Below are 56,980 nucleotides of genomic sequence, written 5' to 3' on the forward strand. Positions count from 1 at the left end.
AATGGGGGGGTTGGTGACGTCCCGCGATATCCCTCCGTTGTAGGAGCGACGTAAGTCGCGAATGCACGGCGATCCCGGGCATCGGGGAAATCGCGACTTACGTCGCTCCTACAACGAAGCTTGCAAATGAAGCCCGCCACGAAGGCGGCCACCCTCCGAAGACCTCCGCCAACCGTCCCCCGTCCCACCGCCCCATGCCGTTTGGCAGGGGCCATGCCGGCACGGGTCCGTAGGATGGACGGGTTGCCACAACAGGGGTCTGTCGATGTCGAAGTTCCGTCCGTCCGTCGCGTTGCCGTTGCTGGCGATGCTGCCGTTGTCGATCGCGCTCGCGCAGTCGCCCGCCACCACATCGACGCCGGGCGCCGCGGTGTCGCCGCAGGGCGCGCTGGTCGACAGTGCCTATCCCGGCACGATGGTGCTGACCGTCGATGCGACCGACGTCGCGCGGCGGGTGCTGCACGTCCGCCAGCAGATCCCGGTGAGCGCGGGCCAGCTGACCTTGCTGTTCCCGAAGTGGATTCCCGGCAAGCACCGGCCCGATGGCCCGATCAACAAGCTCGCCGGCCTCGAGGTCAGCGCCAACGGCCAGCCGTTGGCGTGGAAGCGCGATCCGCTCGATGTCTACGCATTCAAGCTCGAGGTGCCGGCCGGCGTGAGCTCGCTCGACGTGCGGTTCGACATGCTGACCCCGACCGCCGGCAACGAGGGCCGGGTGGTGATGACCCACGACATGCTCAACGTGCAGTGGGGTACCGTCGCGCTGTACCCGTCCGGGTACCAAGCCGGCAACATCGCGGTCACGCCGAGCCTGGTGCTGCCGTCTGGCTGGCAGGCCGGCACCGCGCTGGAACTGCAGCAGCGCCAGGGCGACACCCTGCGCTACGGCACCGTCAGCTTCGAGGTGCTGCAGGACTCGCCGGTGTATGCCGGCCGCCACTTCAAGCGGGTCGACCTCGACCCGGGCGCGGACACGCCGGTGATGCTCGACATCGTCGCCGATGCGCCGAAGTACCTGGAGTACGACGAGGAGCAGATCGAGGCGCACCGCGCGCTGGTCGACCAGGCCTACAAGCTGTTCGACTCGAAGCACTACGACCACTACGACTTCCTGCTGTCGCTGTCGGACCGCATGGGCGGGCAGGGCCTGGAGCACCACCGCTCCAGCGAGAACGGGGTCAAGCCGGGCTACTTCAGCGACTGGGACAGCTCGGTCGCCGCGCGCGACCTGCTGCCGCACGAGTTCGTGCATTCGTGGAACGGCAAGTTCCGCCGCCCGGCCGGGCTGGCGACCCCGAACTTCCACGTGCCGATGGACGGCAGCCTGCTGTGGGTCTACGAGGGCCAGACCCAGTACTGGGGCATGGTGCTGGCCGCGCGCTCGGGGCTGTGGGACAAGGACGACGCGCTCGGCGCACTGGCGCTGGTCGCCTCGACCTATGCCACCGACCGCCCGGGGCTGGACTGGCGCAACGTGCAGGACACCACCTACGACCCGGTGATCTCCGCGCGCCGGCCGCAGCCGTACCGCAGCTACCAGATGAGCGAGGACTACTACAACGCCGGCGCGCTGGTCTGGCTGGCGGTCGACGCCAAGCTGCGCGAACTGTCGAACGGGCGCCGCTCCCTGGACGATTTCGCCAGCGCGTTCTTCGGCGTCGACGACGGCAGCTGGGAGGTCAAGCCGTACGTGTTCGAGGACGTGGTCGCGGCGTTGAACGGCGTCGAGCAGCACGACTGGGCGACTTTCCTGCGCAGCCGCCTGGATGCCAACGCACCGCCGCTGGACGGCCTGGCCGCGAGTGGCTGGAAGCTGGTCTACCGTGACGAGCCGAGCGACTACCACAAGGGCGTGCTGTCATCGCGCAAGGCCGCCGACTACACCGCCTCGCTCGGCATGGTGGTGTCGAAGAAGAACGGCGAGGCCGGTTCGGTGCGCTGGGACGGTCCCGCGTTCAATGCCGGCATCGCGCCGGGCAGTACCCTGCTGGCGGTCAACGGTTACGCGTTCGATACCGGCCTGCTCGACGAGGCGATCAAGGCGGCCAAGGCGGACGGCACGCCGATCGAGCTGGTGGTCAAGCACGGCGAAGTGGTGAAGACGGTGACGCTGGATTACCGCGGCGGCCTGAAGTATCCGCATCTGGAACGGATCGAGGGCAGCAAGGACCGCCTGGGCGGAATCCTGCAGCCGCTGTAGGCGCTTATGGCTCCTCGGCCGCGACCGGCCGGCCCGGCACGTCGCGGCCGACCGGCGCCGGCCGGCCGAGCAGGTAGCCCTGGCCGAACCCGCAACCGAGCCCGAGCAGCAGCCGGTGCTGTTCCTGCGTCTCGATCCCCTCGGCCACCACCGCCATGCCGAGCGCGCGGGCCAGTGCGATGACCGCCGAAACCACCGCCGCGCAGTTACCCGGCTTGCCGAGCGCGGCGAGGAAGGTGCGGTCGATCTTGATCATCCGCAACGGGAACGCGTGCAGGTAGCTCAGCGACGAATAGCCGGTGCCGAAGTCGTCCAGAGCGACGCCGACACCGGCTTCCTGCAGCTGTTCGAGCAGGTTGCGCACGCACCCCGAATCGTCCAGCAACGAGCCTTCGGTGACTTCGATCACCAGCCGCGAAGGCGACAGCCCGGTGCGCGACAGCAGGCCCAGCAGGCGCCGCGCGAAGTCTTCGCCATGCAGGTGGCGCGGGGCGACGTTGATCGTCAGGTAGGTGCCGTCGTCCAGTGCCGCCGCGTGGGTCATGCTGCGCTTGAAGATGCGCCAGTCGATCGCATCGACCAGGCCGCTGTCCTCGGCCACCTGCAGGAAGTCGCCCGGCGCCAGCACGCCGCGTTGCGGATGGTTCCAGCGGACCAGCGCTTCGTGGCCGACCACCTGGCCGTCGTCGAGCCGCACGATCGGCTGCAGGTAGGGCTCCAGCTGGTCCTGCAGCATCGCCTCGCGCAGTTCGGCCTCGATCGCGAGCACGTCGACCGCAAACCGCTGCAACGACTCGTCGAACAGGTGCCAGCGCTTGCGCCCCAGCCCCTTGGCCCGGTACAGCGCGCTGTCGGCATCGCGTACCAGTTCGTCGGCCTGGGTGTAGCGCGCATCGCCGATCGCGATGCCGATGCTGGCCGACGGCTCCAGCATCCGGCCCGCGATCCGCATCGGCTCGGTGAGCACGTCCAGCACCCGCTGCGCGACCGCGGACGGCGTGGTGCCGGCGTCCCCGTCGTCGGGCGCCACGTGTTCCAGCAGGATCCCGAACTCGTCGCCCGACAGCCGCGCGACCAGGTCCGGCTTGCGCACGCAGGACTGCAGCCGGCGCGCGATCTCGCGCAGGAACTCGTCGCCCGCGAGGTGGCCGAGGTTGTCGTTGATGACCTTGAAGCGGTCGACGTCGAGGTACAGCAACGCGCAGCGCCGTGACGGTTCGTCGCGCAGCCGCTCGAGCACCGCCTCGATTCGCTCATGCAACTGGCCGCGGTTGGGCAAACCGGTCAACGCGTCGTGCATGACCTCGTGCTGGAGCTGGCGCTGGATCTGTTCGCGCTCGCGGATCTGCCGGCGCAGCTCGAGGGTGCGTTCGGCGACGCGTTCTTCCAACTGCGCGTAGGCCTGTTGCTGGAACTGCGCGCTGCGCCGGCGGTGCAGGCTGTTGGCGATCTGCGAGGCGACGAAGCCGAGCAGTTCCTGGTCGGCCGGGCCGTAACCGATCGCGGGGTCGTAACTCTGCACCGCGACCAGGCCGACCACGGTATCGCCGGAAAACAGCGGCACGCCGAGCCAGCACTCCGAAGGCAGGCCTTGGCCGGGACGATTCTCGAGTTCGCCCTGCCGCTCCAGCTCCGTTACCTGGTCGCGGTTGGCAAGCAGCGGGCGACGATGGCGCAGCACGTACTCGCTGAGGCCGCGCGCGAGCGGGCGGTGCATCGGGCGGTCGTCGCGGTGGGGATCGGCGTAGTAGGGAAACTCCAGCCGCGCGCGGTCGTCGGACAGCAGGGCGATGAAGAAGTTCTCGGCGTTGAGCAACTGGCCGACGACGGCATGGATGCCCGCGTGGAACGCGTCCCGGTCGATGTCGTCCGACGCGAGCTGGGCGATCTGGAACAGTGCCGTCTGCAGCCGTTCGGCGCGCTGGCGCTCGGCGACCTCCAGCTGCAGGTCGCAGTTGGCCTGCGCCAGTTCCTGCGTCCGCAGCTTGACGTTGTGCTCCAGCAGCTCGCTGCTGCGCTTGCGTTCCAGCGCGCTGAGGATGTGGCTGGCGACGAACTCCAGCAGGGTCTGGTCGGCCTCGCTGTAACGCACGCCCGGCTGGTAGCTCTGGACCACGATGGCGCCGTGCACCACGCCCTCGCCGAGCACCGGCACGCCGAGCCAGTCGGGGCTGTCGGTCCCGACCATGCGCAGCGGGCCGTCGACCTGCGCGCGCACGCGCTCGTGGGTGCCGCGCAGGGCCTTGCCGCCGCGCAGCAGGTACCAGGTCTTGGAGTGCCTGATGTCGTCGCAGGGCACCTCGTCGAAGGGTGGAGGGTCCTGGACATCGACGAAATACAGCATGCGGATCGTGTCGAGGGAGGGGTCCCGCTGCACGATGAAGAGGTTTTCCGCGTACATCAGGGAGCCGACGATCGCGTGGATCCCGCGCAGGACCTCGGACATGTCGCGGTCGGAGCCCGACAGTTGCGAGATCGCGAAAAGCGCGCGCTGGATCTGTTCGGAATGCTCCAGCCGCCGTACCTCGCGCTCGAGCTCGCCCATGCGGTTGTGGCGTTGCAGTTCGCGGTCGGCCACCCGCAATACCGGTGCAAGCGCATCCCGCGGCGCGTCGCCGGCGTCGCCGTCTCCGCTCTCGACCAGCAGCACCGCGGTGCTGGCCGGCAGTGCGATGGCCAGCAGGTGCCCGCCATCACTGGCCTGCAGCCGCGCGTCCGTCAGCGCGGCGTCGGCGAGGGCCTGCTCATTCGCGTCGGCGGGCCGATGGTGGGCATCGCCAAGCTCCCACAGCAGCCGCGCGCCGCGCACGTTCGGCAGGGACCGCGCGGTGCGCTCGACCGCCGCGATCACCTCGCCGGGATTGCCGGCGTCGAGCAACAGCGCGCGCCAGTCCTCGACGATGGGGTCGTCGTGGGTGGGCGCGCCGTTGGAGGCAGGTTGGGGCGGTCTGTGCGGCATCTGGTGAGTCCCGGGGCGACAGAGACGTCGACCCGTCGACGATATCGGCACCCGGTCACAAACCTTTAGGCCCGACATCGGCAAAGGCTCCGCGCATGAAAAACCCCGCATTCGCGGGGTTTTCCGGCAGTGAGGTCGTGATGCGGTGCTAGGCCACCCGCACCAGCCGCAACGGGTTGTCCCATTCCGCCAGCAGCTCCGCCTCACGGGCCCTGGCGGTGGCCAGGTGCTCGTGCTTGACGTGGCCGTAGCCGCGGATGTGCTCGGGGACCGAGGCGATCTCGACCGCCAGGCCGATGTTGCCGCGGTCGAGCCGCGCCAGCAGTGCCTCGATGGTGGAGAAGTACTCCCCGACCAGGCGGCGCTCGGTGCGACGCTCTTCGGTGTAGCCGAACACGTCCAGTGCGCTCCCGCGCAGCCGGCGCAGCTTCGCCAGCACCCGGAACGCGGTGAACACCCAAGGCCCGAACTCGCGCTTCACGCCACGGCCGTGGGCGTCCTTCTTCGCCAGCAGCGGCGGCGCGAGGTGGAACTTCAGCTTGTAGTCGCCATCGAACTGCTGCTGCACGCGGCGCATGAAGTCGCCGCTGGTGTAGAGGCGGGCGACCTCGTACTCGTCCTTGTAGGCCATCAGCTTGAACGCGTAGCGGGCGACCGCCTCGGTCAGGTCGCTGCTGGCGGCGACGCGGGCGTGCTCGGCCTCGCGCACCTTGGCGACGAAGTCGGAATAGCGGCGCGCGTAGGCGGCGTCCTGGTAGTCGGTCAGGAACGCGACCCGGCGCGCGATCACCTCGTCGAGCGAACGCGACAGGCGGGCGTCGTCGAGCGGCAGGAAGGCGACGCTGTCGCCCTCGGCGCCGTGCTCGGGGACGTGGCGCAGTTCGTCCTGCGCGGTGGTCGTGCGCGGTGCCGACGGGCTGCCGAACTCGTGGCCTTCCCACTCGCCGGCACCGAGCATCGGCAGCGCGTGCGGGGTCGACTCGGCCGCGGTCGGCCGGTTACGGACCAGCCCGGCAGCCTCGGCCACGGCGGCCGGATCGATCACCGCCAGCCGGCCCCAGGCGAACGCCGCCTTGTTCTTGTCGATCGCCGCGCCGTTGAGCTCGACCGCGCGCATGATCGACTCCAGTGACAGCGGCACCAGCCCCTGCTGCCAGGCGTGGCCGAGGATGAACAGGTTCGACATGATCGCGTCGCCGAGCAGCGCGGTTGCCAGCTGGGTCGCGTCGACCACATGCAGGTTACCGGCCGCCGTCTCCTCGCCGCCGAGCGCCTTGCGCACCGCGTCGATGATGTCGCTGGCCGGGAACTGCATGTCCGGGCGCGTGGTGAACGTGCCCGGCATCGCCTCGTAGCTGTTGAGCACCACGGTCGAGCGACCGCCGCGGACCTTCGACAGCGCCCAGTAGTCGTTGACCACGACCATGTCGCAGCCGAGCACCAGGTCCGCTTCACCGGCGGCGATGCGCACCGCGTGGATGTCGGCCGGGGTGTTGGCGATGCGGATGTGGGTGGTGACCGCGCCGCCCTTCTGCGCCAGGCCGGTCTGGTCGAGCACGGTCGCGCCCTTGCCTTCCAGGTGCCCGGCCATGCCGAGCAGCGCGCCGATGGTGACCACGCCGGTGCCGCCGACGCCGGTGATGAGGATGTTCCAGGGCCTGTCGAGCGCCGGCAGGGTCGGCAGCGGCAGGTCGGCGAGGCGGTCCTTCGCGCTGCTGCCGCTCTTGGCCGGCATGCCCTTCTTGAGCGCGCCGCCCTCGACCGTCACGAAGCTCGGGCAGAAACCCTCGACGCAGCTGTAGTCCTTGTTGCAGTTGGACTGGTCGATCTCGCGCTTGCGGCCGAACTCCGTCTCCTTCGGCAGCACCGACACGCAGAACGACTTCTTCCCGCAATCACCGCAGCCTTCGCACACCAGCGAGTTGACCATGACGCGCTTTTGCGGATCGACCATCTTGCCGCGCTTGCGGCGGCGACGCTTTTCGGTCGCACAGGTCTGGTCATAGATCAGCACCGACGTACCCTTGACCTCGCGCAGACGCTTCTGCACGTCGTCGAGGTGCTTGCGGTCCTCGAACTCGACGCCGTCCGGGAAGAGCGAGCGATCGCTCCACTTGGCGATGTCGTCGGAGACCACCACGATCGCCTGCACGCCTTCGCTGCGCACCTGCTGGGCGATGTGCGGGACGCTGAGCTGGCCGTCGACCGGCTGCCCGCCGGTCATCGCCACCGCGTCGTTGTAGAGGATCTTGTAGGTGATGTTGACCCCGGCGGCGACCGCCTGCCGGATCGCCAGCGAACCGGAGTGGAAGTAGGTGCCGTCGCCGAGGTTCTGGAACACGTGCGCGGTGTCGGTGAACGCCGCCTGCCCGGCCCAGGTCACGCCTTCGCCGCCCATGTGGGTGTAGGTGTCGGTGCTGCGGTCCATCCACGTGACCATGTAATGGCAACCGATGCCGCCCAGGGCGCGGGAGCCTTCGGGCACCACGGTCGAGGTGTTGTGCGGGCAGCCCGAGCAGTAGTGCGGCACGCGCGGGAAATTCGCCCGGGGCAGCGCCAGCTCGGCTTCCTTCTGCGCCATCCACTGCAACACGTTGTCCATGCGCTCGCTGGCGCCGGCATCGAGTGCGATGTTCTTCTGGATGCGCCGACCGATCACGCCGGCGATCGTCGCCGGGGTCAGCTCGCCGGTGCTCGGTAGGATCCACGCGCCGGACTCGTCGTACTTGCCGATGATGCTGGGGCGAGCGCCACCGAAGTCGGCATCGGTCCAGTTGTACATCGACTCCTTCATCTGGTTCTCGATGAAGGCGTGCTTCTCCTCCACCACGAGGATGTCGGACAGGCCGCGCACGAAGTTGCGCAGGCCGACCGGCTCCAGCGGCCAGGTCATGCCCACCTTGTAGACGCGGATGCCGAGGTCGGCGCAGGCGCGCTCGTCGAGGCCGAGGTACTCCAGCGCGGTCAGCACGTCGAGGTAGGACTTGCCGGTGGTGATGATGCCCAGCTTCGGGTTCGGCGAATCGATCACGATGCGGTCGACCTTGTTGGCCCGCGCGAACGCCTGCGCGGCCTTGACCGCGTAGCGGTGCAGGCGCATCTCCTGGTCCATCGGCGGGTCGGGCCAGCGGATGTTGAGGCCGCCGACCGGCATCTCGAAGTCGTCGTCACCGGGCACCACGATCTGCAGCGCCAGTGGATTGACGTCGACCGAGGCCGACGACTCGACCGTCTCGGCGATCGTCTTGAAGCCGATCCAGCGGCCGGTGTAACGCGACATCGCCCAGCCGATCGCGCCCATGTCGAGGATGTCCTGCACCCCGGCCGGGTTGAGGATCGGGATCATCGCGCTGGTGAACTCGCCTTCCGAGCCGTGCGGCAGCGTCGACGAACGACACGCGTGGTCATCGGCCGCCAGCGCCAGCACGCCGCCATAAGGCGAAGTGCCGGCGGCGTTGGCGTGCTTGAACACGTCGCCGCTGCGGTCCACGCCGGGGCCCTTGCCGTACCACATGCCGAACACGCCCTGGTGCTTCGCGCCCGGGAACAGCTGGGTCTGCTGGGTGCCCCATACCATGGTCGCGCCGAGGTCCTCGTTCAGGCCGGGGGCGAACTTCACCCCGGCCGTCTCCAGGTGCTTCTTCGCCCGCCACAGCTCCAGGTCGAACCCGCCCAGCGGCGAACCGCGGTAGCCGGAGATGAAGCCGGCGGTGTCGAGCCCGGCGGCCTGGTCGCGCAGCCGCTGCATCAGCGGCAGCCGCACCAGCGCCTGCACGCCAGACAGATAGATGCGCCCCGATTCGCGGCTGTACTTGTGGTCGAGGCTGTAGTCGGGATCGACCACGGACGAGGTCAGGGACGTGTTCGCCGAGGACGGCGAACTGAGTTCGGCGGTACTGGTCATGCGTGGCTCCGGCGCGGCAAACGGCCGCGGGGTGGCTGCGGAAGAGTGGAAGCGGAACGGCGTCGCGCCCGAACGGGCAAAACCGTGGGGCAAAGCCCCGGAATTGTAGCAGTGGCGGCAGCTGCCCCCGGTGTCGGGGTACCATGGACGGGTCACACAGGGGGATTCCATGCAGCTTCGCAAACTCGCATTCACCGCGCTGGCCGGGGTGGTCCTGGCCGCTGCCGGCCTTTCCGGCGCCGCCGCCGCGCAGGGCGCCACGGTCGTGCCGACGTCCGAGTTCTACTTCGACGAGGAGCCGCGGACCACACGTCCGGTGGTGGCGGTCGAGGGCAGCGGCGACCCGCTCGCGCAGAAACTCCTCAAGGAGATCCAGCGCAACCCGCGGGCCCGGGCCGAGACCGCCCAGCTCGCGCACATGGCGATGGCCGGTGGCCGCCCGCAGGTCGGCCATGAGCTTTACGGCCGCGCGATCGCCCAGCTGGACACCAACAACGCGCTGTACCGCCCGGTGCTGTGGAACTACGGCTGGGACCTGTACCGCCTGGGCGATTACGACGCCGCGCTGGCGCAGTGGATGACGCTGCTGCAGTCGCGCCGGGTCGACGCCGACTGGATGCCGCCGACCTTCGCGCTGGTGCTGTGGCAGCTCGACCGCAAGGTGGAGGCGGTGCAGTGGTATGCCGCCGCGGTGCGCACCCGGCCGGACCGCTGGAACGGCGCCGACCAATACCCGGTGCTGTTGCCGGACTGGTCCGTCGACGACCGCGCCATCCTCGCCGAGGTGCAGCAGGCCTGGCAGGCCGACCCGCCGGACTGGGGCTGAGCCGACCGGTCCCCCCGCACCACCCGCAAACCCGGCTCCGGCCGGGTTTCGCATTCCGGCTCGCGCGGCCGCGCAAAGTGGCGCTAAAGTGACCCTCGTCGCGAGGGGAACGGAATGTCCGTATCGACGTTGAGCGTGATGGTGGTCGAGGACCACGGCTTCCAGCGCCGGATGGCGCTGCGCCTGCTGGATGAACTCGGGGTCGAGGACGTCGACGAGGCCGCCGATGGCAAGTCGGCGCTGCGGCAGCTCGCGGCCCGCACGCAACCCCCCGATATCGTCATGGTCGACCTCGACATGCCCGGCATGGACGGCATCGAGTTCATCGGCCACGTCGCCCAGCGCCGGCTCGCGCGCTCGGTGCTGGTGGTCAGCGCGCTGGACCCGGCGCTGCTCAACACCGTCCAGACCATGACCCGCGCCTACGGCCTGCACGTGCTCGGCAGCGTCGAGAAGCCGCTGACCGCCGACAAGCTGGCCGCCGCGCTGGCCGGCTACGACCTGCTGCTGCATTCGGAAGACGTGGACGACAGCGTCGATATCAGCGCCACCGAAATCCGTACCGCACTCGGTCGCGGCGAGATCCGTCCGTGGTTCCAGCCCCAGGTCGAGTTCGGCAACGGCAAGCCGGTGGCGGTCGAGGCGCTGGCGCGCTGGGTCCGCGCCGACGGCCGGGTGGTGCGGCCGCAGAACTTCATCGGATTGCTGGAGCGCGAGGGCCTGGCCGATCCGCTGACCGACCTGATGCTGGAGCAGGGCTGCCGCTGGAAGCGCGAATGGGACCGGGCCGGCCTGTGCCTCAACCTGTCGGTCAACGTCTCGCCGACCACGCTGGCCGACCCGACCGCCGCCGACCGCTACCAGCGCATCGTCAAGGAGCAGGGCGTCGACCCGGCCGAGGTGGTGCTGGAGTTGACCGAAAGCTCGGTGATGGCCGATGCCGCGCGGGCGCTCGGCGTGCTTGCGCGACTTCGGCTGAAGGGCTTCGGGCTGTCGATCGACGATTTCGGCACCGGCTATTCCTCGCTCGCGCAGCTCTCGCAGATCCCGTTCACCGAGCTCAAGATCGACCAGGGCTTCGTCGTCGGCGCCCACAGCCAGCCGCGCAAGCGCGCGGTGGTCGAGGCCAGCCTCGACCTCGCCCGCAAGCTCGGGCTGGAGGTCGTGGCCGAGGGCGTGGCCAGCATCGAGGACTGGCAGATGCTGGCCGAACTCGGTTGCGGCATGGCCCAGGGCCACCTGATCGCGCCGCCGGTGCCGCCGGAGGAGCTGCCCGGAGTGGTCAGCCGCTGGCGCCGGCCGGAGCACTGAGCCGGTGGCCGCCGCGTCGACGCCGGTGTCGTGGCGCGCGAGGCTGGCCGAACGGTTGTCGAGGCTGAGCATCCGCCACCAGTTGTGGGCCTTGTTCGGGCTGTTCCTGCTGGCCGGGATGACCGTGCTGGTGATCGACGAGATCGCCCAGCACCGGGCCCGGCAGTCGCTGCTGGCGCTCAAGGACGACTCGCTGCAGCGCATGCGCGCGCTGAAGGCGGTGTCCGACGGCTACGGGCTGGTGGTGGTCGACACTACCTTCCGCGTCCGCAACGGCCTGCTGCCGTGGGACGAGGGCGTCAGCACCATCGATGCCACCCGCGAGCGGATCGAGCGCAACGCGGCGGCCCTGTCGGCGATGCCGCGCGCGTCGTCGCAACAACGCCTGTACGACGAGGTGCAGGCGGCACGGGTCGATGCCGATGCCGCCACCGCGCGACTGCGCGACATCCTGCTGCGCCGCGATGCCGACGCGCTGGCGCGCTTTGCCGATACCGGGCTGTATCCCGCGATCGACCCGGTCACCGTGCGGATCCAGACGCTATCGGACCTGGCGATGGTCGAGGCCGAGGCACTGGTGCGCAAAGACCTCGCGCGCAACCGCACCACCAGCCTGCTGCGCATCGGCTTGTCGCTGTCGGCGCTGCTGGCGGTGGCCCTGATCGGCCGGGTGGTGCTGCGCAATGCCTACCGCGGCATCGAGAGCCTGACCTTCCTCGCCCGGCGGATGCGCGCGCACGACTACACCGCGCAGCCGCGCCACCAGCCGCGCGGCGAGCTGGCCACGGTGATGGACGCCTTCACCGAGATGCGCACCGACGTGATGGACTTCGAGACCGAGCTGATCGACCAGCTCGCCCGCAACGAGGCGACCCTTGCGGCCAACGCGCGGCTGCAGGACGAACTGCGCGAGAGCGAGGCCCGCGCGCAGGCCGCCAACCATGCCAAGTCGAATTTCCTGGCCTCGATGAGCCACGAGATCCGCACCCCGATGATCGGCGTCACCGGCATGATCGAGGTGCTGGCCCACACCCGCCTGGACCCCGACCAGCGCCATGCGCTGAACGTCATCCAGCACTCCTCGCAGTCGCTGCTGCAGATCATCGGCGACATCCTCGACTTCTCCAAGATCGAGGCCGGCCGGCTCGAACTGGCACCCGAACCGCTGCGGCTGGCGACGCTGGTCCGCAGCACCGTCGCCAACTATTCCGGCGCGGCGTCCAGCAAGGGCCTGGCGCTGGAATGCAGCATCGACCCGCGCCTGGCCGAGGCCCATTGCGCCGACCCGTTGCGGCTGCGCCAGGTGCTCGGGAATTTCCTGTCCAACGCGATCAAGTTCACCGCGCACGGCCAGGTGCGTGTTGCGCTGGAGTGGCGGGAGGAGCTCGAGCCCGCCGGCGTCGACGGCCCGGTCCGCGACCGCCTGGTCCTCAGCGTCGCCGACACCGGCATCGGCGTCGGTCACGAAGCGCAGGCGCGGTTGTTCCAGCCGTTCAGCCAGGCCGAGGACGACACCACCCGGCGTTTCGGCGGTACCGGCCTGGGACTGGTGATCTGTCGCCGGTTGGCCGAGTTGATGGGCGGCGAGGTGCGGATGGAGAGCGCCCCCGGGCAGGGCACCACGATGCGGCTGGAACTGGTGCTGCCGCGCGCGCGCGTCGAGGACATCGCGCCCGACGTCCACGCCGGGGCCGCGCCGGTCGCGTTCGCGCCGCGCCGACTGCCCGGCATCGCCCAGGCCGAGAGCGAGGGCAGCCTGGTGCTGCTGGTCGACGACCACCCGACCAACCGGCTGGTGATCGCCCGCCAGCTGGCGCTGGCCGGCTACGCCAGCGAGTCCGCCGAGGACGGCAGCGAAGGCCTGCAGCGCTGGCGCAGCGGGCGCTACGGACTGCTGTTGTCGGACGTGCACATGCCCGGTCTCGATGGCTACCAGCTGGCCCGCGCGATCCGTGGGGAGGAAGCCCGCAACGACCTCGCCCGCACCCCGATCGTCGCGCTGACCGCGTCGGCGCTGAAGGGCGAAGCCGAGCGCTGTCTCGGTGCCGGAATGGACGACTACCTCGCCAAGCCGGTCTCGGTACCGGTGCTGCAGGCCTGCCTGCAACGCTGGCTGCCGCAGACGCGCGACGAGGCGACCGTCCCTTTTTCCACGTTGGCACCCGCCGTGGCCGGTGGAGTCGAGCCGGCGCCGATGCCCGGCCTGCCGCAACTGGCCGACGACCCGCCGCCGCTGGACGGTGTGACCCTCGACGGCCTGACCGGCGGCGACCCGGCCGAGGCACGGCTGCTGCTGGCCGACTTCCTCGACAGCACCACCGGCGACCTCGCCGAACTCGACCGCGCCGTCGCTGCCGGCGACACCCCGGCGCTGGCGCGGCAGGCGCACAAGATCAAGGGCGCCGCACGGCTGGTCGGCGCGGCCGGGCTGGCCGAAGCCGCCGAGGCGCTGGAAACCACCGCCCGCGACAACCCGGGCGCCCACCTTGCCCCGCTGGCTGCCGACCTCCACACCGCGGCCGGCCGTCTGCGCCTGTACGTCGCCGAGCGCTACCGGTAGCGACGGCGGATCCCATCCGGGCCGCTGCTAGGATCGGAGCGACACAGGAAGCCGGGGGAAAGCATGTTTCGACCAATCCACGCATGGATCGCCATCGCCGCGTTGTCCATCGGTGCCGCAGGCGCCGTGCCACTGCAACCGCAACTGACCGAGGCGGAGCAGGCCGCTCTGGATGCCTGTTTCCAGAAGGAGGATGTCGACGCCGGATTCGCCTGCGTCGAGGATCTGCAGTTGCCGTTGCCGCCGGAGATGGCGGAGATGCTGGCCATGGCCGGGGACCCCGTGTTGCAGGAGGCGTACGAGCGCTGGCAGGCGGACTTCGATGCCGCCATGGTCGAGCAGGCGCGTGCCCTGGCCACGCGGGGCGATGCACGCAGCCTGCTGGCGGCGGCGATGATCGTCCCGATCGGCTACGACGAAGCTACGGGGCAGCCGTTACCCGCCGCGGTGGATCCGGCGATCTGGTTCGACGCCGCCCGCCAGGTCCGTCCTGGCGATCCACTGGTCGCGTGGCTGGAGGTCAGCGGCTGCCCCCTGTTCGTTTCCCGCTGCGACCCCGATGCCGCGCTTGCGCGGTTGCTGCAGGTCGATGGTGACAACGGAGCCGTCCAGTGGCTGGCCGTCAATGCGGCATTGGGAGCCGGGGACACGGTCGCCGCGCGGACCCATCTGCGCCTGGCCGCCGGGGCCGATCGCTTCGAGCCCTACGCCAATGCGCTCATGACGACGCTGCTGGACGCGCGTACCGCGGCACCGCTGCCGCCGATGCCGGCCGACGCGGCCCGGGTGCTGGCCAAAACCATGCCGCTTGAGCGGCCGGCGACCAATGCCGATGTCATCGCGATGCTGTCGACCGCGCAATGGGCGGTCCACGCGATACCGTCCCTGTCCGGAATGTTGCAGTTGTGCGGCGCCGGTCAGGATCGACCCGTGCTCGACGCGGCGCTCCGGCAGGACTGCAAGCGACTGATGGCCAAGCTGGCCGCCAGCGATTCCGTGTTGATCTACCCGTCGATCGCGTTGCCGCTGCTGGTCGAACTCGCCAGTGGTCCCGAGCGAGTGGCGTGGCAGGCGCAGCTACGCGAGTTCGCCTGGCTGTCCGAACAGTTCCACGGGTTGCTGACGGCGGGCGGCCCGGGTTTGGCGGCGGTCGACATGGCCACCCATGCACAGGCGATCGCGAACGATGGCGAAGTCGGCGCGGCCCGCCAGCTGCTCCAGCGCAACGGCATCCCATTGCAGCCGCCCGCGGACTGGCGGCCCTCGCACCCCCGGCATCGCGCGCTGCTCGCCCCGGGCAACGCCCCCGCCGGTTGACCACCCCATCACCGCGCCGCGGTGTACGCTGCGGCTTCAGCTGCATCAACAAGCCTGATCACTATCCGGACAGGGGGTGTCGATGAAGACCGTGCTGGTAGCCAGTTCCAAGGGCGGCGTGGGCAAGACCACGATCGCCACCCACCTCGCCGCGCAGGCGGCCCTCGACGGCCTCAACACCGTGCTGGTCGACGCCGACCCGCAGGGCTCGTCGACGCGCTGGGCGCAGCGGCGCGCGGGGTTGGAGAGTGCGGTGCTGCCGCTCGACGGCACCGTTCCGCGCTGGCGCAGCCAGCTGCCGGGGGACACCGGCTACGTCGTGATCGACGCCGCCGCCGGCGCGATGGCGCGCGACCTGGAACCGTTCCTCGCGGCCGCCAACGCGGTGGTGGTGCCGGTGCTGCCGTCGACGTTCGACATCGAGGCCAGCGTCGGCTTCCTCGACACCCTCGCAAAGCACCCGCGGGTGCGCCGCGGCGACCTGCAGGTGGGGCTGGTCGCCAACAAGCTGAAGCCGTGGACCAACGCCTCGCAGCAGGCCGTGGACCTGTTCGCGCAATGGCCGTACCCGGTGGTCGCGCAACTGCGCGACAGCCAGGCCTATGTGTTCCTGTGCGGCATCGGCAAGAGCCTGTTCGACTACCATTCGGCGCAGGTGCGCGAGCACCAGGCGGACTGGCAACCGCTGCTGCGCTGGTTGAAGAAGGCAAGTTGAAGACCACCGTCCGAACCCGACGCCAGCCCACCCCGCCATCGAGGTCCCCATGCGCGAACTGATCCTGCTCCGCCACGCCCACGCCGAATCCGCCACCGCCGGCCAGGCCGACCTCGACCGCCCGCTGTCGGCGGAGGGCCAGGCCGAGGCCGAGGCCGCCGGCAAATGGCTGGTGGAACAGAAACTGGTGCCCGACTGCGTGCTGTGCTCGCCGTCGCGGCGTACCCGCGAGACCCTGGAAGCGGTGCTGGGCGAGATCGGCTACGTCGAGCAGAAGGTCGACGACAGCATCTACGAAGCCGACCCCGGCGCGCTGATCGCGCTGGCCGACCGCCACGCCGATGTCGACCGCCTGATGCTGGTCGGCCACAACCCCGGGATGGAACAGCTGGCGGCGCTGCTGCACAGCGGCCAGTCGGGCGACTACCGCGGCATGCCGCCGTGCGGGGTCGCGGTGCTGAGCATGCCGCGCGACGTCCCGCTGGAACCGGGCGTGGCCCGGCTCAGCGCGTTCTGGTGGCCGTGACGTTCAAGCAGCACTGGCTTGCCTGGGGGGTCGTGGGGGCGCTGGCGTGGCCGGCGTTCGCCGCGGCGCCCGCGTCGATGCCGTTCGCGGCGCCGGATTTCCGGCCCGGCGATTCGATCGGCTTCGACCCCGCCCACACCCGCTTCGGCTTCGAACTGCGCACCCGCTGGGGCCAGCGCGTCGATGGCCGGTTCCCGAACCATGACGGCGCGCTGGTGATCCTGCCCGACGGCCGCCACCAGGTCCGGATCCGGCTGATGACCGCCACGGTCGAGGTCGAAGGCTCGGAGCGCTACGCCGAGCTCGCGCGCGGCGAGCGCTTCTTCGACGCCGCCAACTACCCGGTGATCGAGTTCGTCTCCGAACCGCACCCGGCCGAACTGGCCCACGACGGGGGCAAGCTGCGCGGGCGGCTGAGCATGCATGGGGTGAGCCGGATCGAGACCTTCGTGGTGGCCCCGGCCACCTGCGCGCGCCCCGGCCGCGACTGCGACGTGGTCGCCAGCGGCAGCGTCGACCGCGACGACTACGGCCTCGACCGCTGGCGCCTGGCGCTGACCGACAAGGTCAGTTTCGACATGCGCGTGCGGCTGCAGGACGCGCCGCGATGAGGCATGCGGGTCCCCTGGCGCCGCTGTTGCGGCTGGCGATCGCGTGGCTGGCGCTGATGCTGTCGGCCTGCGCGACGCTGTCGCCGCAGGAGGCCAACCGCGCGGTCGCGCTCGTCGAGGCATCGCGCTCGGCCGAACTGAGCTGCGACGCCGCCGACGCCTGCGCCCAGCCCTCGCCGCTGCACCACCTGGCCGGCCAGGCCTTTGCCGAATCGACCCCGGAGCAGCCGCGGCACTATGCGCTGATCCTCGACCATGGCACCAACGCGCTGCTCGCGCGGGTCAACCTGATCCGCAGCGCGACCACCTCGATCGACCTGCAGACCTACATCTTCGACGAGGACGACGCCGGCCGGCTGATCCTCGACGAGCTGCTCGCCGCTTCGCGCCGCGGGGTGCAGGTGCGGCTGCTGATGGACCAGCTGGCCGCGCTGAAGCACATCGATACGCTCGCCGCGCTGGCCGGCAGCCACGTCAATTTCCGGGTGAAGCTCTACAACCCGGTGTTGAACCGCGCCCGGATCAGCTACCCGCAGTATCTGCTGGCGGCCGCCTGCTGCTGGCGCCAGCTCAACCAGCGCATGCACACCAAGCTGCTGCTGGTCGATGGCGCGGTCGGCATCATCGGCGGGCGCAACTACCAGGACGACTATTACGACTGGGACGACGAGTACAACTTCCGCGACCGCGACGTGCTGGTCGCCGGCCCGGTCGCGCGCGAGATGCGCGGCGACTTCGACATGTTCTGGTCCGACCGCCTCAGCGTGCCGCCGGCGCGGCTGGTGGATGTCGGCCAGTCGATCCTCGACAACGGCGTGCCGACCTTGCCGCCGCACGTGTTCGAACGCCCCGGACGCGCCGCGGACATGCGTGCGCGCGCCGCCGACAGCGCGCTGGTTCGGGACCTGCTGGCCGACAAGGCGCTGGCCGTCGGCGAGGCCCGCTTCATCTCCGACAGCCCGGCCAAGCACCGCCGCGAGGACCCGGCGCGGGTCGCGCAGGCCTCCGGCTCGTTGCGCGCGCTGATCGAGTCGGCGCGCGAGGAAGTGCTGCTGCAGACGCCGTACCTGGTGCTGTCGGACGCTGCGCAGGAGATGTTCGAGCAGTTGCAGGAGCGTTCCGATCCGCCGCGGATCGTGGTCTCGACGAACAGCCTGGCCGCGACCGACGCGTTCATCGCCTACGCGCTGTCGTACAAGTACAAGCGCCGCTACCTGCGCGACTTCGGCTTCAACATCTACGAGTACAAGCCATTCCCGGAGGACGCGCCGATCGACCTGGCCGCGACCGGCGCGACCGTGCCCGAGTACCAGCCCAACCCCGAACCGGTCGCGACCCGCCCGCCCGACCGCAACAGCGTGCTGCGCAGCGCGCGCTACCGCCAGCCGCTGCGGCCCGAGTACGGTGCCACCCGCTACCTGCGTCGCCAGGCCAACGAACCGGTGCCGCTCAAGCGCGCCGGCGTGCGCATCGGCATGCATGCCAAGTCGCTGGTGATCGACGGCCGGATCGGCGTGGTCGGCACCCACAACTTCGACCCGCGCGGCGACCACTACAACACCGAGAGCGCGCTGGTGATCGAGGACGACGCCTTTGCGCAGGCGCTCGAGGCCAGCATCCGGCGCGACATCAGCCCGGCCAACTCCTGGGTGATCGCCCCGCGCGACAAGGCGCCGGTGCTGTGGGGACTGGAGTACTCGCTGGCCAAGGCCTCCGAATACCTGCCGATCTTCGACCTGTGGCCGGTGCGCTACGCCACCAGCTACGAGTACGTGCCCGGCCCGGGCTGCCCCGAGCCGCTGCCGCCGGACGACCCGGGCTTCCGCGACTGCTACCGCCCGGTCGGCGACTTCCCCGGCGTCAACATGGCGGTCAAGGGCCTGCCGACCCGCCTGTTCACCGCCTTCGGCGCCGGCCTGGCCCCGATCCTGTAACACCCCGCCGTCCCACCCCGCATGACCGGGCACGACCGTGTAGGAGCGACGTAAGTCGCGAACTCCTCACCCTCCCAAGCGCCCACCTGCGCGCGCTCCTCCCCGAAGCGACCGCTCCACGGCCCGACCGACGCCCCCTGCCGTCAGTCACCCAAACCACGCCGCCCCTCCCGCCATCCCACCTGCGTGCCCCGCGAAAACCACCCGTTCCGACCCCTGTCGACGGTGGGGTGACTTCCGGCACATAGTGCTACAACGGTGGTGTTGTACTTTACCAACACACCGAGTCACCAACTCCCCCGACCGCAAGGAAAAACACCATGAACGCCTACCGCTTCGCCACCTCCAACCCGTCCACCCCGAGCTTCAACCCGAGCGCGAACCCCAGCCGTCCCGCCGCCGCCACCACCCCGTCGCGCCCGCCGCACCGCCAGCGTGCCTTCGGCGTCGGCTACGGCACCAGCAGCGGCTACGCCAGCAACCGCAGCTACGTGTCCAACAACGTCGTGCCGCTGTTCCGCTGCGTCTGAGCGGCTCCGGGGGGATGCCGCTCCACCCGCCGCAAGGCCTGACCCGCCACACACCGCCCCAACCCCCGGGATCGACCTGCTGACGCCTCCCCCGTCAGCGGGCCGGTTCCGGGCTTTTTTTCCGCAAGGAGCACCGTCGCATGCCACGGATAGTCAAACGCACCCTGCTGTCGCTCTCCCTGCTGGCAGCGGTTGCCATCGCCGCAGTGCTGGTCCTGCTGTCGTGCGCCACGGTCGAGACCACCCGCCAGGGCGCACCGACCCGGTTCCGGGTCCCGCTCGGCGTCGGCGACATGGCCTTCCCGCTGTATTCCGCCACCGGACGCGGGGTGTCGCTGCCCGGCCTGCTCGACGGGCCGATCGTCCGGCGCGCCGCCGATGGCGCGTGGACGGCCACGTGGTTCTGCGAGGACCATGCCGAGCAGGCACGTGGCCGCGGCGACCGGCTGGACATCGAGTGCGCTGGGCGAAGGCAGTCGTTCGCGCTGGACGCGCCCGGTGTGCCGGCGGCCGTGGCGCCGATGCCCGCCCGGGTGGCGGTACTGAGCGACCTGGAAGGCAATGCCGCGTTCCTCGACGAGGCCCTGCGCCGGCTCGGCATCGTCGACGCCGCCGGCGACTGGGGTTACGGCAGCGGCCACCTGGTGATCCTCGGCGACTCGGTTGACCGCGGCCGCGATGTCTTCGCCGTGCTCTGGCGCCTGCACGGTCTCGCCGCGCAGGCGGCCGCGTCGGGCGGTGCGGTGCACGTGCTGCTCGGCAACCACGAGCAGTACCTGTTGCGGACCAATCCCACCCGCGCCCATCCCGACCACCTGCACGCGCTGAACATGATGGGCGGCTACCGCCAGGCGTTTGCCGCCGACACCGTGATCGGCCAGTGGCTGCGGCGGCAGCCGGTCGCGCTGAAGCTGGGGCCGGTGCTGTTCGTGCACGGCGGGGTCGGCCCGGCGGTCGTGCGCTCCGGGTTGTCGGTCGAACAGCTCAATGCCGCGATGCGCGCGTACTGGACGCGGCCGGCGGCCACGCCCCGGACCGCTGCCCTCGATGCGGTGCTCGGTCCGGCCGGGATCACCCAGTACCGCGGCTACCTCCGTGGTTTGGAAGGACGCTATCCCGCAGCCACCACCGCCGATGTGCAGGGCGCGCTGGAGCATTTCGAGGCCAGCGAGATCGTGGTTGCGCACACGCTGGTCGAGCGGATCGAAAGCCTCCACGGCGGCCGGGTGCGTGCGGTGGACGTCAACAACAGCGAAGCGCGGCCGGAGGTTCTGGTCTACGAGGACGGCGTTGCCCGGGTGGTCGATCTCGGCATCCCGCGCGACATCGAGCGGAACGACGAACGCACCTTCCGCGAGTTCAGCCTCGCCGATGCCGACGACCGCGGGTTGCTGTGGGACATGTGCCGCGACATCCGCCGCTTGTCGGCGTTGCCATATCCCTACTGAGGGTCGCCGCGGTTCGCCCCGCGCCGCCTGCTCGGCTATCGTGGCCGGATGAACGAACCCGCCTCCACCGTTCCCTCGCCGTTCCGTCGCGACACCAGCGTCGAGCGCCTCAACGAGCTGTCGCGCGGCACCGCGATGGAGCCGTTGGGCATCGTGTTCACCGAGATCGGCCACGACTTCGTGCGCGGCACCATGCCGGTCGACGAGCGCACCCGCCAGCCCTACGGCCTGCTGCACGGCGGCGCCTCGGTGCTGCTGGCCGAAACCCTTGGCAGCAGCGCCGGCAACCTGTGCGTGCCCGAGGGCCGGGTCTGCGTCGGCATCGAGATCAACGCCAACCACGTGCGCGCGGCGCGCGACGGCACCGTCACCGGCACCGCACGGCCGGTGCACGTCGGCGGCCGCACCCAGGTCTGGGAAATCCGGATCGAGGACGAAGGTGGCGAACTGGTGTGCATCTCGCGCCTGACGTTGGCGGTGATCAGCGCGCGCTGAGGCGCGCTCGCGGTACGCATCGCGCGCGACCGGCGACCAGCCCGGGCGTGCCCCGCCCACCAATCCGCCGGTTCCGCACCCATGTAGGAGCGACGTAAGTCGCGAACTCCTCGCCGTTGCCGGCTGCGCCAGGCGCCGGGCGCATCAGAGGTTCACGCAGGATGCTTCGGGACGGGTCCACGCAAGCGGCCTTCCAGCCCCCGGAGCCATCAGTGCGTTCGCGACTTACGTCGCTCCTACATACCCGGCTGCGGGGCGATTGTGGTCTTGCCCAGCTGGCGGGCGATCCAGCGCTCCGCGTAGCCGTCGAGCCGGGCGTTCTCGATGAAGCCGCAGTGGCCGCCCCATGGCGAGACTTCCAGCCGCGCGCTGGCCGGCAACTGCAGGCGCTCGAAATCGGCGAACGGGATCACCGGGTCGTCGACCGCGGTCAGGATGCTGGCCGGCACCTGCAGGCCGGCCAGCCGGTCGCCGGCGATGGTGTAGCCGTCGAAGTAGCGCTCGATGGTGCCGAAGTGGGTCTGGCGCTCGACCAGCCATTGGGTCAGTGGTCGCATGCGCTGGCCGAGCACGCGGTCGTCGAAGTCATGCCGCTGCGGGAACAGCGCGCGCTTGCGCGCCAGCGAGCTGCGCCACTTGCGCTCGAAATGCCACAGGTAGAACGGCAGCCCGGCCTCCATCGCGTCCATCGTCCGTGCCGGGTCGAGCACCGGGCAGACCGCGGCCACGTGCGCCAGTTGCAGGCCCGCGGCCGGTGCCCGTAACGCCAGCCGCAGCGCGAAGTTGCCGCCCAGCGAGTAGCCGGCCACCACCATCGGCCGCAGCGGGAAGCGCCGGGCGACGTCCTTCGCCGCCAGCACCACCTCGTCGATCCGGCAGGAGTGGAAGATCTCCTCGTTGAGGTGGTGGGTGTCGCCGTGGTCGCGGAAGTTGAGCCGGAACACCTCGAAACCGTCCGCCAGCAATTCCGCAGCGGTCAGCCGCATGTAGCTCGACTCGACGCTGCCTTCCCAGCCGTGCAGCAGCAGGGCCAGGCCCCGCGGTGCGGTGACATCCGGCCGCGCGCTGTGCAGGCCCTGCAGGCGCACGCCGTCGCCGCCGTCGACCAGGTGCTCGGTGGTCACCGCGCCGCTCGCCGCGAGCCGGGCCTGGCCGATGCGCCGCCGCGCGTTGCTGGAGCCGAGCGCCGATTGCAGGTGGGCGTTGCGCAGCCAGCGCGGCGGGCGGTAGTCGCTCGCGTCCGCCATCAGCGTGCCGTCACCGTTCCATCGCGGCGATGATCCGCTCGCGCGCGAGCTCGGCGATGCGGCGCCGGCCCTCGGCCTCGCCCGGCGCGATCGGCTCGAGGAAATGCACCTCCGCGACCCGCGCCGGTTCGCCGAGCAGGCGCACGAAGTTGCCGACGAAACTTTCGCCGCGCGCGAACGCGACCACCGTCTGCGCCGACCCGCCCGCGCCGTAGCGCAGCGCCACCGGCTGCACCGGCACCCCGGCTTCGACCGAGGCCAGGAAGATCCGCGCATGGAACGGCCCGATTTCGCCGCCGCCGCGGGTGCCGCCCTCGGGGAACACCCCGACCGAGCGACCGTTGCGCAGTCGCCCCAGCATCTCGTGCAGCACTCCGCCGAGCGACTCGGTGCTGCCGCGCGCGTGGAAGATGGTTTCGGCGCGGCTGGCCATCCAGCCGACCACCGGCCAGCTGCGAATCTCGCGCTTGGCGACGAAACCCATCATCCGCTGGCTGTGCAGCGCCTCGATGTCGATCCAGCTGACGTGGTTGGCGACGAACATCGCCGCGCCCGGCAAGGGCGTGCCGATGCGCCGCATGCGGAAGCCGAACACCCGCATCAGGCCGGCCGACCACGCCCGGACCAGACGATGGTCGAAGCGCTCCCCGCCCTGCGCGCCGCGGTCGCGCGACAGCGGCATCAGCAGCAGCACCACCGGCAGGTCGACCAGCACGTGCCAGGCCAGCATCGGGACGCGGTAGAGATAGCGGAAACTACGTGCCAGCGGCGCATTCATCATCGCGATCATACCGAAGCGCGCGGACGGTGAACGGGTCGGCCGGCAGGCAACCGCTACAATCGCGGGCTGTCATCGAACCCCGGGTTTTCCATGCACGAACCGATCATCGACGCCCTGCGCCGCGGCGCCGCCGACGAGGCCCTGGCGGCCGCCCGCGAGGCGGTTGCCGCCGAGCCGCAGGATTCCACCGCGCAGCGCCTGCTGGCCAGCGCGTTGCGGCTGTCGGGTGATCGCGAAGGCGCGATCGCCGCGATCGACCACGCCATCGCGCTGGCCCCCGACGACGCCGGCCTGCACCTCGAGCGCGCCGGGCTGTTGCTGAAGGAGCGCCAGCTCGACGAGGCCGAGGCCGCGCTTGCGCACAGCATCGGCCTGGATCCCAACCAGTTCCCGGCGTACATCGTGCAGGCCCAGCTCGCGCTCGGCCGCGGTGACCTGGACGAGGCCGAGCGGCTGACCCGCACCGGCGCCCGGATCGCCCCCGACCACCCGCAGATCGCCGCGCTCGAGGGCACCCTCGCGCTGCGCCGCGGCGACGCGGATCGCGCGCTGGCGATCCTCAGCCAGGCGTCCGAGCGTTTCCCCGGCGAGCCGACCCTGCGCCACGCGCTCGGTTTCGCCTACCTCGCCAAGGGCCACCTCGCGTTCGCCGAGCAGGCGTTCCGCAAGTTGCTTGAGGGCCAGCCGGATTCGCTGCCGTTGCGCGTGTTGATCGCCGACCTGCAGCGCCGGCAGGGCCGCCCGGCCGAGGCCGCCGACGAACTCGCGCCGCTGCTCGACAACCCCGCCGCGACCCCGGCGCTGCGCCGCACCGTCGGCGAGCTGCAGCTGCAGGCCGGCCGCAACGACCAGGCCCGCGACCTGCTGCTCGATGCGGTCACGGCCAATCCCGGTGATCGCCGTGCGGTCGCTGCGCTGGTGGAGGCCTGGCAACGGCTCAAGGACACCGACAGCGCCCGCGCCGCGCTGGACACCTTGCTCGCCGCGCACCCGCAGGCCGTCGCCCTGTGGCACGCGCGGCTGGCGTTCGAGGAGTTCGCAGGCGAGGGTGCCCGTGCGGTGCTCGCGCGCTGGCAGGAGGCGATGCCCGGCTTCGTGCCGGCGCTGGAGGCGCAGGTCGCCCTGCACGATGCCCACGACGAGGCCGACCAGGCCGAGGCGGTGGCGCGCCGGATCACCGAGCTGCAGCCGGGCCACGCGCGTGCCGAACTGCGCGTCATCGACGCCGAACTCAAGCGCGACCCCGACGAGGCGATCAACCATGTCGAGCGGCTGCTGGCCGGTGCCGACAGCGAGGCCGCCCGGCGCAACCTGCGCCAGCTGATGGGCCGCACCCTCGACATCGCCGGCCAGCCCGACGCGGCCGCCGCGACCTGGGCCGAGCTGCATGCCGAAGTCGTCCCGCAGCGGCTGCCGTTGCCGCAGCCCAGCGCGCCGCGCACGCAGTGGCCGGAGCAGGCCGTGCTCGACCAGCCCGCCGCGGCGGTGGTGCTGCTGTGGGGCGCGCCGGGTTCGCTGGTCGAGCGCGTTGTCGCGACCCTCGCCAACGCCGGTGCGCCGGTGCGGGCCGATCGTTTTGGCGCGCAGCCGCCGGCCGACCTGTTCCAGCGCTACCTGACCATCGACGCGCTGGCCGGCGGCTCGGCCGACCCGGCCGGGCTGGTCGCCGAATGGCGCGCGGCGCTGCCGGCGCGCGGGATCAAGGACGGCCAGGTGTTCGACTGGCTGCTGTGGTGGGACAACGCCGCGCTGCTCGCGCTGCGCCCGCACCTGCCCGAGGCGTTGCTGCTGGTGGCGCTGCGCGACCCGCGCGACATGCTGCTGGACTGGCTCGCGTTCGGTGCCCCGGCGCCGTTCGCGCTGGAAAGCCCGGAGGCCGGCGCGCAATGGCTGGCGCAGGTGCTCGGCCAGGTCGCCGACCTGCACGAGCAGGACCTGCTGCCGCATCGCCTGCTGCGGCTGGACGGCATCGCCGAGGATCCCGCCAGCATCGCCACGGCACTCAGCGGCGCCCTGCAGACCCGTCTGCCCGCCGCCCCGCGCCAGGCGCTCGGTCCCAGCCGCTTCCCCGCCGGCCACTGGCGCGCGTTCGCCGAACCGCTGGGCGAAGCGTTCAAGCTGCTGCATCCGGTCGCGCGCCGGCTGGGCTACGCAGCGGATTGATGCCGCCGCGGGAACCGCGCGGCCCCGGCGCCGCGCATCCCCATGTTGCGGTCCCCATGCCGCGGATCTTCCCTGTCGCGGATCTCCCATGTCGCGGATCTCCCCATGTAGGAGCGACGTAAGTCGCGACCGCACGGCGATCCCGGGTATCAGTGAAATCGCGACTCACGTCGCTCCTACAACGGAGCGGCATGCACGCCGACCGGAACGCGCACCAGCGCGCCACCCCGTCCAACCCGCATCTGGCAGACTCCGTGCATCCCACACGGAGCTTCACGATGCGCATCCACAGCGACAGCTTCGACCACCGCGGCGCGCTCCCGGCCGAGTTCGCGCTCGGCGTGCGCGGTGCGGACGGCGCGGTCGGTTTCGGCCGCAACCGCAACCCGCAACTGGCCTGGGACGACGTGCCCGCCGGCACCCGCTCGTTCGCGCTGCTGTGCGTCGACGCCGATGCCCCGACCGTGGCCGAAATGGTCAACAAGGACGGTGTCGAGATCCCGGTGTCGCAACCGCGCACCGGGTTCTGCCACTGGGCGATGGTCGATATCCCCGCCGACCTTCGCGCGATCGCCGCAGGCAGCTGCAGCGACGGCGTCACGAAACACGGCAAGCGCGATCCGGCCGGCCCGGGCGGTGCGCGGCAGGGCCTGAACGACTACACCGGCTGGTTCGCCGGCGACGACGCGCTGGCGGGCGACTGGTTCGGCTACGACGGCCCGTTCCCGCCGCCCAACGACCTGCGCGAGCACCGCTACTTCTTCCGCCTGTTCGCACTCGACGTCGAGCGCCTGGACGTGCCGGAGCGCTTCGGCGCCGCCGATGTCGCGCGTGCGATCCACGGCCACGTACTCGCCGAGGCGCTGGTGCACGGCACCTATTCGCTGCATCCCGCGGTCGCGCGCTGAGCCGGCATGCCGGCCCGGCGGCGACGTGGCACGGGCCTCACTGTGCCGGCACGATCTCCGACTCGACCACCATGTCGAGCACATAGGCGATCGACGAAGCGTCCGCCGGCGCCGGCTCGCGGGTGAACTTCTTCAGCCGCAGCACCTTGCGCTCGCCGGCGACGAACTCGAAGCCCTCGATCTCCCCGTACAGCGGCTGCCATTCGCCCGGCGGCGACTGCTTGACGCCGTTGTCGCCGTAGCGGATTTCGCGCACCTGCAGGCATTGATGGTCGGGAATCAGCGGATGATTGCAGGCCACGCGCTGCGGCGCGACCTCGAGGAACACCGTCTCACCGGGACCGCCGTAACGCGTCTCGGCGGTGGCCTCGCCGACCCAGGTCGAGCTGCCGCCGTCGGCCGATTCCAGCTTCAGCCGCGGCGGCGCGGTCTCCTCGATCCGCGGCAGCAGCGGCTGCGCCAGCAAGTCGCCGATCGCCTTGTCGGCCCGCATCAGGGCCTCGTCGCAGGCCATCATCGTCGAAGTCAGGCGCCCGACCTGCAACCGGCCCTGCGCATCGACCTCGTAGCTGCCGCCGATGCGGTTGCAGCCGCCGGACACGCTGACGCGGCGGTCCTTGAACTCCAGCGTGAGCGGCCGCTCGGCGGACGGGAACAGCGCGTCGATGCGCTGGCCGTCGGCATCGGTCGCCGCGGCCAGGTGCCATTCCTGGCCACCGAGCATGTGCGAACCCGGGCCGGGGCCGGCGGTGTCGTTGCTTGCCGGCGGCGGCATCGGCGCGGCCGGTTCGGACGACGGTGTGCGGTCGCCGCCCGCGCAGGCGGCAAGCGCCAGCGGCAGCAACAGGGCCAGCGTGGTGGTGGTCGTGCGGCGGATGTTCATCGGAATGTCCATGGAATCTCCTCGGGGGGACTATGGAAACGCACCGACGGTGCAGGTGGGGTTACGCCTCAGTCACCGGTCGGCAACCACAACAGCAGCGCCACGCCCAGCGCCAGCCGGTAGACCGCGAACGCGGTGAAGCGATGGCTCTGGATGTAGCGCAGCAGCCACTTCACCGACACGAACGCGGTTACCGCCGAGGCCACGAATGCCACCGCCAGTTCGCCCCAGGCGACGCCGCCGAGGCCGCCGTCGAGGTAAAGCTCCAGCACCTCGTAGCCGGTCGCGGCGAACATCGTCGGGATCCCGACCAGGAACGCGAATTCGGTCGCCGCGGCGCGGTTGGTGGTCCCCGCCAGCAGCGCCACGAAGATCGTCGCGGCCGAGCGCGAGGTGCCGGGGAACACCCCGGCCACGACCTGCGCGACGCCGACCAGCACCGCCACCGTCCAGGTGATCGCGATGCGCTCGCCGAGCCGCCCGGCACGGCGCGTGGCCAGCTGCTCGGCGACCAGCATCCACACCGCGCCGATCACCAGAGCCCACGCGATCGGCGTGACCTGCGTCGGCAGCTCCCAGCCCAGCGCCTTGACCAGCAGGCCACCGACCGCGGTCACCGCGAACGCGGCCAGCAGCTTGAACGCGTAGTCGCGCGACTGCGCCGGGGTCGCGGTGATCCCCAGCGGGTCGTACTCGGCCGGCGCATCGTGGCCGGCGAACGCGACCGCCATGCCCCACAACCGCTTGCGGTAGATCAGCACCACCGCGCCGATCGCGCCGGCCTGGATCGCGATGTTGAACAGCGCACTGCGCGCGCCGAGCCAGTGCTGGGCGATCAGCAGGTGGCCGGTGCTGGAGATCGGCAGGAACTCGGTGATGCCTTCGATGATGCCGAGCAGCAGCGCGGCGAGCAGGTCGGTCATGGAGACTGGGCCAGGGTAGGGGAGCGCGGAAACCGTCGCCGCAGAATACCCGGTCGACGCTTCGCACCGGGACGGTGCGGTCGCGGCTGATTCGCACCAATTCGGTGCAGCGAATCCCGCCCAAGGTGGCTGGCGCTATATAAATCAGCAACTTGCGCGGGCAGGGAGCTTGGCACGGCGCTTGCTCATATCAACGTAGCCTTTCCCTTCCGCCAGCGAGCCCGCCATGTCCATCGAGAACGTCGAAAAACTCATCCGCGACCACAAGGTCGAATTCGTCGACCTGCGCTTCGCCGACATGCGCGGCGTGCAGCACCACGTGACCTTCCCGGCCTCGATCGTCGAGCCGGCGCTGTTCGAGGACGGCAAGATGTTCGACGGCAGCTCGATCAGCGGCTGGCGCGGCATCCACCAGTCCGACATGGTGCTGCTGCCCGACGCCTCGACCGCGACCCTCGACCCGTTCACCGCCGATCCGACGTTGATCCTGGTCTGCGACATCCTCGACCCGACCACGATGCAGGCCTACACCCGCGACCCGCGCGGAATTGCAAAACGCGCCGAGGCCTACCTCAAGTCCAGCGGCATCGCCGAGCAGGCGTTCTTCGGTCCCGAGCCCGAGTTCTTCATCTTCGACTCGGTGCGCTACGCCAACGACATGGGCCACACCTTCTACCATGTCGATTCCGAAGAGGCCGCGTGGAACTCCGGCCGCGAATACGAAGGCGGCAACACCGGTTACCGGCCGGGCGTGAAGGGCGGTTACTTCCCGGTCGCGCCGCTGGACTCGCTGCACGACATCCGCGCCGAGATGTGCAAGACCCTGGAAGCGGTCGGCATCGAAGTCGAGGTCCACCACCACGAGGTCGCCAACGCCGGCCAGTGCGAGATCGGCACCAAGTTCAACTCGCTGACCCGGAAGGGCGACGAGCTGTTGATGATGAAGTACGTCATCAAGAACGTCGCCCACCGCAACGGCAAGACCGCAACCTTCATGCCCAAGCCGCTGGTCGGCGACAACGGCAGCGGCATGCACGTGCACCAGTCGCTGGCCAAGGGCGGGGTCAACCTGTTCTCCGGCGACGGCTACGGCGGCCTGAGCCAGATTGCGCTGTGGTACATCGGCGGCGTGTTCAAGCACGCGCGTGCGATCAACGCGTTCGCCAACTCAAGCACCAACTCCTACAAGCGCCTGGTGCCGGGCTTCGAGGCGCCGGTGATGCTGGCGTACTCGGCCTCCAACCGCTCGGCCAGCTGCCGCATCCCGTACGTCTCCAACCCGAAGGCGCGACGCATCGAGTTCCGCTTCCCGGACCCGATGAACTCCGGCTACCTGATCTTCGCCGCGCTGATGATGGCCGGCCTCGACGGCATCAGGAACCAGATCGACCCGGGCGCGCCGAGCGACAAGGACCTGTACGACCTGCCGCCGGAAGAAGAGAAGAACATCCCGACCGTCTGCCACAGCCTCGACCAGGCGCTGGAGGCACTCGACGCCGACCGCGACTTCCTCAAGGCCGGCGGCGTGTTCACCGACGATTTCATCGACGCCTATATCGGCCTGAAAATGAAGGAAGTCACCGCGTTCCGCGCCGCGACCCATCCGCTGGAATACCAGATGTATTACGCGATCTAGCCCTCGACTGATCCCGCGATCCCCGCAACGGCCCGGAGTTTCCGGGCCGTTGTTGTTTGTGCCGGCTTCGGGAGGGAGGCGGGGCCTTGGCCGGGGCGGGCCGACCGGTTCGGTCGACCATCCCTGGTCGACTCACCGGCCGCGGCCATCCATGGCCGCTTCGACCCGCCCCAACCAAGGCCCCGCTTCGCACGTGTGGTGTATGGCGTCGATGCACGGCATACCAGCCACTTCCGGTACCTTGTAGGAGCGACGTAAGTCGCGCCTCTCTGACAATCGTTCGTCGATCAACGCACGCCTTCCTCAACGCCCCGAAAAGCGATCGACCAATCGGGCAACCGTGCAACCTGGAGTCAGCGTTTCGATCTCATCGGCTATCTACCCGGATACCCCGGCTGCGTGTCGAGCGTCTCCATCAACGTTGCCACCGGATCATCGGATCGTGCGAGCTTCTTCTCGAATACCTGGTTGCGGTGGTACTCGAGGTACAGATTCTGTTGCGGGGTAAAGGCGCCGCACTTGCGACCCGAGCGCACCGAAAAACCAATCCGCTTCACCACGTCGTCGGGCAGCAGCTGCGATGGCACCAACGCACCTTTGTCCTCGAACGTGATCCAGCCCCGGTCGAACAGCAAGTCCGCCGTTGGTGTCAGCAACAAGCCGTTATGCCCGTCCACCCGCTCCGCCGCGGTGCCACATTCCGCCCACGGCTTGATGTGGCTGGCACGCAGGAAGCGCAGGTCGCGTACGCCGGTGAGGCGGCATTCCTTCTCCACCCCGATCAGGCGGCGCCGGAACAGCGACTGCTTCTTGCGCACCTCGCCAAGCCGCAGTCCCACGGTGTCGTCAGGCTCCAGTCCGTCGTTGGCGGCCTCGCCCACATGCGCGGCTTCAAACGGCGTGACTTCGTGCAGTACCGGCCTCAGCGGAAACACCAGCGCCTTGCGCGGGTTGCCACGTGTATCGGGCACGCCATGCATTTCGTAAGGCGCCGCCGCCAGCTGGAACTCGCCGAGGAATCGATACGGCTGGCCCTTGCCCATCATCTGGAATAGCAACAACGCCTTGCCATTGACATCGTGGTTGAGGATCGCGCGGTTGCCGCCGGAATACGCCATGTCGCCAGCCTGCCCTTCACCGAAGTAATGAAGAAGGCCGTCGTCGTCCCAGAAGTCGTGGTAGCCGTGGGTCGCACCGGCCTCGCCGGTGAACAGGATCACGACCGGCGAATCCTTCGGCGTCGAGATGCCGCCCTGCCGCTGCCCGCCAAAGCGCGCGTGGATCTCGTCACGGCGGTGGTACAGCGCTCCGACCTTGAAAGGGACGTCGACCAAGACGGCTCCGGATTCCTGTAACGGGAAGAACGGCCCCGGTCCCTGGGCGATGCAGCGACGCCAGGATAGGCCCTCCCGCGCCCCGCGCCAAAACCCTCCCGGCCACCCCAAAGCACCCCACCACCCAAGCCGCGAAGGGCGGTGCCCCGGCCGGGTGCTTCCGAAGCGGCCATGGATGGCCGCGGCCGGTGAGTCGGCCATGGATGGCCGACCGAACCGGTCGGCAAGCACCCGGCCGGGGCGCCGACCCCACCCGGAGTCCGCGTGAATGTTTTTGAATTACCCACGACTCTCCAACGACCGCTGCCACACCCGCCGCCTGCACTAAGATGGTGCAATGTCCGCCCCGCCGCCCGACGTCGACACCCTCACCACCCCGCTGGCGTGGCTCGACCCCGACGGCAGCATCGCCGGCTGCAACCAGGCCTTCGCACGCTGGCTCGGCGTCGGCAGCCGCCGCCTGATCGGCCGGCCGCTGCCCGCCCTCGACGCCGAGACCCCACCGCGCCTGCCCGCCGCACTCGCCCGGCTCGACCCCGATGGCGCCCCCCTGCGCCTGCGCCGACTGCACCTGCGCCACCCCGATGCCGACGAACGCTTCGCCGACCTCTGGCTCAGCGCCGACCGTGACGCCCGCGTGCTGGTCGAAGCACACCCCGTCGACGAATTCCCCGGCGACGACCCCGCCCTGCTGCTGCCCTCCGCACTGGCCGCCTCGCTGAAAGGCCTCGCCCACGAACTACGCAACCCGCTGGCCGGCCTAAAGGGCGCCGCCCAGTTGCTCGCGCGCCGCGTCGAAGGCGACGACTCGAAGGAACTGCTCGGCCTGATCGATGGCGAAGTCGCCCGCCTGACCGGCCTGCTCGACCAGTTGCTGGTGCCGGCCCCGCCGCGCCCGCACGCCCCGATCAACATCCACGCCGTGCTCGAGCGCGTGCTGCGGCTGGTCGAAAGCGACGCCGGCTGGGCCGTGCGGCTGTTGCGCGACTACGACCCGAGCCTGCCGGAGTTCAACGGCGATGCCGACCGCCTCACCCAGGCGCTGTGGAACCTCGTGCGTAATGCGATCGAGGCCGGCGCCGGCAACGTCAGCCTGCGCACGCGCGCCGAGCACGGCCTGCGGATCGGCGACGAATCGCACCCGGTGGCGCTGCGGCTGGAGATCGTCGACGACGGCCGCGGCGTGCCCGAGGACCTCACCGAGCGCCTGTTCCTGCCGCTGGTGTCCGGCCGCGCCGAGGGCAGCGGGTTCGGCCTGGCGCTGGCCCAGCAGGTCGCGCGCGAGCACCGCGGTTCGCTGGTCTATCGCTCGCGGCCCGGGCATACCGTGTTCACCCTGTTGCTGCCGATGACCGTGGCCGAAACTGAAGTCCAAACCGACGCCGACGACATAGAGGCCGCGCCGCCGGAGGACACCGCATGAGCGCATCGACGCGGAACGGGACGGTCTGGATCGTCGACGACGACCGCGGGGTGCGCTTCGTACTCGCCACCGCCTTGCGGGATGCCGGCTACCGCGTTTCCGAGTTCGAGCACGCCGCCGCCGCGCTCGATGCGCTGGCCGGCGAGGGCGCCCCCGACCTGCTGTTCACCGACGTGCGCATGCCCGGCGACGACGGCCTGGTGCTGCTCGACAAACTCAAGGCGCGCGCCCCGGACCTGCCGGTGATCGTGATGAGCGCCTACACCGACGTCGCCAGCACCGCCGGCGCGTTCCGCGGCGGCGCCCACGAGTTCCTGTCCAAGCCGTTCGACCTCGACGACGCGGTCGCGCTGGCCGCGCGCGCGCTGGGGCTGGAAGCGGCCGCCGAGGAGGTCCCGCAGCCGCAGGGCCGCGCGATCGACAACGACGCCCCGCTGCTGCTCGGCGCCTCGCCGCCGATGCGCGAACTGTTCCGCGCGATCGGTCGGCTCGCCCAGGCGCCACTGTCGGTGCTCATCACCGGCGAGACCGGCACCGGCAAGGAACTGGTCGCGCGCGCGCTGCACCGCGAGTCGCCGCGCGCGAAGCAGCCGTTCGTCGCGCTCAACACCGCGGCGATCCCGTCGGAACTGCTGGAGTCGGAGCTGTTCGGCCACGAGGCCGGCGCGTTCACTGGCGCCCACAAGCGCCAGCCCGGCCGCTTCGAGCAGGCCGACCGCGGCACCCTGTTCCTCGACGAGATCGGCGACATGCCGCTGCCGCTGCAGACCCGGCTGCTGCGGGTGCTGGCCGAGAACGAGTTCTTCCGGGTCGGCGGCCGCGAGCTGATCCGGGTCGACGTGCGGGTCATCGCCGCGACCCACCAGGACCTCGACGCGCTCGTCGCGGCCGGCCGCTTCCGCGCCGACCTGCTGCACCGGCTCGACGTGGTCCGGCTGCAACTGCCGCCGTTGCGCGAACGCGTGGCGGACGTACCGCAACTGGCCGAGCGCTTCCTCGCGATCGCCGCGCGCAAGTTCGACGCCGCGCCCAAGCGGTTGTCGGCCGCCGCGATCGAGCGCCTGCTCGCCCACGACTGGCCCGGCAACGTGCGCGAACTGGAGAACCTGTGCTGGCGACTGGCCGCGCTGGCGCCGGGCGACGCGATCGGCCGTGGCGAGGTCGACGTCGCGCTGGGCACCCGTCGCGCCGCCACCGCCACGGTCGACTGGGAAGCCGCGCTGGCCGACTGGACCCGCGGCCAGCTCGACGCCGGCGCAGCCGACATCCACGCACGCGCCCGCGAACACTTCGACCGGGTGTTGCTGCAGACCGCGCTGGAACACACCGACGGCCATCGTGGCGAGGCTGCCGCGCGCCTCGGGGTCGGCCGCAACACCCTGGCGCGCAAGCTCAAGCCCGGGCAGCCGGGCGGGGCTTGAGTCCGCCGCCCGGGCACGTTTCACTGACACTGAACCCACCGCACGCTAGCTTCGTGCGGCATCGCCCCTTTCCACCACCGGGAGATCCCTGATGAAGACCGTCCTGCTTGCCAGCGCCTGCGCGCTGGCCCTCGCCGCCTGCAGTTCCACCCCGGCGACCCGCGCCGATACCGACACCGTTGCCGATACCACCGCGACGGCCGATGCCGGCCTGGCGACCAGCTCGACCCTGTCCAGCGCCAGTGTCAACCTCGCCTCGGCTTCCGGCAGCCTGGTCAGCGGCAAGCTGAGCATCATGCCGATGGGCGACGGCCTGCATTTGACCGGTGAGATCGGCGGGCTCAAGCCCAACAGCAGCCACGGCATCCACATCCACGAGAAGGGCGATTGCAGCGCCGCCGACGCCAGCAGCGCGGGCGGCCACTTCAACCCGGCCAGCGAAGCGCACGGCAAGGTCGATACCGCCACACACCACGGCGGCGACATGAACAACATCAACGCCAATGCCGAAGGCGTCGCAACGGTCAACGTGCATGCCAAGGGCGTGGTGCTCGGTGGCGGCGCCGCCAACGACGCGGTCGGCAAGGCGGTGATCGTGCATGCCGATCCCGACGACTACACCAGCCAGCCCTCCGGCAACGCCGGCGCGCGCGTCGCCTGTGGCGTGATCAAGGCCGGTTGAGCGGCCGCTCCGCGCTCGCCATGACCGTGCGTGTCCGCGAGGCCCGTGGTGCCGATGCCGCGCTGATCGCGCGCTGGAACGCGGCGATGGCGATGGAGACCGAGCACAAGCAACTCGACCCCGAGCGCGTCCGCGCCGGGGTCGAGGCCGGCATCGCCGACCCGGCGAAGGCGCGCTACTTCATCGCCATGCACGAGGCCGTCGCCGCCGGCCGCGAGACCCTCGCCACACCGGCCGGCACCCTGATGCTGACCCGTGAATGGAGCGACTGGCGCAACGGCGAGTGGTGGTGGATCCAGAGCGTCTACGTCGACCCGGCGCACCGGCGGCGGGGCGTGTTCGCCGCCCTGTACCGCCACGTCGAGCAACTCGCACGCAGCACCGATGGCGTGGTCGGCCTGCGGCTGTATGTCGAGCGCGGCAACGCGACCGCGCTGGCGACCTACGGTGCGTTGGGGATGGTCGACGCCGGCTACGCTATTCTGGAATCCCCGATCGCCCCATCGCCCACAGGCAAGGAGCCTGCATGAAGTCCAGCACGATCCGGTTTGCGGTTGCCCTGGCGCTGTTGCTGCCAGCGGTTGTCTGGGCGTCCGAGGGCACTACCGTCCCCGACGGCGACGCCCCGGTCACTGCCGCCGGCCCGGCGGACCCGTCGACCGCGCCCGGCGCCCCGGCGTCCCCCCAGGGCGTCCGCGATGCGATCAGCAATGCCTTCCGTGCGTCGGACCAGTCCGTGCCATGCGCGGGCGGCGGCGGCCTGGGTTGCACGATCGCCGAATCCGCACTGGAACTGGGGCTGCACGACGAGCGCGAGGAAGACCGCGCCAACCAGTTCCTGCGCGAGCGATAGCTCTGCGTCGGACCGGGCGCCTCAGCTCAACTCGACCCGGTAATCCGAATCGCGCTCGCAGTGCACGAAGTTCACCGGCACGCCATGGGCGCCCAGCACCGCGGCGATCTGCCGTTGGCGGGCCTCGAAATGCTGGTGCTGGCGTTGCAGCCGCACGCGGGCCTGTTCGCTGTCGCAGGCGGCGTCGGCGGCATAGCGCGTGCGCCAGGCCGCTGGTGAGAACAGCGCGATGCGCGCCTCGCCGTCAACGTAGTGCAGCAGCGGTTCCGGCGGCTGGTCGAGCCAGGCTTCGCCGCCGGGCTGCAGCAGCGCGGTTTCCAGCAAGGGCCACAACGCGGCCAGCCCGGCGTGCTCGTACTGCAGCGCGGTCATCGCGGCGAGGTCGTGCACGGTCAGGTAACGCGCGTGCTCGACCCGCAGCCCGAACGCGTCCTGCGCGGCCAGCGCGGTGTCGGCGCCGGCCATGCCGCGTTCGATCAGTTCGCGCTCGAAGGCATCGCCGACCCGCGCCACCGCGCCGGCCTCGCCGGTCAGCACGAACGGCAGCAGTCGCAGCGGCCCGCCGGCGAAATCCGGCGACGGCGCGAGCGCACCGGGCAGGCGGCCCTCATGGCTGCCGAAGGCGATCACCCGGCCGCCGCCCGTTATGCCGGATCGCGGCGCGCGCGCGGCCAGCTGGTCGAGTTCGCGATGCAGCGGCCAGCCCGGGCGCAGCAGTTCGACCGGGTCGTAAAGCGCACCGACCAGCACCAGCTCCAGGTCCGCCGCTTCGGCGCAGAACCCGGCCAGGTCGCGCGCCACCAGGTCGGCCAGCGGGCCGGTGCCGGCCTGGTCGAGGCGGTCGCGCGCGACCGGCGCGGCGCCGTCGAGTTCCAGCGCCAGCGCGCCGAGTACATGCAGGTCGGCGGCGGGTGGGGCGGTCGGATCCATCGGGTTCCTTGTTCGATACGCAGGCGTTTGGTTGGCGCCGGGGCCGGCGCTACACTGCGGTCATTATGCCCACGCAACATGCAGTCGATGAGGTGACACGATGCGTCAAGCCCGTCCGGTAGCCGTGCTCGGTGGCGTTCGGATCCCGTTCTGCCGCCAGAACACCGCGTATGCCGACGTCGGCAACCTCGGCATGTCGGTGCGCACCCTGGGCGCGCTGGTCGAGAAATACGGCCTGCACGGGCAGCAGCTCGGCGAGGTCGCGATGGGCGCGGTGATCAAGCATTCCAGCGACTGGAACCTCGGCCGCGAGGCGGCGCTGTCCTCCGGGCTGTCGCCGCTGACGCCGGGCATCACCCTGCAGCGCGCCTGCGGCACCTCGCTGGACAGCATCATCACCGTCGCCAACAAGATCGCGGTCGGGCAGATCGACGCCGGCATCGGTGGCGGCTCGGACACCACCTCCGACGTGCCGATCGTCTACTCGAAGGAACTGCGCCGGCGCCTGCTGGCGGCGAACGCGGCGAAGGACTTCAAGGGCAAGCTGGCCGCGTTCAGGGGCTTCTCCTTCCGCGAGCTCAAGCCCGACTTCCCCGGCGTCGCCGAGCCGCGCACCGGCAAGTCGATGGGCGACCACTGCGAGGACATGGCCAAGCAGTGGAACATCTCGCGCGACTCGCAGGACGAGTTCGCGCTGGCATCGCACCAGAAGCTGGCGGCGGCCTACGAACGCGGCTTCTTCGACGACCTGGTGGTCAGCTTCCGCGGCGTCTCGCGCGACAACAACCTGCGTCCGGACAGCAGCCTGGAAAAGCTGGCGACGCTGAAGCCGGCGTTCGACCGGACCTCCGGCCGCGGCACCTTGACCGCCGCCAACTCGACACCGCTGACCGACGGCGCGGCGGCGTGCCTGCTGGCCTCCGATGAGTGGGCACGGGCGCACGGCCACGAACCGCTGTGCCACCTGCGCGACGCGCAGGTCGCGGCGGTCGACTTCGTGCACGGCGAGGGCTTGCTGATGGCGCCGACCGTCGCGGTGCCGCAGATGCTGGCGCGCAATGGTCTGACCCTGCAGGACTTCGACTTCTACGAAATCCACGAAGCGTTCGCCGCGCAGGTGCTGTGCACGTTGCGCGCGTGGGAGAGCGAGGAGTACTGCCGGAACCGGCTGGGTCTGGACGCGCCGATGGGGCAGATCGATCCGGCCAGGATCAACATCAACGGCTCGTCGCTGGCGACCGGCCACCCGTTCGCGGCGACCGGTGCGCGGCTGGTCGCGACCGCCGCGAAGGAGCTCCAGCAACGCGGCGGCGGCCGTTGCCTGCTGTCGATCTGCACCGCCGGCGGCATGGGCGTGATGGCGATCCTGGAGCGTTGATCGGCCGCCCACTCCGGAACAACGAGGTTTGTGTAGGAGCGACGTAAGTCGCGAACGCCAAAGCATCCGGGTATCGACTCCGTCCGCCTGCGACGGTATTCACCGGAACCGATTCGAGCAGCGGGCCGGTCGCTTACGGGAGGTGTTCTCCCGGTCAGCGGTAGTTGCCTGACGATTTGGTGCGCGTTCGCGACTTACGTCGCTCCTACAAGAGCGCGGTCGTCGCTTCCGCAAACGCCAGGGCGGCGGCGCGAACGGTGCCACCACCAATCACCTCGCTACTCCGCCGCTTGCCCGCCCCCGCGGTTACTCGCGCAGCCGCGGCATGCCGTGCTCGTCGCGCTCCTCGACGACCGACTGGTCGTAGATCCGTTCGCGCAGGTCGCGGCCGGGGAGCTCGGTGATCGCCTCGCCGCGGGTGGCGCGCAGGGCGTTGGCGTAGCTCAGGCGCGCGCGCGGTTCGTCGCCGGCCTGGGCGAAGCCGTGGCCGAGTTCCTCCCACGCTTCGGCATTGGCGCCTTGGGCGAGCGCGCGGTGCAGGTAGGCTTCCGACTGCGGCCACTGGCCCTGCGCGCGGCTCAGGCGGGCCAGGCTCAGCAGCAGGCCGGGACTGGCCGGGTGCGCTTCGAGCCAGCGCTCGGCGCGCTCGCGGCGGGCGTCGATCCGGCCGATCGGCAGGCGCCCGTAGAGGCCGGCCAGCGATTCGTCCCAGCGCGCGTCGAGCGCCTGTTCGACGCTCTTCGCCGAGGCTTCTTCCCAACGCAATGCAGCGGCACGTTCGGCATACGCGGCGACCGCGGCCGGTTCGCTGCGCAGCGGTTTGGGCAGCGCCTCCCAGCGGTCGGCGAGCACGTTGGCGTCGCCGGCTTCGCGCAGCGCGTCCTCGGCCCAGCGGGTTTCCAGTGCGTCGACCCGTGCCGGCGGCAAGGCCTGCTGCTGGCGGATCGGGCCGAGCAGGCCGTAGGCGTCGCCGGTGCGACCGGTGGCCGCCAGCGCCTGCGCGCGCAGGGCCAGTCCGCGCGGCGGCAATGGCTGCACGTTGGGCGCATCGAGCAGAGTCAGCGCATCGGCCGGGCGGTCGTCGGCCAGCGCCAGCTCGGCCGCGGTCAGCGCGCGGGTCAGCGGGTGCGGGCCGGCGAGCGTGTCGAGGTGCTGGTTGGCGACGGCGTTCTCCCCGCGCGCCGCGGCGGCACGCGCGGCGCCGGCGCGTGCGACGTGGACGATGCCGTCCTCTTCCGCGGTCGGCGCGCGCGCGGCTTCGTCGAGCAGCTTCTCGGCGCGGCTCCAGTGACCCTGGTTGAGCGCGTTGAGTCCGTCGGTGAGCCTGGCCCGCGCCGCGCGCTCGCGGCGACGACGCAGGGCGGCCAGCGGCAGGCTCAGCATCTTCCACAGCAGCCATGCGGCGACCAGTACGCCGACACCGATCAGCAATGCCGCGGCGAGGGTGGTGGTGTAGTCGGTGCCGCGGTAACGGACCAGCACGTAACCCGGATCCTGCACCAGCAACTGCGCGACCAGCGCGCCGACCAGCACCAGCACGATCAACAGCAACAGGTTGCGGAACAGGTTCATTGGCGGGACTCCTGGCTCGTGGCGCGCGACTGGCGCAGTTGGGCCAGTGTGCTGCCGAGGGTCGGAAGTGAAAGTGAAAGCGGCAGCGCCGCGATCGCGCGCAGGCGTTCGCGCAGGCGCTGCCGTTCAGCCGATTCCGGCAGCAGCCGCAGCAGCCAGCCATCGGTGCGACGCAGGGCGGCGCGGTAGCCGTCGACATCGCGACGCTCGGCGGCGGCGCGGGCCAGGCTGATTTCCAGCTGCAGCCCGGCGCGGGCGGCGGCGATGTCGGCCGGTTGCACCGCCACCGCGCGGTCGCTCGGGCGCACATCGATGATGTTGGCGAACGCACGGCGCCACCACGGTTGCGCGGTTTCCGCCCGGGCCGCGCTGCGCCGGTCCGGCTGCACCTGCGCGGTCGATTGCGCGAACGCATCCAGTTGCGCCATCGCCTGCGCGCGCGGCTCGGCCTCCAGCGCGTCGAGCGCGGCGCGCTCCTGCCCGAGGGTCTGGCGCAGGCTCAGGTAGGCCGGGTCGTCGACGCCTTCGAGCACACCGGCGGCGAGCGCCAATGCGCGTCGTGCGCCATCGAGGTCGCCGGCGATCGACAGCCGCTCCTGGGCCATCGACAGCAGAAGCTCGGTCTCGTCCAGGCGCAACGCCTGCGCGCCGTGGCGGTCGGGATCGGCGAAGCGGGCGAAGCTGTCCTCGATGATCGCCGAGCGCTCGCCCAGCCCGAGCAGCTCGTCGCGCAACACGCCGTTGGTGGCGACCGCCTGCTGCAGCCGACCGGCCTGGGCGCGGTGGTCGCGACGCAGGCCGTCGACGCGCTCATCGAGCGCCTCCAGCCGCAACTCGACATCGCCGGCGACGCGGGCCTCGTCCGCACGGGACTGCCACCATTGCCAGCCGTACCAGCCGGCGCCGGCAAGCAACAGGAAAACCAGCAGCCACCACGGCCAGCTGCTGCGGCGACGCGGGGACGAATCAGGGGAAGTCGAGGACACGGACGCAACCGGTGGACGAAGTACCGACATGCTACCGGAAGCACGCCAGCCGCCAGCCGCGGCGGGACTCAGCCCAGTATCGACGCGGCCGTTTCGACCAGGCTCGCCGGGCGCGCATCGGACGCGCGGAAACCCTGCGTGAAACCCAGCGTGGAAGCGAGTTCGAGCAGGCGGTCGCTGGCACCGACCACGGGCAGCAAGCGGACCCGTGCGGCAAGGTCGGCCGGCAGCGCGTCCATCACCCGCCGCAGGCCGTCGCTGCTCGACAACGCGACCGCCGCCGGCCGCGACAGTCCGCGCAATGCCGCCAGCGCACGCGCCGACGGCGGCAGTGGAATGCGCCGGTAGACATCCGCGCGTCGGACCTCGCCGCCGCGCGCCTGCAACGCCGGGGCCAGCGTCCCGCGGCCGCCGGGCGCGGTGACCAGTCCGACCGCGATGCCGTCGAGCCGCTGCAGGCCGGGCAATGCCAGCAGGCCTTCGCTGTCCATCCGCCGCGGCGCCGCGACGTCGCCGGCGCCGGCGCGCCGCAATGCCGCCGCGGTGCCGGCGCCGACCGCGAACCATTGCTGGTCCTCGGCCGGTCGCAACGGTTGCAACAGCGCCGCCGCACGCACCGCCATCGGGCTGGTGAACAGCACCCGCGGCGCGTCCAGTGCCGCCCGCAGGCCGGCCCGCGCCACGTCGTCGTCGAGCGCCTGCAGCCGCCATGGCGACAGCGCGATGATGCCGCCACCGCGGCGCGCGGCGGCGCGGCGCATCGGCTCGTGCTGGCCGCGGGGGCGCAGCGAGATTACGTACCATGCCGGCATTGGCGGGGTGTTGGTCGACATTGCGCCAGCATATCGCCCCCACTTCCTGGAACCCCGGATGCCCCACTCCGACGCCCTGCAACGCCTCAACCACCACTACCAGTCGATGCCGCCGGTGGCGGTGATGGACCTGCGCATCGCCGCCTACGACGGCCGGCGGCTGCAGTTGCACGCGCCGCTGGCGCGCCATGTCAACGACAAGGGCTGCGCGTTCGGCGGCAGCCTGGCCTCGATGATGACGCTGGCCTCGTGGGGCCTCGTGTCGCTGCAGTTGGAGGCGGCCGGAATCGACGCCGACGTGTTCGTCGCCGACAGCCAGATCCGCTACCTGGCTCCGCTGTTCGACGATATCGAGGTGGGGGCCGAGCTCGGTGCCGGCGAGGACTGGGCCACCTTCATCGCGACCCTGCGCCAGCGCGGGCGTGCGCGCACCCAGCTGGTGGCAAAGGTGCCGCTGCCCGCCGGCGGCATCGCGACCGAGTTCACCGCCCGCTACGTCGCGATCGCCCGGCGCTGAGCCGTGGCGACTACCATGGGCGCTTCACCTCGACCCGGAGCGCGCCGATGCGCCTGATCACCACCCTGCTGCTGGCCGTGCTCATGCTCGCCGGCTGCGCCAGTTCCAGCCCCGCCGCCAACGCGCTCGACGCCGCGCAGTACGCCTGGTCCGGCGCGATCCGCTGGAACGATTTCGGCGGCGCGCTCAACCTGGTCGATCCGGAACTGCGCGAAGAGCACCCGCTGACCGACCTGGAGCGCAAGCGCTACGAGCAGGTGACCATCTCCGCCTACCGCGACCTCGGCGCCTCCCGCAACATCGAGGCCGGCACCGCGGTGCGCACGATCCAGATCGGGGTGGTCAACAAGCACACGATGGAGCAGCGCGAAGTCCGCTACCAGGAGACCTGGCGCTGGGACGAGGCCGCCAAGACCTGGTGGGTGACCAGCGGCCTGCCGGACCTGTGGGCCGGCGAGTAAGGGCCCGCGCATGAGCCGGCCGCCGCTTTCTGCGACAATCGCCGGCCCGCTCGCCGCCATCGTGACGCCGTGACCCTCGATGAACTGCTGGCCTTCGCCGGCCGCCACCCCTACCTTTCGCTCGGACTGGTCGCGCTGACCGTGGCGATCATCTACACCGAAGTCATGCGCCTGTTCCGCGGCTACAAGGCGCTGCGCCCGGCCGAGCTGACCGCGCTGATCAACCGCGACAACGCGCTGCTGATCGACCTGTCCGCCAGCAACGACTTCCAGAAGGGCCACATCGCCGGCAGCAAATCGGTGCAGCCCAGCCAGTTCGACCCCGAGAACAAGCTGCTGGCCAGCGCCCGCGCGCTGCCGGTGGTGGTGACCTGCCGCACCGGCCAGGCCTCCGCCGATGCCGCCAAACGGCTCAAGAAGGCCGGATTCGAGCACGTCTACTGGCTCGAGGGCGGCGTCCAGGCCTGGCAGCACGCCGACCTGCCGCTGGTGAAAGGCCGAGGCTGAACCCGCGGACCCCCTTGCAACCGGCCCGCGCGTCCCCCATGCCGGGACCGGGGGCGCGCATGACCGCGTGCCATACTTGATTCTTTCCGCCTAATACAGCTGGAGTTTGAGATGTCCGAAGAAACCCTCAACGGCGCCGCCGCACCGGAAGCCGCCACCGACGCCACCGCCACCGGCCCGGCGTTCACGGTCGAGAAGATCTACGCCAAGGACGTCTCGTTCGAAGTGCCCGCCGGCCCGGCCGCGTTCAGCGAGCAGACCCAGCCGCAGCTGCAGATGAACCTCAACCAGAGCGTGCAGCGCATCAACGACAACGCCTACGAGGTCACCCTCGGCATCACCCTGACCTGCAACGCCGGCGACAAGGCGCTGTACGTGGTCGAGGTCAAGCAGGCCGGCGTGTTCAGCCTGTCCGGCTTCGAGCCGGCGCAGCTCGACGGCATGCTCGGCACCCACTGCCCGAACGTGCTGTACCCGTACGCGCGCCAGCTGATCAGCAGCCTGGTCCAGTCCGGTGGCTTCCCGCCGTTCTTCCTGCAGCCGATCAACTTCGACGCGCTGTACGCCGAAGGCCTGCGCCAGCGCGCGGCGAAGCAGGCCGAGGGCCTGGCCGCCGACGCCGAGACCGCCGGCAACGCCTGACCGGTCGCGCATGCACGACAAATCGACCAGCGTCGCGGTGCTCGGGGCTGGTTCCTGGGGCACCGCGCTGGCCGCGTTGATCGCCCGCCACGGCCACCGCACGGTGCTGTGGGGGCGGGACGCGGCCTGCGTGGCGACGATCGACCGCGGCCACCAGAACCCGCGCTACCTGCCCGACATCGCCCTGCCCGACACCCTGCGCGCGACCACCGACCTGGCCGCCGCGCTCGACGGTGCCGAGCTGGTGCTGGTGGTGGTGCCCTCGCACGCATTCGCCGACACCCTGCGAGCGCTGGCGCCGCACCGGCCCGCCGCGGCCGGCGTGGCGTGGGCGAGCAAGGGCTTCGAACCCGGCAGCGGACGCTTCCTGCACGAGGTCGCCGCCGAGGTCCTGGGTCCGGACGTGCCGCTGGCGGTGGTCACCGGCCCGTCGTTCGCCAAGGAGGTCGCGCTCGGCCTGCCGACCGCATTGACCGTGCATTCGGCGACCGCCGATTTCGCGCAGTCGGTCGCCGAAGTGCTGCACGGGCCCAACTTCCGTGCCTACACCGGTGACGACATGCTCGGCGCCGAACTCGGCGGCGCGATGAAGAACGTGCTGGCGGTGGCGACCGGCGTCGCCGACGGCATGCAACTCGGGCTCAACGCGCGTGCCGGGCTGATCACCCGTGGGCTCAACGAAATGCTGCGGCTCAACCGCGCGCTCGGTGGCCAGCCGGAGACCCTGATGGGCCTGGCCGGCCTCGGCGACCTGGTGCTGACCTGCACCGGCGACCTCTCGCGCAACCGCCGGCTCGGCCTCGCGCTGGGACGCGGGCAGGGCATCGAGGAAGCGGTGCGCGAGATCGGCCAGGTGGTCGAGTCGGTGCAGACCGCCGACGAGGTCATGCGGCTGGCCCGCCGCCACGACGTCGAACTGCCGATCGCCGAAGCGGTGCACGCCGTGCTGCACGGCGAGATCACCCCCGGCGAAGGCCTGCGCCAGTTGATGGCGCGCGAACAGAAGGCCGAGTATCCGAGCGCGTTGTTCGGCTGAGCGGGTTTGGCGGGGTCGTTGTCTTGCCCCGGCGACCTGCTCCTGTACTGCCGGTCCGGTCCGGTTCCGGTGTAGGAGCGACGTAAGTCGCGATCGCACGGCGATCCCGGGCGTCAGTGAAATCGCGACTTACGTCGCTCCTACATCGAAGCGGAGTTTTCGCGCCCGCCACAAAAAAGCCCGGTCGGAGCCGGGCTTTTTCGTTTCACCCAGCCACGATCAGAAGCTCGCGCGCACGCCGACCAGGTACTTGGTGGTATCGACATCCTCGAGCAACTCGCCGCTCTCGGCCTCGACGAACACGCCCCAGGTCGGATTGAACTTGACCTGCACGCCGACCAGGCCCGAGAACGAGCCGTCGAAATCGCCACCGTCGTTGTAGCTGGCCTTGGCCCAGCCCTCGACCCGGTCGGCCAGCAGGCCGCGCACGCCGACGCTGATGCGGCCGCCGTCGATCGACTCCGAACCGCTGACGCCCAGCACGTCGCTGACCTCGAACCCGTAGCGGACGTAGCCCAGCTCGGCGATGAAGTCGGCGCGCTCGCCGAGGTCGGAGCGCAGGCCCACGCCCAGCTGGCTCTCGTCGAGTTCGATGTCGTAGTCGTCGGCCTCGACGCGGGCGTAGCCGCCATGCAGGTAGACGTGCTCGGCCACGGCCGCCGAAGCGCGCAGCTGGAAGCCGTCGGCGGCCTCTTCGCCCTCGATGTCCATGCGGGTGTAGCCACCCTCGACGTAGGTGTAGTCCACGCCACCCGCGGCGGCGCCGAATGACGTGGCGGCCAGCGCGATGGCCAGTGCGATCTGCTTGTTCATGCGTTCCTGCTCCCTGTGGTTGTCATGCGATCCGCCGTGCGGGCGGCGGCGCACTTTAACGAAACACTTACGAATAAACAAACCGGGCGCACAAAAAAGCCCGGCCGGAGCCGGGCTTCGATCGCGACGATCAGGGGAGAGAGAAAAGTCGCGGTTACTGCACTTGCTACTGCTTAGAACGTGATGCGCGGGCCGATGAAGTACTGGGTGGCGCCGTCGACGAACTTGACGTCGCCGCTGATGCCCCACATCGGGTTGAACTTCACCTGCGCACCGACGCGGCCGTAGAAGTCGCCGTCGTAGTCGCTGCCGTCCTCGTAGCCGGCCAACGCGTAGCCTTCAAGGTTCTGCGTCAGCGCGCCACGCACGCCGGCCTCGACGCTGTAGCCGTCGAGCGAGCTGTCGAACTCGTCTTCCGAGCGCTCGTAGGCGACGCGGGTCAGCAGGTCGGCGTTCGGCGAGATCTCGTGGTTGTAGCCGATGCCCAGGCGCATCTGGTCGACGTCGACGCCGTCGAAGTTCACGCCGCCGACGTTGAAGTCGTCGGTCTTCTGCCCGGCGTAGCCGCCGAACACGTGGAAGTTGGGAGCGATGGCGCCGGAGCCGTTGATGGCCCAGCCGTCGGCATCGATGCCGCTGTCGGTCTCGGTGGCCATGTAGCCGCCTTCGACATAGTTGTAGGACACGCCATCGGCCGCGGACGCGGCGAACGGCAGGGCGGCGATCAGGGGAAGGGCGAGCAAGGACTTCTTCATAAGGTCTGGGCCTCTTTTATATGAAAGGTCCGGGCCACGCGTATCGGGGGATGGCGTGGCGATCCGGCCCCCGCAGTATCCCGGGGGCGCCCAAATCCGGCCTGAATTGTATAGTCGGGGATTGCGCAACTACACGTCCCATTCAGGGTCGGGATTTTCCGGGGGTGGCGCGCGCCCGCAGGCGTCGCCATGCAAACGTATGCAGCACCGGCCGGCCGCCGACCTGATTAGGCTGGGCGTTCTCACATGGACCATGCAATGAACGGCACGCCCGCCTCGCTGTTGACCATCTTCGGAGCCACCGGGGACCTCGCCCGGCGGATGCTGCTGCCCTCGCTGTACGGCCTGGAGGGCGATGGCCTGCTGCCGCCGGCGCTGCGGATCCTCGGTACCGCGCGCAGCGACCTGGACGTCGACGGATTCAAGGCGCTGGTCGCCGCTTCGATCGGGCAGTACGTGCCGGCCGCCGAACGCAACGACGCCACCCTGGCGCGGCTGCTGCAGCGCATCCACTACCAGGCGGCGTCGGTGGACGACGCGGCGTCGATGCAGGCGCTGTGCGACGTCATCGCGGGGTTGCGCGACGGCGACATCGTCTACCACCTCAGCACCGCGCCGCGCTGGTACGCGCCGATCTGCGACGCGCTCGGCGCGCACGGCCTCGGTGGCGCCGGCACCCGGGTGATGCTGGAGAAGCCGCTCGGCCACGACCTCGCCAGCGCGATCGGGATCAACGACGGCGTCGCCCGGGTGTTCGACGAGGAGCGCGTGTTCCGGGTCGACCACTACCTCGGCAAGGAGGGCGTGCAGAACCTGCTGGCGCTGCGCTTCGGCAATGCGCTGTTCGAGCCGCTGTGGAACGCGCGGCATGTCGAGCAGGTGCAGATCACGGTCGCCGAGACGGTCGGGGTCGAGGGTCGCGGCGACTATTACGACGGCTCCGGGGCGATGCGCGACATGCTGCAGAACCACCTGCTGCAGTTGCTGTGCCTGGTCGCGATCGAGCCACCGTCGCAGTTCGAGCCGACCGCGGTGCGCAACGAGAAGATCAAGGTGCTGCATTCGCTGCGCGCGATCGGTCGCGAGCAGGTGGCGGCCGACACCGTCATCGGCCAGTACGGGCCCGGCGCGGTCGATGGCGTCGCGGTGCCCGGCTACCGCGACGAACTGTCCGACAACGGCAGTGGCCGCCCGAGCACCACCGAGACCTACGTCGCCCTGCGCGCGCGGATCGACAACTGGCGCTGGAAGGGCGTGCCGTTCTACCTGCGCACCGGCAAACGCATGCCGCAGCGCTGCACCGAGATCTACCTGCAGTTCCGCAGCGTGCCGCACTCGATCTTCGACCACGGCGCCACCGCGCTGCAGCCCAATGCGTTGCTGATCCGGTTGCAGCCGGAGGAGCGCATCGAGCTGCGTTTGATGAGCAAGACCCCGGGACTCGACCGCGCGGGGCTGCAGCTGTCGCAGGTCGCGCTCGACCTCGACATGCAGGAGGAGTTCGGCGCGCACCGGCGCCGGCTGTCGTACGAACGCCTGTACCTCGACGCGATCGAGGGCAACGGCACCCTGTTCGTGCGCCGCGATGAGACCGAGGCCGCGTGGCAGTGGGTCGACGCGATCCACGATGGCTGGCGCCACGCCGGCATGGTGCCCAAGACCTATCCGGCCGGCACCTGGGGGCCGGGCGGCGCGATCACCCTGACCGACCGCCACGGCCACGCATGGCGCGAATGACGATGCCGGGGAAGACGCGCTGATGGCCTTCGTCGAACACGAATACACCGATGCCGACGCGCTGGCCGCGAGCCTTGCGCAACAGCTGCGGGCGACCTGCGCCAATGCCCTCGCCGCGCGCGGGCAGGCCTGGCTCGCGCTGGGAGGCGGGGGCACGCCGTTGCCGCTGTACCGGCGGCTGGCCACGGGCGAGCTGCCGTGGTCGCAGGTGACGCTGGTGCCGACCGACGAGCGCTGCGTGCCGCACGACCACCCGGCCTGCAACCTCGCGGCGATCGGCAATGCGTTCGCCTCGGCCGAGGGCGTGGAGCTGCTCGCGTTGACCACTGCCGATGGCGATCCGGAGCGTTCCGTAACCCACGCGCGTGCAACGCTGGCACGCCACCCCGCGCCGTTCGACGCCGTGGTGCTGGGGATGGGCGCCGACGCGCACACCGCGTCGCTGTTTCCGGGCGTGCCCGGGCTGGCCGAAGCACTGGATCCGGCGTCGCCGGTCGAGGCCTGCCGGATCGACCCGCAGCCGCTGCCGCCCGAGGCACCCTATCCGCGGATCACCCTGACCGCCGCGCGCCTGCTGCGCGCACGTTCGCTGCATCTGGTCATCACCGGCGGGAACAAGCGCGCGGTGTTGCGTCGCGCCGCCGCATCGCACGATTTGCTGCAACATCCGATCGCCGCCTTCCTGCACGCCGCGACCGCGCAGTTGCACGTACATTGGAGCCCGTGATGAGCCTGCACCCCGCCATTGCCCGCGTCACCGAACGCATCACCGAGCGCAGTCGCGGCCCGCGCGCCGATTACCTGCGACGGATGGACGCGGCGCGCGCCGCCGGACCCGCGCGCATGCAGCTGGCCTGCGGCAACCTCGCGCACGGCTTCGCGGCCTCCGGCAACGACAAGCCGACCCTGCGCGACGGCCACGCCGGCAACATCGGCATCGTCACCGCCTACAACGACATGCTCTCCGCGCACCAGCCGCTGGAGCCGTACCCGAGCCTGATCCGCGCCGCCGCGCGCGCGGCCGGCGGCACCGCGCAGGTCGCCGGCGGCGTGCCGGCGATGTGCGACGGCGTCACCCAGGGTCGCGACGGCATGGAGCTGTCGCTGTTCTCGCGCGACACCATCGCGCTGGCGACCGCGGTCGCGCTGTCGCACGACATGTTCGACGCCGCGCTGCTGATGGGCGTGTGCGACAAGATCGTGCCCGGCCTGCTGATCGGCGCGTTGAGCTTCGGCCACCTGCCGGTGATCTTCGTGCCGGCCGGGCCGATGACCTCGGGCCTGCCGAACAAGGAGAAGGCCGCGGTGCGCCAGCGCTTCGCCGAGGGCAAGGCCAGCCGCGCCGAACTCCTGGACGCCGAGTCGCGCAGCTACCACGGCCCCGGCACCTGCACGTTCTACGGCACCGCCAACTCCAACCAGATGCTGATGGAGGTGATGGGCCTGCACATGCCCGGCACCGCCTTCGTCAATCCGGGCACGCCGCTGCGCGACGCGCTGACGGTGGCGGCGACCGAGCAGGCGCTGCGCATCACCGCGCTGGGCAGCGAGTACATTCCGCTCGCGCACACGGTCGACGAGAAGGCGCTGGTCAACGCGATGGTCGGCCTGGCCGCGACCGGTGGCTCGACCAACCACGCGATCCACCTGGTCGCGGTCGCGCGCGCGGCCGGCGTGCTGATCGACTGGGACGACCTCGACGAGCTGTCGAAGGCGACCCCGCTGCTGACCCGCATCTACCCCAACGGCAGCGCCGACGTGAACCATTTCCACGCCGCCGGCGGCATGGGCTTCGCGATCCGCGAACTGCTCGACGCCGGCCTGCTGCATCCCGACATCCGCTGCGTGCACGGCGGCGACCTGCGCCAGCAGGCGATGGAGCCGTACCTGGACGACCTGACGCTGCGCTGGCGCGACCCGCCGACCGCCTCGCTCGACCCCGACGTGCTGCGCGGCGCCACGTTGCCGTTCGACAGCGAAGGCGGCCTGCGCCGGCTGGCCGGCAACCTCGGCCGCGCGATCGTCAAGATCTCCGCGGTCGCGCCCGAGCACCGCGCGATCACCGCGCCGGCGCGGGTGTTCGAATCGCAGGACGCGGTCATCGACGCGTTCCAGGCCGGCCAGCTCAAGGGCGATCTCGTCGTCGTCCTGCGCGGCCAGGGCCCCCGCGCCAACGGCATGCCCGAGTTGCACAAGCTGACCCCGACCCTGGGCGTGATGCAGGACCGCGGCCAGAAAGTCGCGCTGCTGACCGACGGCCGCATGTCCGGCGCGTCCGGCAAGGTGCTGGCGGCGATCCACGTGACCCCGGAAGCGGCCGACGCCGGTGTGATCGCACGCGTGCGCGACGGCGACCTGGTCCACCTCGACGCCGAAGCCGGCGTGATGGAGTTGCGGATCGACGCGGCGGAACTGCAGGCGCGTCCGCTGTCGAACGCGTTGCGACCGGACAGCCAGGTCGGCCTCGGCCGCGAGCTGTTCGGCCTGATGCGCGCCAATGCCGGCACCGCAGAGCAGGGCGCCTGCAGCCTGTTCGCGGGCCTGCCCGGCGGTGTCGCGGCCACGCACGCCGACGCGGCGGCCGGAACCGGTGGCGCCGAACCGCTGCCGCACCAGCCCGGCATCCACCCGCTGCCCGGCGCGGAGGTCGATGCATGAGTGCGGCCGAGCTTGAACTGATCGCCGACATCGGCGGCACCAACGCACGCTTCGCCCTGACCGACCCAACCGCGACGACCCCACAGCTGCTGCAGTCGCAATCGCTGGAGAACGCCGACTTCGCCAGCCTGCAGCATGCCGCCGAGCACTACCTGCAATCGGTCGGCGTGCAGCCGCGTCGCGCCGCCATCGCGCTGGCCTGCCCGGTCAACACCGACGATATCCGCCTGACCAACCGCGCGTGGTCGTTCAGTCGCAACGAGCTGCGCCAGTCGCTCGGCCTCGACGAACTGCTGCTGCTGAACGACTTCGGCGCGGTGGCGTGGTCGGTGCCGGCGCTGCAGGCCGACGACCGCATCGCGCTGTACGGGCCGGAGCAGTCCGGGCTGCATGGCCCGGTCAGCGTGCTCGGCCCCGGCACCGGCTTCGGCGTCGGCCTGCTGGTCGCCACCGGTGACCACGGCTGGCACGCGGTCGAGACCGAGGGTGGCCACGTCAGCTTCGCCCCGCTCGGCGACGAGGAGCAGGCGATCGCGCGCTGGTTGAACGCGCGCCACGGCCGCGTCTCCTACGAACGCCTGCTGTCGGGCAGCGGCCTGGCCTGCATCGACGCCGTGCTGCGCGGCACGGTCGACGCCACCGGCGGCGTGAGCGACCTGCGCGACCCCGCCGCGGTGGTCGCCGCCGCACTTGACGGTCACGATGCGTTCGCACGACGCGCACTCGCGCGGTTCTGCGGGATCCTCGGCAGCGTCGCCGGTGATGTCGCGCTGATCCACGGCGCGCGCACGGTGATGATCGCCGGCGGCATCATCCCGCGCTTCGTGCCGTTCCTGCGCAGCAGCGCGTTCCGCGAGCGGTTCCTGTCCAAGGGCCGCTTCGCCGCCTACCTGGAATCGGTCTCGGTCCAGGTCGTCACCCATCCCAACCCCGGACTGCTCGGCGCGGCCGTCGCGTTGCGCCGGGGCAGCAAGGCGGGAGTCGCCCATGAATAGCCCGGCCGTGCCGGACGTCACCGCCGTCGACCGCATCGACGCACTCCTGAGCCGTGCGCCGGTGCTGCCGGTGCTGGCGATCGACCACCTCGACGACGCCGTGCCGCTCGCGCGCGCGCTGGTCGAAGGGGGACTGCCGGTGCTCGAAGTCACCCTGCGCACCGACGCCGCGCTGGCCGCGATCCGCCGCATCGCCGACGAAGTACCCGACGCGATCGTCGGCGCCGGCACCGTCCTGACCGCGGCCGACCTCGACGCGGTGGTCGCCGCCGGCGCCGCATTCGCGATCTCGCCCGGCGCCACCGACGCGCTGTACATCGCCGCCCGCGGCATTACGATTCCGTGGATCCCCGCCATCGCCACCGCCAGCGAACTGATGCGCGGCCTCGAACACGGCCATCGCCGCTTCAAGTTCTTTCCGGCCGAAGCCGCCGGTGGCATCGCCGCCTTGAAATCGTTCGCCGGCCCCTTCCCGCAAGCGAAGTTCTGTCCCACCGGCGGCATCGACGTGACCTCCGCCCCGCGTTACCGCGCATTGGCCAACGTGGTTACCGTCGGCGGCTCCTGGATGGTGCCGAAGGATGCACTGGCGTCCCGCGACTGGGACCGCATCCGCACCCTCGCGCAAGCCGCCGCAAAGAAGGAAATGTAGGAGCGACGTAAGTCGCGATTTCCATACCACCCGGGATCGCCGTGAAATCGCGACTTACGTCGCTCCTACAACGAAGGGAAGCCGAGCAACGAGGAAGTCCGCGGCGCGGACCGGCATCAGGCCGCCTCGACGCCCTTCATCGCGCGCGTCCCCCGCCCCTCCAGCACCCGGCTCAGCCCCCACGTCACCAGCACCGTCGCCACCAGCGTGATGAACATCAGGTGGATGTAGTGCAGCGGCGTCCAAGCGAACGTGAACACCGCATACAACACCACGCCGAACACCAGCCCGATCCGCACCGCGCGCGAATCGATGCGCTTGAACACCACCGCCACCACGAACGCCGCCAGCACCGGCATCGAATAGAGCCCGTTGAGCTGCTGCAGCGTCGCGATGATGCTCTGCGCATGCTGGTACAGCGGCACCATCGCCACCGACACCACGGTGAACACCACCGCCACCCACTGCCCGATCCGCTTCACATCCGCGTCCGGATCGACCTTGGCCAGGTGGATGTCGCAGGTGTACAACGCCGACGCCGAGTTCAGACACGAATTGAAGCTCGACAGCACCGCACCCGTTATCACCGCCGCGAACGCACCCGACAGCCACGGCGGCAACACGTCGCCGACCAGCCGCCCGTAGGCCACGTCGCCGACATCGCCGTACAGCTTGTAGGCGATCACCCCCGGCACGATCACCACCAGAGGCGTCAGCAGCTTGAACGCCGCCGCCGCGTAGATGCCCTTCTGCGCCTCGCGGATCGACTTGGCCGCCATCGCGCGCTGGGCGATCACCATGTTGGTGCCCCAGTAGAAGATGTGGATGAACACCATCCCGGTCAGCAGCGTGTGCCACGGGATGTCGGAGTCGCCGTCGCCGACCAGGGTCCAGCGCTCGGCCGGGATGCCCGACAGGTCCCAGTCGATCGCGGCCATCGCGAACAGCGTCACCGCCACGCCCATCACCAGCAGGCCGAGGCCGTTGTAGGTGTCGGAAATCGCGATCGCGCGCAGCCCGCCGAACGCCGCATAGGCCAGCCCGCCGAGCGCGAACAGCGCGGCGATCAGCAGCACCGGCATCTGCAGCCCGAACATCGATTTCATGAACACCGCGCCGGTGTACAGCACCACCGGCAGCAGGATGAACATGTAGCCGAGCAGGAACAGCACCGACACCACCCGCCGCAACGCCGGGTCGCCCAAGCGCTTCTCCAGCAGCTCGGTGGTCGTGGTGCAGTTGTGCTTGTAGTACATCGGCACCAGCACGTGCGCGAGCACCAGCAGGCCGGCGGCGGCGCCGAATTCCCACCACGCCACCAGCATCATCTGCGCGCCGTTCATGCCGACGATCTGCTCGGCGCTGATGTTGGTCAGCAGCAGCGAGCCGGCGATGAACGGCCACGCCAGGGTGCCGCCAGCGAGGAAGTAGTCGCGCGACGCATTGGCGCTGCGCACCTCGCGGCGGCAGCGCCACCAGGTCAGCAGCGCGACCAGCGCGGTCAATGCGACGAATACCGAAACCTGCAGAGCATTCGAGTCCAACGTCCGGTCTCCCCTCCGGCGAGTGATCGCGCCACGCTATCCCGGAGCCGCAGTGCAACATGGCCGCCGCCCGGTTGAATACGTATACAGCGTCCGGAATGTAGGAGCGACGTAAGTCGCGACCGCACGCGATCCCGGGCGGCGAGGAAATCGCGACTTACGTCGCTCCTACAAGGAAACCATCATCGACCACCCAAAAAAAAACCCCCCGCCGGCGCGAGCCGACAGGGGGCGGGGTATCCAACCACGGGGGTCCGACGGTCAGAACTTGTAGCTGGCGCCCAGCAAGACCTGGCGGCCGTACTCGTTGTACATCTGCGGCAGGTTGCCGGAGGTGGGGTAGTACTCGCGGTACGGCTCGTTGGTGATGTTGTTGACCTGCAGCAGCAGCGACAGGCCCTGCAGTTGCGTGCCGTCGGCGAACGAGTAACCGACCTGGAAGTCGACGATGTCCTCGCTGTCGATGTAGCGCTTCTGGCGGTCGCCGCCGAAGCCCTGCACCTCGCCGAGGAACGGCGAACGGTGGCGCTGGCTGACCCGGGTCGAGAAGCCGCTCTTCTCGTAGTACAGGGTGATGTTGGAGACCTCCTCCGACAGGCCCGGCAGCGGCTCGTTGCCACCGCCCGGACCGAGCGGCTCGATCGCGCTCTTGGTCTTGGAGTAGCTGGTGATCAGCCCGAAACCGTCGAGCGGCTGCCACAGCAGGTCCAGCGGCACCGACAGCGCGGTCTCGAAACCGTACAGGCTGCCGCCCTCGCCGTTCTCCGGGGTGGTGAATTCGCCGATCGGCGAGGCCGGGTCGAACTCGCGCGGGTCGTAGCCGGTGAAGTCGTAGGCCACGGTCTGGTTGTAGATGTACGACTGCAGGTCCTTGTGGAAGCCGGCCAGCGAGAAGTAGCCGCGGCCGCCGAAGTACTTCTCGTACGACAGGTCCAGCGCGGTCGCGCGCCACGGCTGCAACTCGGGGTTGCCGCCGCTGCCGGTCCACTCGCCGCCCGGCACCCGGTCGGTGCGGACGCTGACGTTCTGGTTGGCGCGCAGGTCGTCCATGCGCGGCCGCGCCATCTGCTGGCCGAGGCCGAAGCGCAGTTTCTGGTCGTGCGGCATCGCCAGCGCGAGGTTGAGGCTCGGCAGGATGTCGGTGTACTCGTCGCCGCCTTCCAGCGCGATCGGCGTGGCCGCATCGCCGAACGGCACGATGTAGCCGTCCGAGGCCTGGTCGGTACGCACCACCTGCACGCCGACGTTGCCGCTCAGCCAGAACCCGTCGTCCAGGTCGGCGTCGATGTTCATCTGCACGTAGCCGGTGGTGATCTTTTCGTTTACCACCCAGTTCTTGTTGGCAATGTCCTGGTGGACGTGCTGCTCGATGTCGTACAGGCCGAGCACGCGGTCGATGTCGTAACCGACCATGCCGGGGATGCCGGTGAAGCCCAGGTCGGCGTTGCCGGTCAGCATGTCGGTCGGGATCGCCATCTCCAGCGCGCCGCCGGGCAGCCGCAGGAAGCCTTCGAAGCCGCTCTTGCGCAGCTTCTCGCGGTCGGCGTGGTTGATGCCGAACTCGACGCTGCTGAAGATGCCCGACGCGAAGTTGCGGGTCGCGCCCAGGCGCAGCGAGGTCAGCTCGTCCTCGACCCCGGGGTACTTGATGAAGCCGTTCTGGCCCCAGTTGGCCGGGTCGGTGAGGACCAGGTTGGATGCGTCGCCGTAATCCTCGCCGTAGCTGAATTGAGGCAGGCCGGTGCTGCGGTCGATCACGAAGTCGACGGTGTCGGTGCGGGGGCCCGTGTGGTGGCCGAGACCGGCATAGGTCTCCAGCAGCATCTCCGAGCGCTCGGCCTTGGAGTAGCTGATGTCGGCGATGGCCGACCAGTCGGCGCCGAAGTTGAACTCGTTGCGCCAGCCGGCGGCGAAGATTTCGTCGTCCTGGGTGTTCTTGTCGTTGCGGATCACCGGGCGCACGCCCGAGAAAGTGCCCGACATCACCGAGCCGTCGACGATCACCGCGTTGCTGAGGCTGGTGCCGGCGCCCCAGGCCAGGCCGGTCTCCATGAAGCGCAGCGTCTCGGACTTGTCGAAGGTGGAGTAGTACGCATCCACCACCGAGGAGTAGGTGTCATTGGGCTTGTACTCGACCACCGCCATCAGGCCGTCGCGGACGTTCTCGACCGACGAAGCCTGCGACTTGCTGCCGCCGATCAGGAAGCTGCCGGGCGCGCCGCCGTTGTCGGTCGGATAGCCCCACGATTCCCAGCGCTCGGCTTGGCCGGGCGAATCCATCCGCGCGTAGCCGATCGCCACACCGATGGTGTTGTCGGCGAACTGGTCGATGTACGACCCGCTGACGCGGTAGCCGTTGGCGTCGTAGCCATCGTTGAGCTCGCCCAGCGAGTTGCGCTCGCCGCGCACGTTGAGCGAGATCACCCGGTCCGGGAACGCCAGCGGGCGCACCGTCTGCAGGTCGACCGTGCCCGACAGGCCCTGGCCGACCAGCGACGCGTCGGGCGTCTTGTAGACGGTGACCGCGCTGATCAACTCGGACGGGTACTGGTCGAACTCGACGCCGCGGTTGTGGCCGACGCTGACCTGCTCGCGGCCGTTGAGCAGGGTGGTGCCGAAGTTTTCGGCCAGCCCGCGGATGCTGATGGTCGACGCGCGGCCGGCGACGCGCTGCGCGGTCAGGCCGGGCAGGCGCGCGATCGACTCGGCGATCGACAGGTCGGGCAACTTGCCGATGTCCTCGGCGGAGATCGACTCGACGATCGAGCTGGAGGTGCGCTTGGTCTCGATCGCGTTCTCGATGCCGGCGCGGATGCCGGTGACGGTGACGCGGTCCAGGTTGGTCGCGGCCGCCTCGGCATCCGCGGCCTGCGCGCGGGCCCGGGCCGCCTGCGTCTCGGCTTCAGCTGCCTGCTTGCGCGCTTCGGCGGCCTGCACTTCGGCGGTCTGCGCCCGGGTGGCCGCCTCTGCAGCATTGGTCGGGTCGATGGACTGCGCGTGGGCGCCGGCCGCGACCATCAGGGTCGCCGAGGCCAGTGCCACGCTCAACAGGTTGCGCTTCAATTTCAACATCTCCCCCTCCGGTACTCGGGTTGCTGCGATGGGTTTTGCGGCCTGGAACGAAGGCCGTCCCGTAGCGCAGATCGATGGTAGTCGCAGCACTCCCTGCACAAATTGGCCTGCAAACGTATTCATGGCGGGCCGCGGGCGCGTCGCGAAAGCCGGTCACGACGCTGTGGAATAGTGAACCGGGGCCGCGTCGGTGCCGCCCGGCGGCGACGCGGCGTCATCCGCGCAGGAGAGTTCCATGCAGGCCAGCCAGGTTTCGTTCCCGTTGCGCCGCGGTGCGCTCGCCCTCGCGCTGGCGCTGGTCGCCGCGACCGCGGGCGTCGTCG

The 56,980-nt window shown here is 70.4% G+C and carries 47 protein-coding genes (1 of these 47 cut by a window edge); 32 read left to right on the top strand and 15 right to left on the bottom strand.

Going from position 1 to position 56,980, the window contains the following annotated elements; genetic code table 11:
• The first annotated feature begins 307 nt into the window (after window positions 1-307).
• Window positions 308-2,200: a M61 family metallopeptidase gene (locus tag ACT9AS_RS01285; RefSeq protein ID WP_445099007.1), complete on the top strand. Its 1,893-nt coding sequence runs from the start codon at window positions 308-310 to the stop codon at window positions 2,198-2,200.
• 4 nt (window positions 2,201-2,204) lie between these two features.
• Here the strand turns inward: ACT9AS_RS01285 and ACT9AS_RS01290 are convergent, their stop codons facing one another.
• Window positions 2,205-5,159 (bottom strand): EAL domain-containing protein, encoded by a 2,955-nt coding sequence (locus ACT9AS_RS01290; protein WP_445098309.1) that lies wholly within the window; start codon window positions 5,157-5,159, stop codon window positions 2,205-2,207.
• Window positions 5,160-5,307: 148 nt separating this feature from the next.
• Window positions 5,308-9,063: an indolepyruvate ferredoxin oxidoreductase family protein gene (locus tag ACT9AS_RS01295; protein ID WP_445098310.1), complete on the bottom strand. Its 3,756-nt coding sequence runs from the start codon at window positions 9,061-9,063 to the stop codon at window positions 5,308-5,310.
• Between the two features lie 169 nt (window positions 9,064-9,232).
• Between ACT9AS_RS01295 and ACT9AS_RS01300 the strand changes: the two genes are divergently transcribed.
• From ACT9AS_RS01300 to ACT9AS_RS01350, 11 genes are all read left to right on the top strand, one after another.
• The gene (locus ACT9AS_RS01300; protein WP_445098311.1) at window positions 9,233-9,889 is read left to right on the top strand and encodes a tetratricopeptide repeat protein; all 657 of its coding nucleotides are present in this window, start codon (window positions 9,233-9,235) and stop codon (window positions 9,887-9,889) included.
• Between the two features lie 114 nt (window positions 9,890-10,003).
• Window positions 10,004-11,200, top strand: a complete 1,197-nt coding sequence (locus ACT9AS_RS01305; RefSeq protein WP_445098312.1) for an EAL domain-containing protein — start codon at window positions 10,004-10,006, stop codon at window positions 11,198-11,200.
• A gap of 4 nt (window positions 11,201-11,204) precedes the next feature.
• Window positions 11,205-13,760 carry an ATP-binding protein gene (locus tag ACT9AS_RS01310; protein WP_445098313.1) on the top strand — a complete coding sequence of 852 codons (2,556 nt, stop codon included), beginning with the start codon at window positions 11,205-11,207 and terminating at the stop codon, window positions 13,758-13,760.
• A gap of 63 nt (window positions 13,761-13,823) precedes the next feature.
• Window positions 13,824-15,077: a hypothetical protein gene (locus tag ACT9AS_RS01315; RefSeq protein ID WP_445098314.1), complete on the top strand. Its 1,254-nt coding sequence runs from the start codon at window positions 13,824-13,826 to the stop codon at window positions 15,075-15,077.
• 82 nt (window positions 15,078-15,159) lie between these two features.
• The gene (locus ACT9AS_RS01320) at window positions 15,160-15,792 is read left to right on the top strand and encodes a nucleotide-binding protein (protein ID WP_445098315.1); all 633 of its coding nucleotides are present in this window, start codon (window positions 15,160-15,162) and stop codon (window positions 15,790-15,792) included.
• Window positions 15,793-15,841: 49 nt separating this feature from the next.
• The gene (locus ACT9AS_RS01325) at window positions 15,842-16,318 is read left to right on the top strand and encodes a histidine phosphatase family protein (protein ID WP_445098316.1); all 477 of its coding nucleotides are present in this window, start codon (window positions 15,842-15,844) and stop codon (window positions 16,316-16,318) included.
• Window positions 16,309-16,929: a YceI family protein gene (locus ACT9AS_RS01330; RefSeq protein WP_445098317.1), complete on the top strand. Its 621-nt coding sequence runs from the start codon at window positions 16,309-16,311 to the stop codon at window positions 16,927-16,929. The genes ACT9AS_RS01325 and ACT9AS_RS01330 overlap by 10 nt, the downstream gene beginning before the upstream one ends.
• Window positions 16,926-18,863, top strand: a complete 1,938-nt coding sequence (locus ACT9AS_RS01335; RefSeq protein ID WP_445098318.1) for a phospholipase D-like domain-containing protein — start codon at window positions 16,926-16,928, stop codon at window positions 18,861-18,863. The genes ACT9AS_RS01330 and ACT9AS_RS01335 overlap by 4 nt, the downstream gene beginning before the upstream one ends.
• Before the next feature lie 320 nt (window positions 18,864-19,183).
• Window positions 19,184-19,393 carry a hypothetical protein gene (locus tag ACT9AS_RS01340; RefSeq protein WP_445098319.1) on the top strand — a complete coding sequence of 70 codons (210 nt, stop codon included), beginning with the start codon at window positions 19,184-19,186 and terminating at the stop codon, window positions 19,391-19,393.
• Window positions 19,394-19,533: 140 nt separating this feature from the next.
• A complete protein-coding gene (locus ACT9AS_RS01345; RefSeq protein WP_445098320.1) occupies window positions 19,534-20,841 on the top strand; it encodes a metallophosphoesterase in 1,308 nt (435 codons plus the stop codon).
• A gap of 48 nt (window positions 20,842-20,889) precedes the next feature.
• Window positions 20,890-21,336, top strand: coding sequence for a hotdog fold thioesterase (locus tag ACT9AS_RS01350; RefSeq protein WP_445098321.1), 447 nt, complete (start codon window positions 20,890-20,892; stop codon window positions 21,334-21,336).
• A gap of 236 nt (window positions 21,337-21,572) precedes the next feature.
• Here the strand turns inward: ACT9AS_RS01350 and ACT9AS_RS01355 are convergent, their stop codons facing one another.
• Both ACT9AS_RS01355 and ACT9AS_RS01360 read right to left on the bottom strand, forming a co-directional pair.
• Window positions 21,573-22,583, bottom strand: a complete 1,011-nt coding sequence (locus tag ACT9AS_RS01355) for an alpha/beta fold hydrolase (RefSeq protein WP_445098322.1) — start codon at window positions 22,581-22,583, stop codon at window positions 21,573-21,575.
• Window positions 22,584-22,593: 10 nt separating this feature from the next.
• The gene (locus tag ACT9AS_RS01360) at window positions 22,594-23,361 is read right to left on the bottom strand and encodes a 1-acyl-sn-glycerol-3-phosphate acyltransferase (protein WP_445098323.1); all 768 of its coding nucleotides are present in this window, start codon (window positions 23,359-23,361) and stop codon (window positions 22,594-22,596) included.
• 93 nt (window positions 23,362-23,454) lie between these two features.
• Here ACT9AS_RS01360 and ACT9AS_RS01365 point away from each other — a divergent pair, with 93 nt between their 5' ends.
• On the top strand, window positions 23,455-25,527 hold the full coding sequence (locus tag ACT9AS_RS01365) for a tetratricopeptide repeat protein (protein WP_445098324.1): 2,073 nt from the start codon (window positions 23,455-23,457) through the stop codon (window positions 25,525-25,527).
• 278 nt (window positions 25,528-25,805) lie between these two features.
• Window positions 25,806-26,435 (top strand): YbhB/YbcL family Raf kinase inhibitor-like protein, encoded by a 630-nt coding sequence (locus ACT9AS_RS01370; protein WP_445098325.1) that lies wholly within the window; start codon window positions 25,806-25,808, stop codon window positions 26,433-26,435.
• A 37-nt stretch (window positions 26,436-26,472) separates the two neighbouring features.
• Here ACT9AS_RS01370 and ACT9AS_RS01375 read toward each other — a convergent pair whose 3' ends face one another.
• Window positions 26,473-27,330: a DUF4377 domain-containing protein gene (locus ACT9AS_RS01375; RefSeq protein ID WP_445098326.1), complete on the bottom strand. Its 858-nt coding sequence runs from the start codon at window positions 27,328-27,330 to the stop codon at window positions 26,473-26,475.
• A 56-nt stretch (window positions 27,331-27,386) separates the two neighbouring features.
• A complete protein-coding gene (locus ACT9AS_RS01380; RefSeq protein ID WP_445098327.1) occupies window positions 27,387-28,241 on the bottom strand; it encodes an undecaprenyl-diphosphate phosphatase in 855 nt (284 codons plus the stop codon).
• A 226-nt stretch (window positions 28,242-28,467) separates the two neighbouring features.
• Here ACT9AS_RS01380 and glnA point away from each other — a divergent pair, with 226 nt between their 5' ends.
• The gene (gene glnA, locus ACT9AS_RS01385; RefSeq protein WP_445098328.1) at window positions 28,468-29,877 is read left to right on the top strand and encodes a type I glutamate--ammonia ligase; all 1,410 of its coding nucleotides are present in this window, start codon (window positions 28,468-28,470) and stop codon (window positions 29,875-29,877) included.
• Window positions 29,878-30,251: 374 nt separating this feature from the next.
• Here glnA and ACT9AS_RS01390 read toward each other — a convergent pair whose 3' ends face one another.
• The gene (locus ACT9AS_RS01390; RefSeq protein WP_445098329.1) at window positions 30,252-31,412 is read right to left on the bottom strand and encodes an HNH endonuclease; all 1,161 of its coding nucleotides are present in this window, start codon (window positions 31,410-31,412) and stop codon (window positions 30,252-30,254) included.
• A 136-nt stretch (window positions 31,413-31,548) separates the two neighbouring features.
• On the opposite strand from ACT9AS_RS01390, the gene ACT9AS_RS01395 reads away from it, so the two are divergent.
• The 5 genes from ACT9AS_RS01395 (at window position 31,549) to ACT9AS_RS01415 (ending at window position 35,590) form a co-directional block, all read left to right on the top strand.
• A complete protein-coding gene (locus tag ACT9AS_RS01395; RefSeq protein WP_445098330.1) occupies window positions 31,549-32,634 on the top strand; it encodes an ATP-binding protein in 1,086 nt (361 codons plus the stop codon).
• A complete protein-coding gene (gene ntrC / locus ACT9AS_RS01400) occupies window positions 32,631-34,055 on the top strand; it encodes a nitrogen regulation protein NR(I) (protein WP_445098331.1) in 1,425 nt (474 codons plus the stop codon). The genes ACT9AS_RS01395 and ntrC overlap by 4 nt, the downstream gene beginning before the upstream one ends.
• Window positions 34,056-34,146: 91 nt before the next feature.
• A complete protein-coding gene (locus tag ACT9AS_RS01405; RefSeq protein ID WP_445098332.1) occupies window positions 34,147-34,737 on the top strand; it encodes a superoxide dismutase family protein in 591 nt (196 codons plus the stop codon).
• 20 nt (window positions 34,738-34,757) lie between these two features.
• The gene (locus tag ACT9AS_RS01410) at window positions 34,758-35,267 is read left to right on the top strand and encodes a GNAT family N-acetyltransferase (RefSeq protein WP_445098333.1); all 510 of its coding nucleotides are present in this window, start codon (window positions 34,758-34,760) and stop codon (window positions 35,265-35,267) included.
• Window positions 35,264-35,590, top strand: coding sequence for a hypothetical protein (locus ACT9AS_RS01415; RefSeq protein ID WP_445098334.1), 327 nt, complete (start codon window positions 35,264-35,266; stop codon window positions 35,588-35,590). The genes ACT9AS_RS01410 and ACT9AS_RS01415 overlap by 4 nt, the downstream gene beginning before the upstream one ends.
• A gap of 21 nt (window positions 35,591-35,611) precedes the next feature.
• Here ACT9AS_RS01415 and ACT9AS_RS01420 read toward each other — a convergent pair whose 3' ends face one another.
• The gene (locus ACT9AS_RS01420) at window positions 35,612-36,520 is read right to left on the bottom strand and encodes a hypothetical protein (protein ID WP_445098335.1); all 909 of its coding nucleotides are present in this window, start codon (window positions 36,518-36,520) and stop codon (window positions 35,612-35,614) included.
• 100 nt (window positions 36,521-36,620) lie between these two features.
• Between ACT9AS_RS01420 and ACT9AS_RS01425 the strand changes: the two genes are divergently transcribed.
• Window positions 36,621-37,898, top strand: coding sequence for an acetyl-CoA C-acetyltransferase (locus ACT9AS_RS01425; protein ID WP_445098336.1), 1,278 nt, complete (start codon window positions 36,621-36,623; stop codon window positions 37,896-37,898).
• Between the two features lie 306 nt (window positions 37,899-38,204).
• Here the strand turns inward: ACT9AS_RS01425 and ACT9AS_RS01430 are convergent, their stop codons facing one another.
• The 3 genes from ACT9AS_RS01430 to ACT9AS_RS01440 all read right to left on the bottom strand — a co-directional run bounded on the left by ACT9AS_RS01430 (window position 38,205) and on the right by ACT9AS_RS01440 (window position 41,289).
• The gene (locus ACT9AS_RS01430) at window positions 38,205-39,470 is read right to left on the bottom strand and encodes a heme biosynthesis HemY N-terminal domain-containing protein (protein WP_445098337.1); all 1,266 of its coding nucleotides are present in this window, start codon (window positions 39,468-39,470) and stop codon (window positions 38,205-38,207) included.
• Entirely contained in the window at window positions 39,467-40,456 is a 990-nt protein-coding gene (locus tag ACT9AS_RS01435; protein WP_445098338.1) for a uroporphyrinogen-III C-methyltransferase, read from the bottom strand. The genes ACT9AS_RS01430 and ACT9AS_RS01435 overlap by 4 nt, the downstream gene beginning before the upstream one ends.
• Window positions 40,457-40,524: 68 nt before the next feature.
• Complete coding sequence (locus ACT9AS_RS01440) at window positions 40,525-41,289, bottom strand: uroporphyrinogen-III synthase (protein ID WP_445098339.1); 765 nt, start codon at window positions 41,287-41,289, stop codon at window positions 40,525-40,527.
• A 37-nt stretch (window positions 41,290-41,326) separates the two neighbouring features.
• Here ACT9AS_RS01440 and ACT9AS_RS01445 point away from each other — a divergent pair, with 37 nt between their 5' ends.
• The 5 genes from ACT9AS_RS01445 (at window position 41,327) to ACT9AS_RS01465 (ending at window position 44,431) form a co-directional block, all read left to right on the top strand.
• The gene (locus tag ACT9AS_RS01445; RefSeq protein ID WP_445098340.1) at window positions 41,327-41,785 is read left to right on the top strand and encodes a YiiD C-terminal domain-containing protein; all 459 of its coding nucleotides are present in this window, start codon (window positions 41,327-41,329) and stop codon (window positions 41,783-41,785) included.
• 47 nt (window positions 41,786-41,832) lie between these two features.
• On the top strand, window positions 41,833-42,246 hold the full coding sequence (locus ACT9AS_RS01450) for a hypothetical protein (RefSeq protein WP_445098341.1): 414 nt from the start codon (window positions 41,833-41,835) through the stop codon (window positions 42,244-42,246).
• Window positions 42,247-42,315: 69 nt separating this feature from the next.
• Window positions 42,316-42,753 (top strand): rhodanese-like domain-containing protein, encoded by a 438-nt coding sequence (locus ACT9AS_RS01455; RefSeq protein ID WP_445098342.1) that lies wholly within the window; start codon window positions 42,316-42,318, stop codon window positions 42,751-42,753.
• Window positions 42,754-42,864: 111 nt separating this feature from the next.
• Window positions 42,865-43,395: a protein-export chaperone SecB gene (gene secB, locus ACT9AS_RS01460; RefSeq protein ID WP_445098343.1), complete on the top strand. Its 531-nt coding sequence runs from the start codon at window positions 42,865-42,867 to the stop codon at window positions 43,393-43,395.
• Window positions 43,396-43,405: 10 nt separating this feature from the next.
• Window positions 43,406-44,431 (top strand): NAD(P)H-dependent glycerol-3-phosphate dehydrogenase, encoded by a 1,026-nt coding sequence (locus tag ACT9AS_RS01465; RefSeq protein WP_445098344.1) that lies wholly within the window; start codon window positions 43,406-43,408, stop codon window positions 44,429-44,431.
• 219 nt (window positions 44,432-44,650) lie between these two features.
• On the opposite strand, the gene ACT9AS_RS01470 is transcribed toward ACT9AS_RS01465, so the two are convergent.
• On the bottom strand, window positions 44,651-45,244 hold the full coding sequence (locus ACT9AS_RS01470; RefSeq protein ID WP_445098345.1) for a hypothetical protein: 594 nt from the start codon (window positions 45,242-45,244) through the stop codon (window positions 44,651-44,653).
• Between the two features lie 173 nt (window positions 45,245-45,417).
• Window positions 45,418-45,999: an Ax21 family protein gene (locus tag ACT9AS_RS01475; protein ID WP_445098346.1), complete on the bottom strand. Its 582-nt coding sequence runs from the start codon at window positions 45,997-45,999 to the stop codon at window positions 45,418-45,420.
• 258 nt (window positions 46,000-46,257) lie between these two features.
• Here ACT9AS_RS01475 and zwf point away from each other — a divergent pair, with 258 nt between their 5' ends.
• Genes zwf through eda form a run of 5 tightly spaced genes read left to right on the top strand, consistent with a single transcriptional unit; the run spans window position 46,258 to window position 52,041 of the window.
• Window positions 46,258-47,736 carry a glucose-6-phosphate dehydrogenase gene (zwf, locus tag ACT9AS_RS01480; protein ID WP_445098347.1) on the top strand — a complete coding sequence of 493 codons (1,479 nt, stop codon included), beginning with the start codon at window positions 46,258-46,260 and terminating at the stop codon, window positions 47,734-47,736.
• Window positions 47,737-47,758: 22 nt separating this feature from the next.
• Window positions 47,759-48,463 (top strand): 6-phosphogluconolactonase, encoded by a 705-nt coding sequence (pgl, locus tag ACT9AS_RS01485; RefSeq protein ID WP_445098348.1) that lies wholly within the window; start codon window positions 47,759-47,761, stop codon window positions 48,461-48,463.
• Window positions 48,463-50,394, top strand: a complete 1,932-nt coding sequence (gene edd, locus ACT9AS_RS01490) for a phosphogluconate dehydratase (RefSeq protein ID WP_445098349.1) — start codon at window positions 48,463-48,465, stop codon at window positions 50,392-50,394. The genes pgl and edd overlap by 1 nt, the downstream gene beginning before the upstream one ends.
• Window positions 50,391-51,389, top strand: a complete 999-nt coding sequence (gene glk, locus ACT9AS_RS01495; protein WP_445098350.1) for a glucokinase — start codon at window positions 50,391-50,393, stop codon at window positions 51,387-51,389. The genes edd and glk overlap by 4 nt, the downstream gene beginning before the upstream one ends.
• The gene (gene eda, locus ACT9AS_RS01500) at window positions 51,382-52,041 is read left to right on the top strand and encodes a bifunctional 4-hydroxy-2-oxoglutarate aldolase/2-dehydro-3-deoxy-phosphogluconate aldolase (RefSeq protein WP_445098351.1); all 660 of its coding nucleotides are present in this window, start codon (window positions 51,382-51,384) and stop codon (window positions 52,039-52,041) included. Before glk ends, eda begins: the two co-directional genes overlap by 8 nt.
• A gap of 116 nt (window positions 52,042-52,157) precedes the next feature.
• On the opposite strand, the gene ACT9AS_RS01505 is transcribed toward eda, so the two are convergent.
• A complete protein-coding gene (locus ACT9AS_RS01505; RefSeq protein ID WP_445098352.1) occupies window positions 52,158-53,585 on the bottom strand; it encodes a solute:sodium symporter family transporter in 1,428 nt (475 codons plus the stop codon).
• 261 nt (window positions 53,586-53,846) lie between these two features.
• On the bottom strand, window positions 53,847-56,657 hold the full coding sequence (locus tag ACT9AS_RS01510; protein ID WP_445098353.1) for a TonB-dependent receptor: 2,811 nt from the start codon (window positions 56,655-56,657) through the stop codon (window positions 53,847-53,849).
• 235 nt (window positions 56,658-56,892) lie between these two features.
• Between ACT9AS_RS01510 and ACT9AS_RS01515 the strand changes: the two genes are divergently transcribed.
• Window positions 56,893-56,980, top strand: partial view of an alpha-amylase family glycosyl hydrolase gene (locus ACT9AS_RS01515; RefSeq protein ID WP_445098354.1) — the 5' portion only. It continues 2,618 nt past the right edge of the window; only the first 88 of its 2,706 coding nucleotides appear in the window; the start codon lies at window positions 56,893-56,895; its stop codon lies off the right edge, out of view.

The organism is Lysobacter sp. F60174L2, assembly GCF_052547135.1.

What these genes read in the sequence shown, in the direction of transcription:
- ACT9AS_RS01285 (WP_445099007.1), top strand. Translation starts at nt 308, where the DNA reads ATGCTGCCGTTGTCGATCGCGCTCGCGCAGTCGCCCGCCACCACATCG.
- ACT9AS_RS01430 (WP_445098337.1), bottom strand. Translation starts at nt 39,470, where the DNA reads ATGAACCTGTTCCGCAACCTGTTGCTGTTGATCGTGCTGGTGCTGGTC.
- ACT9AS_RS01450 (WP_445098341.1), top strand. Translation starts at nt 41,833, where the DNA reads ATGCGCCTGATCACCACCCTGCTGCTGGCCGTGCTCATGCTCGCCGGC.
- ACT9AS_RS01425 (WP_445098336.1), top strand. Translation starts at nt 36,621, where the DNA reads ATGCGTCAAGCCCGTCCGGTAGCCGTGCTCGGTGGCGTTCGGATCCCG.
- ACT9AS_RS01340 (WP_445098319.1), top strand. Translation starts at nt 19,184, where the DNA reads ATGAACGCCTACCGCTTCGCCACCTCCAACCCGTCCACCCCGAGCTTC.
- ACT9AS_RS01335 (WP_445098318.1), top strand. Translation starts at nt 16,926, where the DNA reads ATGAGGCATGCGGGTCCCCTGGCGCCGCTGTTGCGGCTGGCGATCGCG.
- ACT9AS_RS01470 (WP_445098345.1), bottom strand. Translation starts at nt 45,244, where the DNA reads ATGAACAAGCAGATCGCACTGGCCATCGCGCTGGCCGCCACGTCATTC.
- ACT9AS_RS01370 (WP_445098325.1), top strand. Translation starts at nt 25,806, where the DNA reads ATGCGCATCCACAGCGACAGCTTCGACCACCGCGGCGCGCTCCCGGCC.
- ACT9AS_RS01295 (WP_445098310.1), bottom strand. Translation starts at nt 9,063, where the DNA reads ATGACCAGTACCGCCGAACTCAGTTCGCCGTCCTCGGCGAACACGTCC.
- ACT9AS_RS01475 (WP_445098346.1), bottom strand. Translation starts at nt 45,999, where the DNA reads ATGAAGAAGTCCTTGCTCGCCCTTCCCCTGATCGCCGCCCTGCCGTTC.
- ACT9AS_RS01375 (WP_445098326.1), bottom strand. Translation starts at nt 27,330, where the DNA reads ATGGACATTCCGATGAACATCCGCCGCACGACCACCACCACGCTGGCC.
- ACT9AS_RS01290 (WP_445098309.1), bottom strand. Translation starts at nt 5,159, where the DNA reads ATGCCGCACAGACCGCCCCAACCTGCCTCCAACGGCGCGCCCACCCAC.
- ACT9AS_RS01355 (WP_445098322.1), bottom strand. Translation starts at nt 22,583, where the DNA reads ATGGCGGACGCGAGCGACTACCGCCCGCCGCGCTGGCTGCGCAACGCC.
- ACT9AS_RS01445 (WP_445098340.1), top strand. Translation starts at nt 41,327, where the DNA reads ATGCCCCACTCCGACGCCCTGCAACGCCTCAACCACCACTACCAGTCG.
- zwf (WP_445098347.1), top strand. Translation starts at nt 46,258, where the DNA reads ATGAACGGCACGCCCGCCTCGCTGTTGACCATCTTCGGAGCCACCGGG.
- ACT9AS_RS01320 (WP_445098315.1), top strand. Translation starts at nt 15,160, where the DNA reads ATGAAGACCGTGCTGGTAGCCAGTTCCAAGGGCGGCGTGGGCAAGACC.
- ACT9AS_RS01305 (WP_445098312.1), top strand. Translation starts at nt 10,004, where the DNA reads ATGTCCGTATCGACGTTGAGCGTGATGGTGGTCGAGGACCACGGCTTC.
- glnA (WP_445098328.1), top strand. Translation starts at nt 28,468, where the DNA reads ATGTCCATCGAGAACGTCGAAAAACTCATCCGCGACCACAAGGTCGAA.
- ACT9AS_RS01410 (WP_445098333.1), top strand. Translation starts at nt 34,758, where the DNA reads ATGACCGTGCGTGTCCGCGAGGCCCGTGGTGCCGATGCCGCGCTGATC.
- ACT9AS_RS01315 (WP_445098314.1), top strand. Translation starts at nt 13,824, where the DNA reads ATGTTTCGACCAATCCACGCATGGATCGCCATCGCCGCGTTGTCCATC.
- ACT9AS_RS01395 (WP_445098330.1), top strand. Translation starts at nt 31,549, where the DNA reads ATGTCCGCCCCGCCGCCCGACGTCGACACCCTCACCACCCCGCTGGCG.
- ACT9AS_RS01465 (WP_445098344.1), top strand. Translation starts at nt 43,406, where the DNA reads ATGCACGACAAATCGACCAGCGTCGCGGTGCTCGGGGCTGGTTCCTGG.
- secB (WP_445098343.1), top strand. Translation starts at nt 42,865, where the DNA reads ATGTCCGAAGAAACCCTCAACGGCGCCGCCGCACCGGAAGCCGCCACC.
- ACT9AS_RS01350 (WP_445098321.1), top strand. Translation starts at nt 20,890, where the DNA reads ATGAACGAACCCGCCTCCACCGTTCCCTCGCCGTTCCGTCGCGACACC.
- ACT9AS_RS01420 (WP_445098335.1), bottom strand. Translation starts at nt 36,520, where the DNA reads ATGGATCCGACCGCCCCACCCGCCGCCGACCTGCATGTACTCGGCGCG.
- edd (WP_445098349.1), top strand. Translation starts at nt 48,463, where the DNA reads ATGAGCCTGCACCCCGCCATTGCCCGCGTCACCGAACGCATCACCGAG.
- ntrC (WP_445098331.1), top strand. Translation starts at nt 32,631, where the DNA reads ATGAGCGCATCGACGCGGAACGGGACGGTCTGGATCGTCGACGACGAC.
- ACT9AS_RS01325 (WP_445098316.1), top strand. Translation starts at nt 15,842, where the DNA reads ATGCGCGAACTGATCCTGCTCCGCCACGCCCACGCCGAATCCGCCACC.
- glk (WP_445098350.1), top strand. Translation starts at nt 50,391, where the DNA reads ATGAGTGCGGCCGAGCTTGAACTGATCGCCGACATCGGCGGCACCAAC.
- ACT9AS_RS01365 (WP_445098324.1), top strand. Translation starts at nt 23,455, where the DNA reads ATGCACGAACCGATCATCGACGCCCTGCGCCGCGGCGCCGCCGACGAG.
- ACT9AS_RS01360 (WP_445098323.1), bottom strand. Translation starts at nt 23,361, where the DNA reads ATGAATGCGCCGCTGGCACGTAGTTTCCGCTATCTCTACCGCGTCCCG.
- ACT9AS_RS01345 (WP_445098320.1), top strand. Translation starts at nt 19,534, where the DNA reads ATGCCACGGATAGTCAAACGCACCCTGCTGTCGCTCTCCCTGCTGGCA.
- ACT9AS_RS01380 (WP_445098327.1), bottom strand. Translation starts at nt 28,241, where the DNA reads ATGACCGACCTGCTCGCCGCGCTGCTGCTCGGCATCATCGAAGGCATC.
- pgl (WP_445098348.1), top strand. Translation starts at nt 47,759, where the DNA reads ATGGCCTTCGTCGAACACGAATACACCGATGCCGACGCGCTGGCCGCG.
- eda (WP_445098351.1), top strand. Translation starts at nt 51,382, where the DNA reads ATGAATAGCCCGGCCGTGCCGGACGTCACCGCCGTCGACCGCATCGAC.
- ACT9AS_RS01510 (WP_445098353.1), bottom strand. Translation starts at nt 56,657, where the DNA reads ATGTTGAAATTGAAGCGCAACCTGTTGAGCGTGGCACTGGCCTCGGCG.
- ACT9AS_RS01405 (WP_445098332.1), top strand. Translation starts at nt 34,147, where the DNA reads ATGAAGACCGTCCTGCTTGCCAGCGCCTGCGCGCTGGCCCTCGCCGCC.
- ACT9AS_RS01440 (WP_445098339.1), bottom strand. Translation starts at nt 41,289, where the DNA reads ATGTCGACCAACACCCCGCCAATGCCGGCATGGTACGTAATCTCGCTG.
- ACT9AS_RS01300 (WP_445098311.1), top strand. Translation starts at nt 9,233, where the DNA reads ATGCAGCTTCGCAAACTCGCATTCACCGCGCTGGCCGGGGTGGTCCTG.
- ACT9AS_RS01415 (WP_445098334.1), top strand. Translation starts at nt 35,264, where the DNA reads ATGAAGTCCAGCACGATCCGGTTTGCGGTTGCCCTGGCGCTGTTGCTG.
- ACT9AS_RS01390 (WP_445098329.1), bottom strand. Translation starts at nt 31,412, where the DNA reads ATGGCCGACTCACCGGCCGCGGCCATCCATGGCCGCTTCGGAAGCACC.